General features: G+C 39.5%; 54 protein-coding genes (1 of these 54 only partly in view). 24 read left to right on the forward strand and 30 right to left on the reverse strand.

Going from position 1 to position 57,671, the window contains the following annotated elements; all coding sequences use genetic code 11:
- From M2419_RS01610 to dinB, 4 genes are all read right to left on the reverse strand, one after another.
- On the reverse strand, positions 1-307 hold the 5' end (the start) of the coding sequence (locus M2419_RS01610) for a 1-deoxy-D-xylulose-5-phosphate reductoisomerase (protein ID WP_153846360.1). 851 nt of this gene lie to the left of the window's left edge; the window shows 307 of its 1,158 coding nt (coding positions 1-307); its start codon is at positions 305-307; its stop codon lies off the left edge, out of view.
- Between the two features lie 15 nt (positions 308-322).
- Positions 323-1,129 carry a beta-carotene 15,15'-monooxygenase gene (locus tag M2419_RS01615; protein ID WP_153846361.1) on the reverse strand — a complete coding sequence of 269 codons (807 nt, stop codon included), beginning with the start codon at positions 1,127-1,129 and terminating at the stop codon, positions 323-325.
- Positions 1,130-1,282: 153 nt separating this feature from the next.
- Positions 1,283-3,409, reverse strand: a complete 2,127-nt coding sequence (locus M2419_RS01620) for a S9 family peptidase (protein ID WP_153846362.1) — start codon at positions 3,407-3,409, stop codon at positions 1,283-1,285.
- Positions 3,410-3,553: 144 nt separating this feature from the next.
- On the reverse strand, positions 3,554-4,651 hold the full coding sequence (dinB, locus tag M2419_RS01625; protein WP_153846363.1) for a DNA polymerase IV: 1,098 nt from the start codon (positions 4,649-4,651) through the stop codon (positions 3,554-3,556).
- A gap of 238 nt (positions 4,652-4,889) precedes the next feature.
- Between dinB and M2419_RS01630 the strand changes: the two genes are divergently transcribed.
- Complete coding sequence (locus M2419_RS01630) at positions 4,890-5,297, forward strand: hypothetical protein (RefSeq protein ID WP_075993279.1); 408 nt, start codon at positions 4,890-4,892, stop codon at positions 5,295-5,297.
- 152 nt (positions 5,298-5,449) lie between these two features.
- On the opposite strand, the gene M2419_RS01635 is transcribed toward M2419_RS01630, so the two are convergent.
- Genes M2419_RS01635 through M2419_RS01650 form a run of 4 tightly spaced genes read right to left on the reverse strand, consistent with a single transcriptional unit; the run spans position 5,450 to position 8,971 of the window.
- Positions 5,450-6,406, reverse strand: a complete 957-nt coding sequence (locus M2419_RS01635; RefSeq protein ID WP_310440834.1) for an exonuclease — start codon at positions 6,404-6,406, stop codon at positions 5,450-5,452.
- 1 nt (position 6,407) lies between these two features.
- Positions 6,408-6,983, reverse strand: a complete 576-nt coding sequence (coaE, locus tag M2419_RS01640; RefSeq protein WP_194932879.1) for a dephospho-CoA kinase — start codon at positions 6,981-6,983, stop codon at positions 6,408-6,410.
- Positions 6,984-6,993: 10 nt separating this feature from the next.
- Positions 6,994-7,944 carry a hypothetical protein gene (locus M2419_RS01645; protein ID WP_120332691.1) on the reverse strand — a complete coding sequence of 317 codons (951 nt, stop codon included), beginning with the start codon at positions 7,942-7,944 and terminating at the stop codon, positions 6,994-6,996.
- Between the two features lie 49 nt (positions 7,945-7,993).
- On the reverse strand, positions 7,994-8,971 hold the full coding sequence (locus M2419_RS01650) for a BtrH N-terminal domain-containing protein (RefSeq protein WP_153846364.1): 978 nt from the start codon (positions 8,969-8,971) through the stop codon (positions 7,994-7,996).
- A gap of 316 nt (positions 8,972-9,287) precedes the next feature.
- On the opposite strand from M2419_RS01650, the gene M2419_RS01655 reads away from it, so the two are divergent.
- Positions 9,288-9,923 (forward strand): hypothetical protein, encoded by a 636-nt coding sequence (locus M2419_RS01655; RefSeq protein ID WP_153846365.1) that lies wholly within the window; start codon positions 9,288-9,290, stop codon positions 9,921-9,923.
- 113 nt (positions 9,924-10,036) lie between these two features.
- Here M2419_RS01655 and yajC read toward each other — a convergent pair whose 3' ends face one another.
- The 4 genes from yajC to M2419_RS01675 are packed head-to-tail and all read right to left on the reverse strand — an operon-like array spanning position 10,037 to position 12,960.
- Positions 10,037-10,357, reverse strand: coding sequence for a preprotein translocase subunit YajC (yajC, locus tag M2419_RS01660; protein ID WP_145327041.1), 321 nt, complete (start codon positions 10,355-10,357; stop codon positions 10,037-10,039).
- A gap of 26 nt (positions 10,358-10,383) precedes the next feature.
- Positions 10,384-10,845 carry a DUF1573 domain-containing protein gene (locus M2419_RS01665; RefSeq protein ID WP_153846366.1) on the reverse strand — a complete coding sequence of 154 codons (462 nt, stop codon included), beginning with the start codon at positions 10,843-10,845 and terminating at the stop codon, positions 10,384-10,386.
- Positions 10,846-10,872: 27 nt separating this feature from the next.
- Positions 10,873-11,820 carry a transcription antitermination factor NusB gene (nusB, locus tag M2419_RS01670; RefSeq protein ID WP_153846367.1) on the reverse strand — a complete coding sequence of 316 codons (948 nt, stop codon included), beginning with the start codon at positions 11,818-11,820 and terminating at the stop codon, positions 10,873-10,875.
- Positions 11,821-11,880: 60 nt separating this feature from the next.
- Positions 11,881-12,960: a Glu/Leu/Phe/Val dehydrogenase gene (locus M2419_RS01675; protein WP_153846368.1), complete on the reverse strand. Its 1,080-nt coding sequence runs from the start codon at positions 12,958-12,960 to the stop codon at positions 11,881-11,883.
- 181 nt (positions 12,961-13,141) lie between these two features.
- On the opposite strand from M2419_RS01675, the gene M2419_RS01680 reads away from it, so the two are divergent.
- Together M2419_RS01680 and M2419_RS01685 are read left to right on the forward strand one after the other, a co-directional pair.
- Entirely contained in the window at positions 13,142-14,923 is a 1,782-nt protein-coding gene (locus tag M2419_RS01680) for an ABC transporter ATP-binding protein (protein ID WP_159730970.1), read from the forward strand.
- 94 nt (positions 14,924-15,017) lie between these two features.
- Positions 15,018-15,362, forward strand: coding sequence for a hypothetical protein (locus M2419_RS01685; protein ID WP_153846370.1), 345 nt, complete (start codon positions 15,018-15,020; stop codon positions 15,360-15,362).
- Between the two features lie 113 nt (positions 15,363-15,475).
- Here the strand turns inward: M2419_RS01685 and M2419_RS01690 are convergent, their stop codons facing one another.
- The 6 genes from M2419_RS01690 to M2419_RS01715 form a co-directional block, all read right to left on the reverse strand.
- Positions 15,476-16,717, reverse strand: a complete 1,242-nt coding sequence (locus M2419_RS01690) for an MFS transporter (protein ID WP_153846371.1) — start codon at positions 16,715-16,717, stop codon at positions 15,476-15,478.
- A 154-nt stretch (positions 16,718-16,871) separates the two neighbouring features.
- Positions 16,872-17,966 (reverse strand): dipeptidase, encoded by a 1,095-nt coding sequence (locus M2419_RS01695; RefSeq protein ID WP_227550203.1) that lies wholly within the window; start codon positions 17,964-17,966, stop codon positions 16,872-16,874.
- Position 17,967: 1 nt separating this feature from the next.
- Complete coding sequence (locus tag M2419_RS01700) at positions 17,968-19,074, reverse strand: D-TA family PLP-dependent enzyme (RefSeq protein WP_259254103.1); 1,107 nt, start codon at positions 19,072-19,074, stop codon at positions 17,968-17,970.
- Between the two features lie 10 nt (positions 19,075-19,084).
- Positions 19,085-19,549 carry a RidA family protein gene (locus tag M2419_RS01705; protein WP_075993294.1) on the reverse strand — a complete coding sequence of 155 codons (465 nt, stop codon included), beginning with the start codon at positions 19,547-19,549 and terminating at the stop codon, positions 19,085-19,087.
- Between the two features lie 30 nt (positions 19,550-19,579).
- Positions 19,580-20,908 (reverse strand): gluconate:H+ symporter, encoded by a 1,329-nt coding sequence (locus M2419_RS01710; RefSeq protein WP_182331270.1) that lies wholly within the window; start codon positions 20,906-20,908, stop codon positions 19,580-19,582.
- Between the two features lie 239 nt (positions 20,909-21,147).
- Positions 21,148-22,605, reverse strand: coding sequence for an aminoacyl-histidine dipeptidase (locus M2419_RS01715; RefSeq protein ID WP_182331268.1), 1,458 nt, complete (start codon positions 22,603-22,605; stop codon positions 21,148-21,150).
- 128 nt (positions 22,606-22,733) lie between these two features.
- Here M2419_RS01715 and M2419_RS01720 point away from each other — a divergent pair, with 128 nt between their 5' ends.
- The gene (locus M2419_RS01720) at positions 22,734-24,218 is read left to right on the forward strand and encodes a glycoside hydrolase family 130 protein (RefSeq protein WP_120332681.1); all 1,485 of its coding nucleotides are present in this window, start codon (positions 22,734-22,736) and stop codon (positions 24,216-24,218) included.
- On the opposite strand, the gene M2419_RS01725 is transcribed toward M2419_RS01720, so the two are convergent.
- A complete protein-coding gene (locus tag M2419_RS01725) occupies positions 24,190-26,403 on the reverse strand; it encodes a glycosyltransferase family 4 protein (protein WP_259254104.1) in 2,214 nt (737 codons plus the stop codon). The genes M2419_RS01720 and M2419_RS01725 overlap by 29 nt on opposite strands.
- A gap of 358 nt (positions 26,404-26,761) precedes the next feature.
- On the opposite strand from M2419_RS01725, the gene M2419_RS01730 reads away from it, so the two are divergent.
- Positions 26,762-27,352, forward strand: a complete 591-nt coding sequence (locus M2419_RS01730; RefSeq protein ID WP_259254107.1) for a sugar O-acetyltransferase — start codon at positions 26,762-26,764, stop codon at positions 27,350-27,352.
- 88 nt (positions 27,353-27,440) lie between these two features.
- On the opposite strand, the gene M2419_RS01735 is transcribed toward M2419_RS01730, so the two are convergent.
- The 3 genes from M2419_RS01735 to M2419_RS01745 all read right to left on the reverse strand — a co-directional run bounded on the left by M2419_RS01735 (position 27,441) and on the right by M2419_RS01745 (position 32,953).
- Entirely contained in the window at positions 27,441-27,857 is a 417-nt protein-coding gene (locus M2419_RS01735; protein ID WP_182331264.1) for a GNAT family N-acetyltransferase, read from the reverse strand.
- The gene (locus tag M2419_RS01740) at positions 27,854-29,362 is read right to left on the reverse strand and encodes an NAD(P)H-hydrate dehydratase (RefSeq protein ID WP_259254109.1); all 1,509 of its coding nucleotides are present in this window, start codon (positions 29,360-29,362) and stop codon (positions 27,854-27,856) included. The genes M2419_RS01735 and M2419_RS01740 overlap by 4 nt, the downstream gene beginning before the upstream one ends.
- Before the next feature lie 168 nt (positions 29,363-29,530).
- Positions 29,531-32,953, reverse strand: a complete 3,423-nt coding sequence (locus M2419_RS01745; RefSeq protein ID WP_259254110.1) for a glycosyltransferase — start codon at positions 32,951-32,953, stop codon at positions 29,531-29,533.
- A 165-nt stretch (positions 32,954-33,118) separates the two neighbouring features.
- Between M2419_RS01745 and M2419_RS01750 the strand changes: the two genes are divergently transcribed.
- From M2419_RS01750 to M2419_RS01760, 3 genes are all read left to right on the forward strand, one after another.
- Positions 33,119-33,958, forward strand: coding sequence for a DUF4846 domain-containing protein (locus M2419_RS01750; protein WP_259254111.1), 840 nt, complete (start codon positions 33,119-33,121; stop codon positions 33,956-33,958).
- A gap of 255 nt (positions 33,959-34,213) precedes the next feature.
- Complete coding sequence (gene hmpA / locus M2419_RS01755; protein ID WP_259254113.1) at positions 34,214-35,416, forward strand: NO-inducible flavohemoprotein; 1,203 nt, start codon at positions 34,214-34,216, stop codon at positions 35,414-35,416.
- A gap of 53 nt (positions 35,417-35,469) precedes the next feature.
- Complete coding sequence (locus tag M2419_RS01760) at positions 35,470-35,994, forward strand: Rrf2 family transcriptional regulator (protein ID WP_259254114.1); 525 nt, start codon at positions 35,470-35,472, stop codon at positions 35,992-35,994.
- Positions 35,995-36,573: 579 nt separating this feature from the next.
- Here M2419_RS01760 and M2419_RS01765 read toward each other — a convergent pair.
- The gene (locus M2419_RS01765) at positions 36,574-36,831 is read right to left on the reverse strand and encodes a hypothetical protein (protein WP_259254115.1); all 258 of its coding nucleotides are present in this window, start codon (positions 36,829-36,831) and stop codon (positions 36,574-36,576) included.
- A 631-nt stretch (positions 36,832-37,462) separates the two neighbouring features.
- On the opposite strand from M2419_RS01765, the gene M2419_RS01770 reads away from it, so the two are divergent.
- A complete protein-coding gene (locus M2419_RS01770; RefSeq protein ID WP_259254116.1) occupies positions 37,463-38,062 on the forward strand; it encodes a hypothetical protein in 600 nt (199 codons plus the stop codon).
- 161 nt (positions 38,063-38,223) lie between these two features.
- Here M2419_RS01770 and M2419_RS01775 read toward each other — a convergent pair whose 3' ends face one another.
- Positions 38,224-38,703 (reverse strand): SRPBCC family protein, encoded by a 480-nt coding sequence (locus tag M2419_RS01775; protein ID WP_153846382.1) that lies wholly within the window; start codon positions 38,701-38,703, stop codon positions 38,224-38,226.
- 115 nt (positions 38,704-38,818) lie between these two features.
- Here M2419_RS01775 and M2419_RS01780 point away from each other — a divergent pair, with 115 nt between their 5' ends.
- From M2419_RS01780 to M2419_RS01790, 3 genes are read left to right on the forward strand one after another with little or no spacing between them, the layout of a single operon-like run.
- Positions 38,819-39,319, forward strand: coding sequence for a GNAT family N-acetyltransferase (locus M2419_RS01780; RefSeq protein WP_153846383.1), 501 nt, complete (start codon positions 38,819-38,821; stop codon positions 39,317-39,319).
- A gap of 9 nt (positions 39,320-39,328) precedes the next feature.
- Complete coding sequence (locus tag M2419_RS01785; protein WP_259254117.1) at positions 39,329-39,796, forward strand: metallophosphoesterase; 468 nt, start codon at positions 39,329-39,331, stop codon at positions 39,794-39,796.
- Positions 39,786-40,175, forward strand: coding sequence for a metallophosphoesterase (locus tag M2419_RS01790; protein ID WP_259254118.1), 390 nt, complete (start codon positions 39,786-39,788; stop codon positions 40,173-40,175). The genes M2419_RS01785 and M2419_RS01790 overlap by 11 nt, the downstream gene beginning before the upstream one ends.
- A gap of 34 nt (positions 40,176-40,209) precedes the next feature.
- On the opposite strand, the gene M2419_RS01795 is transcribed toward M2419_RS01790, so the two are convergent.
- A complete protein-coding gene (locus M2419_RS01795) occupies positions 40,210-40,791 on the reverse strand; it encodes a TetR/AcrR family transcriptional regulator (RefSeq protein WP_153846385.1) in 582 nt (193 codons plus the stop codon).
- A gap of 61 nt (positions 40,792-40,852) precedes the next feature.
- On the opposite strand from M2419_RS01795, the gene M2419_RS01800 reads away from it, so the two are divergent.
- The gene (locus M2419_RS01800) at positions 40,853-41,038 is read left to right on the forward strand and encodes a hypothetical protein (protein ID WP_259254119.1); all 186 of its coding nucleotides are present in this window, start codon (positions 40,853-40,855) and stop codon (positions 41,036-41,038) included.
- 828 nt (positions 41,039-41,866) lie between these two features.
- Here M2419_RS01800 and M2419_RS01805 read toward each other — a convergent pair.
- A complete protein-coding gene (locus M2419_RS01805; RefSeq protein WP_075993311.1) occupies positions 41,867-42,292 on the reverse strand; it encodes a cold-shock protein in 426 nt (141 codons plus the stop codon).
- Between the two features lie 370 nt (positions 42,293-42,662).
- Here M2419_RS01805 and M2419_RS01810 point away from each other — a divergent pair, with 370 nt between their 5' ends.
- Positions 42,663-42,944, forward strand: a complete 282-nt coding sequence (locus tag M2419_RS01810; protein ID WP_153846387.1) for a GNAT family N-acetyltransferase — start codon at positions 42,663-42,665, stop codon at positions 42,942-42,944.
- 53 nt (positions 42,945-42,997) lie between these two features.
- Here the strand turns inward: M2419_RS01810 and leuS are convergent, their stop codons facing one another.
- A complete protein-coding gene (gene leuS, locus M2419_RS01815; RefSeq protein WP_182331257.1) occupies positions 42,998-45,781 on the reverse strand; it encodes a leucine--tRNA ligase in 2,784 nt (927 codons plus the stop codon).
- Positions 45,782-45,999: 218 nt separating this feature from the next.
- Here leuS and M2419_RS01820 point away from each other — a divergent pair, with 218 nt between their 5' ends.
- From M2419_RS01820 to M2419_RS01840, 5 genes are read left to right on the forward strand one after another with little or no spacing between them, the layout of a single operon-like run.
- Positions 46,000-46,878 carry an ABC transporter permease gene (locus M2419_RS01820; RefSeq protein ID WP_159731000.1) on the forward strand — a complete coding sequence of 293 codons (879 nt, stop codon included), beginning with the start codon at positions 46,000-46,002 and terminating at the stop codon, positions 46,876-46,878.
- A 4-nt stretch (positions 46,879-46,882) separates the two neighbouring features.
- On the forward strand, positions 46,883-47,122 hold the full coding sequence (locus M2419_RS01825) for a DUF3098 domain-containing protein (RefSeq protein ID WP_153846390.1): 240 nt from the start codon (positions 46,883-46,885) through the stop codon (positions 47,120-47,122).
- Between the two features lie 22 nt (positions 47,123-47,144).
- The gene (locus M2419_RS01830) at positions 47,145-47,939 is read left to right on the forward strand and encodes an undecaprenyl-diphosphate phosphatase (protein WP_153846391.1); all 795 of its coding nucleotides are present in this window, start codon (positions 47,145-47,147) and stop codon (positions 47,937-47,939) included.
- Between the two features lie 9 nt (positions 47,940-47,948).
- Positions 47,949-48,671, forward strand: a complete 723-nt coding sequence (truB, locus tag M2419_RS01835; protein ID WP_153846392.1) for a tRNA pseudouridine(55) synthase TruB — start codon at positions 47,949-47,951, stop codon at positions 48,669-48,671.
- Between the two features lie 55 nt (positions 48,672-48,726).
- Positions 48,727-49,701 (forward strand): bifunctional riboflavin kinase/FAD synthetase, encoded by a 975-nt coding sequence (locus tag M2419_RS01840; protein WP_075993316.1) that lies wholly within the window; start codon positions 48,727-48,729, stop codon positions 49,699-49,701.
- Positions 49,702-49,790: 89 nt separating this feature from the next.
- On the opposite strand, the gene aroQ is transcribed toward M2419_RS01840, so the two are convergent.
- Positions 49,791-50,210 (reverse strand): type II 3-dehydroquinate dehydratase, encoded by a 420-nt coding sequence (aroQ, locus tag M2419_RS01845; protein WP_153846393.1) that lies wholly within the window; start codon positions 50,208-50,210, stop codon positions 49,791-49,793.
- Positions 50,211-50,487: 277 nt separating this feature from the next.
- Complete coding sequence (locus tag M2419_RS01850; RefSeq protein WP_259254120.1) at positions 50,488-52,161, reverse strand: gliding motility protein RemB; 1,674 nt, start codon at positions 52,159-52,161, stop codon at positions 50,488-50,490.
- Positions 52,162-52,356: 195 nt separating this feature from the next.
- Here M2419_RS01850 and M2419_RS01855 point away from each other — a divergent pair, with 195 nt between their 5' ends.
- From M2419_RS01855 to M2419_RS01870, 4 genes are all read left to right on the forward strand, one after another.
- Positions 52,357-53,772 carry a glycoside hydrolase family 125 protein gene (locus M2419_RS01855; RefSeq protein ID WP_153846394.1) on the forward strand — a complete coding sequence of 472 codons (1,416 nt, stop codon included), beginning with the start codon at positions 52,357-52,359 and terminating at the stop codon, positions 53,770-53,772.
- Positions 53,773-53,825: 53 nt separating this feature from the next.
- Positions 53,826-54,650, forward strand: coding sequence for a glutamate racemase (gene murI, locus M2419_RS01860; RefSeq protein ID WP_153846395.1), 825 nt, complete (start codon positions 53,826-53,828; stop codon positions 54,648-54,650).
- Positions 54,651-54,720: 70 nt separating this feature from the next.
- On the forward strand, positions 54,721-54,966 hold the full coding sequence (locus M2419_RS01865; protein ID WP_075993320.1) for a hypothetical protein: 246 nt from the start codon (positions 54,721-54,723) through the stop codon (positions 54,964-54,966).
- Positions 54,967-55,120: 154 nt separating this feature from the next.
- Entirely contained in the window at positions 55,121-56,374 is a 1,254-nt protein-coding gene (locus M2419_RS01870; RefSeq protein ID WP_259254124.1) for a PQQ-dependent sugar dehydrogenase, read from the forward strand.
- 604 nt (positions 56,375-56,978) lie between these two features.
- Here the strand turns inward: M2419_RS01870 and rlmH are convergent.
- Entirely contained in the window at positions 56,979-57,452 is a 474-nt protein-coding gene (rlmH, locus tag M2419_RS01875; RefSeq protein ID WP_159731006.1) for a 23S rRNA (pseudouridine(1915)-N(3))-methyltransferase RlmH, read from the reverse strand.
- Positions 57,453-57,671 lie beyond the last annotated feature (219 nt).

Here is a 57,671-nt window from a genome sequence, read left to right on the forward strand (position 1 = left end):
CAACGATCGCATTCAAAACAACATCTACTTCTTCGTACTGCACCACTTCAACCAGTCCTGCTTCTCCCAAAAGAACAGCGATATCATGTCCTTTTAAAGCATCCTGCACATAACTGTACTGAAGGTAATCCGTTACAACAACCGCTTTGGGCTTAAACTCCAAGGCCTGTTTAACCAACAATGTGGCATTGCTACCACAGGTCAGAACGATTGCTTCAAATTTAGTAGGAAAGGCTCTAATCACATCCAAGGCTTGTGTACCTATACTTCCCGTTGCCCCTAAAATGGCAATTCCTTTTTTACTCAAAACCTTTGCTATTAATTAAAATATATTATTTAAAATCTTTGGATCCTCTCCCCCATGGTAATCCGCCATCATGGATCGGTAAGCGACCGAAACAACAATACTAGCCAAAGGTACCACCAAGAAAGAACTCACGAGGTTCAAAATAATAAAAATTATGTAATATTCTAAATAATTAAAATACATCTGCAATAACTGAAAAAAAGCAAATACAGCCAAAATCAATAATAGTTTGAATACATTGCCCTTTGTCAGCGCAAAACTGAAGCGTAATGACCTCAATGTCCCCGCGTGTTTATCAATAATGAAAAATGGATAAAATGCCACTCTAATAATCAAGATGAAAGTCAATATTGCAGCGACAAAAACAACAAACATCGTAAAGTTGCTCATCAACTCCATCCGATTGTCACCATTTTCAAATAGATAAAGGAATGGTAAAGAAACGGCACCTAAAATCATCAGGAGTGCTATGGAGAGCACCATTATACTTAACATTGCGCCAAAAAAATAGGCGAGCTCCTTAGAACTAGGGATGCATTGGATCAATTTCTTATCATGATTTCCATCAATCAGACTTAAGATATACTTAAATAAAGTCATATTCAATCCGAAATACATCACCATGAAAAAAAATGCCATAAAACCACTCAACACCACATTGAAATCACTGATGGTGGTCGCGAGATAATTAGAGAGTCCGGAGGTTACGAACAGTAAAAAACAAAGCCCTGCCACTGAAAAATAATGTCTTTTCAGCAACTCCCATGACTTATTAAAAACCTCATTAACAGCAAAAGTACTTTCCTTTAGGAATTGAATCATTTTTTCTTTGAATAAACTTCTACAAAGATGCCATATTTTTTAATTTTCAACAATTTACACTCCCATAAAATTCATTTTTTTTATAATATTTAACATAAAAAAAATCCCCTATCCGAATGGACAGGGGATTTTATAGGGTATATCGAACTATGCCTATTTAAATTCTTTGGGAAGCGGCTTCTCCAATAAGTATTGGTAGTAGAAACGCGCACGCTCATTAAAATCATATTTACTTTTCGAACGGTCAAATCCATGACGGCTTCCCGGATAGATCATCAACTCAAAAGGAACACTTCGATCTGTCAATTTATCAACAAGTTGGATTGTATTCTGTAAATGGACATTATCATCCATATCACCATGCATAATGCGCAAAACGCCTTTATAGTTATTTGCATAGGTCAACACGGAACCAGCTTTATAGCCTTCAGGATTGTCTTGAGGCGTATCCATCCATCTTTCAGTATAATGGCTATCGTACAGATCCCATGAGGTTACGGGTGCACCGGCAATACCAAAATCAAATACATCTGCGGCCTTCGTCATCGCCAAACAAGTCATATAACCTCCGTAGCTATGCCCTGTAATAAGCACTTTGTTTTTAGCTACCCAAGGTTGCGATTTTAACCATTTAACAATCGTTGAATAATCAATAATTTCCCAGTGGCCAAGATTGCGGTGCATATAAGCAACACCTTGTTTACCAAAATGACCAGACGCCCGGTGATCTGCAGAGACTTGAATAATTCCTTCATTAGCCCAATACTGATTATTCGTTCCTTTCCAGGTATCTTTTACCGTTCCAGCATCAGGACCTCCATAGATACTGAAAACAACAGGGTAAACTTTTGATTTATCGAAATTTGTCGGATAAGTAATTGTCAATGGAAGATCGAACAAACCATCATCTGATTTAAGATGTAAGTATTCGGTTTTACCATACGTATACGAAGCAAAATCAGCCGCTTTACTATCTGCTAACTGACGGACGACCTTGCCCTGATTATCCAACAAAGCAAACCGATCGGGTGTACTCACATTGGAGTATTTGGTAATAAAATACTTGCCATCAGGCGATACATTGACATCGTGTGAGTATTCTCCGAAAGTCAGACGTTTTAAGTTTTTACCCGAATAATCCACGCGGTACAAATCAAAACGTGCCGAATTTTCTTTACGTGCGGTAAAATAAATCACCTTATTTTTTTCATCAATCCGTTTTAATTCGGTTACCTGCCATTCGCCGGAAGTAATTGGATTGACCAATGTTCCATCCAATTTATAGAGGTAGTAATGCGCCCAACCCGTCTTATCCGATTTTAAGATATAATATTTGTTGTCCGCAAGATAGGTGATACGCTCATCGTGATCCAAATTGATCCATGAAGCCTGGCGCTCATCGTAGATTTCTTTTTTCGAGCCAGAATTCGGATCCACTTGATAAAACTTCAAATTGTTCTGATCCCTGTTCATCCACTGCACCATCACATTTTTGCTATCAAAGGCCCAATAAGGCTGCCCAAAATACTGATCATCTTTTTCGTTGAAATCAGCCCAGGTAACGTTCCCCCCATCGAGATGAACGATACCCACCTTCACTTCCGGATTTGGGTCTCCAGCTTTGGGGTATCTTGTCTCCTCCAGGTAACCATGCTGGCCTTTGGACGAATAAATCGGAAACATAGGAACCTTGGTATCATCGAAACGCATGAAGGCGATTTTACGGCTGTCCGGAGACCACCAAAAAGCTTTGTATTTTGTTGGACGCCCAAGAATTTCCTCGTAATATACCCAAGATGACCAACCATTGTAAATAACGTCGGTACCATCATTTGTATACTGCATTTCCTTTCCTGAAGTCACGTCCACGCTATACAAATTGCTTTTGCGGGTAAAGGCAACATATTTACCATCCGGCGATAAGGTCGGATTCTGTTCCGCAACATCAGGAGAGTTGGTCAGCTTCTTGGCTACACCATCTGTACTTTTCAGGAAGATATCATTGTTTTCGACATAGACAACCGTCCCTTCTTTAGGAGGAACTGTATAAATGCTTCTGTGACCTGATTTAATGTTAACCTGATATAAACGACCATCATTTACATCATTTTCCAGATAAGCTGTCCCGTCTGCCCATCCAGGATACTGATTCGTGCGAACTGTCAACGATGGCTTTTGCCCCCAGGACTGTGCAAAATCCAATTTCTTTTGTGCAAAACCAACCTCATGCACTAAAAAAACGATAGACGCACCTAAGAGTACTCTTGATACCGTATTCATTAATTTTTGGATATGTTTATTAATTATTTTGGCTAAGATAAAGAATTGTGACAAATAACGACGATTTTGCCTGTAACAAGCTTAATTCAGATTGCGCGGACCAAACGGCTTGCCAAAGACTTAATTAAACCGGATGATTCCTTGCTAAGGACGCTGCTCGAAAAGTGTTAGCTGTATACCTTCCTTTGGAAAATCAGCTTCTTCCACAAAATTTGATATCGAAACCCCCAGCAACCTCACTTTGTTCAGCAGCTCAACCTTACTCAACAAACTATGGGCAGTGGCGTAAATTTTGTCTTCCGAATCAAAACTATTTTCTAAGGTTATACTCCGTGTCAACTGAACGAAATCGGCATATTTAATTTTTATGGTTAAGGTTCTTCCTGAGATTTCCTTTTTCCCGATGCGTGTCCACAACTGTTTGCAGAGCCGTTGCAAAATGGTATTTAATTCTTCAAATGCTTCTACATCCTCGCCAAACGTATCCTCAATCCCGACCGATTTACTGCTGCGATTGGGGACAACAGGACGGTCGTCGATCCCGCGTACGATACGGTAAAAAAAGTGCCCAGTCTTTCCAAACCAACGCACGAGGTCCTCTTCACGCTGTTTTTTTAAATCGAGTCCGGTAAACAGCCCCAGTTCATGCATTTTTTTTGCGGTCACCTTACCTACGCCAAAAAACTTATCCACGGGCAATGACTCCATGAACTTGACAATTTTCGAAGGACCTATAAATGTTAAGCCGTTGGGCTTGTCCATATCCGAAGCAATCTTTGCAACAAATTTATTGACGGAAACACCAGCAGAGACGGTCAGATTCAACTCTTCTTGGATAGCCTCTTTAATGGCTTTGGCGATATCAATAGCCGAACCAATACCCTGTTTGTCTATGGTCACATCCAAAAAAGCTTCATCCAGGGAAAGCGGCTCGATTAAATCCGTATAACGGAGAAAAATCTCCCGAATTTGGTAGGAAACCTGACGATAAACATCAAAGCGAGGATAGGTAAAGATAATATGGGGGCACAACTGAAGAGCCTTTCGGGAGCTCATAGCAGATTTGACACCAAACTTTCGCGCTTCGTAACTGGCCGTTGCAACTACTCCCCTCCCATCCGGGGAACCACCTACTGCAATTGCTTTTCCCCGATATTCGGGAAAATCACGCTGATCTACAGAGGCATAAAATGCATCCATATCCAAATGAATAATCTTGCGATGTACCTGTTCGGGATCCATGATCCAAATTTACAAAAATTAGCATTATAGACTAAGAAAACCGAAAAATAACTAATAGAATTAGCAACGTAGCACAAAACGACAATCACTAGGCTAGTCAACCGTTAGTCTAGGTATAATCCATTCGTCATTATGCTGTTAATTATTTATCTTTAGGTGAACCTATCCGTTGGACAGAAAAATCATCGTTCCGGCGCATAGTCCTAGGCACTGCATTAAATGGTTTTAATTAGCACACATGATGGAAAATTTACCCGAACAAAAACCGAAAAAATCCGGATTTAAGAAGTTCTTACTCCTGCTGATCCTTTTCCTCCTTGTGGGGGCCGGTTCCTACGTTTACTGGAAGTATTACTATGTATTCGGTGAAGGTGTAAAATCTGGCTATCTTAATTATGCTGTAAAAAAGGGCAATATTTTCAAGACCTACGAAGGCAAGCTCATCCAGGAGGGATTTGGAAGTATCAAAACGGGTGGTATCGCCAGCAATCAATTTGAATTTTCTATTGAAGATGATTCTATATTCCGTCAATTGGAGCTCAATAGTGGAAAATACTTCGATCTGCGTTACAAAGAATATCATGGTGTGCTTCCCTGGCGTGGAAACACGGTTTATATCGTTGACAAAATTGTCAATATGAAATAGCGAACTCCGCTCTGTTTACCAGCGGAGTTATCGAAGTTCCGTTTAAATAAGTTAAACTACATCAGTACGCTATTGTAGGGGTGCCCTTCCATGAGCTGCTTATTGTCCGCCGCATTTGCGTTTCCGATAGAAGATTTTTCGAAAAGGCCTATTTATGCAGAAAGCACATCCCGGACGATCAATTTTTCGTTAAAATAACGTTTTAAAATGCTTCCGTCACCGTGTAGTGTCCAAACTTCTTTGGGATTTACCATTTTAATGTACTGAAGAATGTCATTCCAGTCCACATGATCAGAAATATACAGCTCGATATCATTCTGTGCCTGTAAACGTTTCCAGCCTGAGGCAAATGCGCGTAATACTTTGGTCGCCCTAAAATAACTATTGAAGGTCATCGGCGGTACCAAGTACACCTTATTCTGTTCGCCCTGTTTCATTTCTTTTCTGTTGTAGGGCTCGTAGTCTAATTTCTTTAGCCCGTGTTGATCATAAAGGCGATGGTAAGGCAATATTCCACTATGCACAAGCACTTTTCGATCTGGACAGTACCTGTTGATCAAATCAGTAATTCGCTGCGCCTTGCCCAACACATAAGTACCTAATAAGATATTACTGGCATGTCCATCAAGTTTTTTTATCTCCTCCGCCGGATCGGGATGGCTGATATCCGGATTTGCAAAGGTGCTTTCCGTAATGAGGACATCGGCCTGCTGCACTTCGATCGGTTCACAGGTATCATCAGTTTGTAATTTATAATCGCCGGTGTACAAGTAACGTACCCCCCGATATTCCATTAGAATCTGTGCTGAACCCAGTATATGACCTGCTGGTAAAAATGTGATTTCGACCGCACCTATTTTAAAGGGACTATTAAACAATTTGACCTGATAAGAATCTTTGCGATTTTGTTTATACCGATAAGTCATAAACAGTGAGGTCGCCTGTGTGGCATACACATAGTCGTGTCCTGAACTGGCATGATCGCCATGGGCATGAGATACGACATTGTGCATAACGGGATTGCTGGCATCAATAAAAAAATCACCATAACGGCAGTAATAGCCTTCTGGCTTTCTGACTAAGAAGTCAGCCAATAGTGTAGACATCATATTATTTTAGAAACTTTTGATGCAAAGTCCACACCTGCGGTAATAGCGGAGTGGTTCCATCATTAATGATGACGAAGTCTGCCAATTTTAATTTTTCTTCGTCAGATAGTTGCTTATTAATTCGCTCCATGACCTGTTCCTCAGTAACAGCATCACGTTCCATGACACGTTTAACGCGTATGGGTAAAGGCGCAGTAACCAGTATGGTATAATCAAGATCCTTGTAAGACCCACTTTCAAAAAGCAAAGCAGCCTCTTTGAGTGAATAACGGGACTTTTGCTGTTCAGCCCAGTCCTTTGCCGCCTGAATGACGACGGGGTGTACAATGCCGTTCACAAGTTCGAGCTTCGTCTTGTCGGAGAATATCTGTTCAGCCAAAAAAGCCCGATCCAGTTTCCCATCCTTATAGGTCTCTTCGCCGAACTCCGCAATCAAGCGTGCTTTGATTCGCAAATCGGTATTCATCAATTCCTTCGCCTCATCATCAGCATTATAAACAGGTACAGCCATGGCTTTAAAAAGCTGACAGATAAATGTTTTACCGGATCCAATTCCACCTGTTATTCCAATCTTCATGAAAATATTGTTATTTACGTACAAAAAAGTCCACGTTTTGAGGCACAACGCTAATTACCTTACAATAGTCCGGTACTTTGGTCAGCAAAATAGGCAGATATTGCACCTCGTTTTTCTCCCAATCGGACAAATCCACCACTGCTTCAAAATCTCGCGATGTATAGTTATTATAATCTTTGACAGACATCAACACCGTGACGACAACTTTGCTCGGACTAAGCCTGACCGAACTATAACGTTGGCCATTCTCCACTTTTACGGGCAACTCGATTATTTTCTCTGTCAATTCACCTACAGGCATGAGCACCTCGACCGAAGTCGGATAAACATTGATATTCGCTTTTTGGTTACGTGCCAGGTTGGCCACGGTCCGAACGTCGGTTTCGACTTCCTTTCCACGAACGGTATCCGTTTCCCAATACTCAATCGCCGAAACATCCTCGTAAGGTCCGGTTATTGTCACATAAGCTGGTGTAACTTTGGTATCAGCGATAAAACCGTAGCCACGTTTAAATCCGATATTTGCAAGGGGTTTTACAGGCACCTTACGCTGGGTCTGTTTGGAAAAATCAAAAAACAAGGTATCAGGACTAACTGACACCACACGTTGTTCATGTGGAAACTGTCGGTTGATAAAGCCCAATTGGTTGGAAAAAACAATCCAGTCTTTGGTTTTTAAAGAGCTTAGGTCCACCTGAACCTTTGGGGTTTCCAAAGCAGCTTTGGAAAACAGGAATTGCCATCCTGTCATCTCCAGTTTTACTTTTACCGTATCGGATTGCTGCGGATGAAATGCGCGTTTTTCAGGAAGATTGACATATTCAATCGCCGCCTTGACGGAAACAGTATACTGATTGGAGATCGAAAACAATAACCAAGCTAACAACGAAATTCCAACACAACGCACGAAGACATTAATCTTACGCCGTTGGGTCTTATTTATTCGAACTGCATTCGCCATGATACAAACTTAATCAATTTGCGTAAAAATCTGTGTTCTTATCTGCATTTCATCTTAAAGACAGCAATATTTCCATTGCATTTTTCTCTTTTGTGGCAAGAGTTCTGAAAATTTCTGATGCCTGCTGTACATCATCAAAACTGGCTGTCTCCGCAATTTGACTAAACAATTCCGACAAGGATGTCCACAATAATGCAATCTGCACAAACTCATGATGAACTGCAGCGATCTGCTCTATTCCGAGCAGATCATAACTTTCCTTAATAAAGTCACGATATAGATTTCGAAACATAGCGCCCCCAGTACCTGCCTTTTCCATCAAATTTGCAGCCATTTTAAACTCACTTTCAATCGCATGACTCGTCTTGTACCATTTGGTCAATTCCTCAGCAGTTTTCAAAATTCCTTTATATGAAATGTTGCTGATGGGCGGTGCTAGATATTCCTTTGCATTATTGACCATTGCAGCAATCAGCACTTCTTTCAAGTCCAAATGCCCGCCACTACCTGCTATCGTGTAATACAGATTTTTAGACGCCATAGGCCCCTTCTCTGCCCTGGCTAGCGCCAAACTCGCAAGGGATGTACGTACGCTTCCACCCTGCTGCCTCGTATCCACTAAATAGGCATTATCATGGTCATAACCATAAATAGCTACATAATGACCCGCGAAATGAAAGGATTTTGCAAAATACTCCAGGTGATAGGCATCGAGTTTTAAGCCTACCGGTTGCCCCCCATCCAAGAGCTGTCGTACAGCCTGCCAAGCTTTTACTTTTGAAGAAGTTTCATGAACGCTGAGGTTTAGACCGAGATTTTTGCAGATATGCTGCGTCAGTAGATCTGGTTTTATTCGTCCGCCCAAAAATGGAAAGTCCATGGTTTTCATTTTCCAATAGATAAAACTGAGCCCTTCTCCCAGTCCAAAAAGCATCGGCTCCGAAAGCTCAATGCCTATATGGGCAAGTAATGTACCTGTTGCCGTTGTTTCACAATGCTGCCCATCAAATGGTCTAAGATTTTTCATATCGTTTTTTTTCATAAAGTTAATCCCTCAATCGACAGCCCGATGTCAGCAGTGGATTAAATCCTAAAAACAAATAAAAAACCGTTGAGAATAACGTCGCAAAAACGATTGTATCTCGCAACTATTGTGTTTTATGTTAACTGGGGTTTTACAGGGGGATTACAGGGGGTTAGCAGGGGGTTAACAGGGGTCAATCCCCTGCTAACCCCTTGTTAATCCCCTGTAAAAATAGTGTTACTACTAAAGTAATTAAGAAAATAGTAGTAAATTGATAATAAGCTCAATACAAGAATTATAAACTAAAAGAGGAATAGCTATGGCAATTTTACAAAACGGTCCGAATGGACCTATTATTGGTAAATTTGGATCGGTGAGTGCCTACATGTTGAAGGATCAAAATGTAGTGCGCGGCCCAAAAAGAAAACGCAGCTCCCCACCAAGTGCGGCGGAGCTCTTAAACAGAAAAAAACAGCAAGTAGCCGGCAAGTTTGCCGGCCATAATAAGCGGCTTCTCGAATTTGGTTACCAGTTTTTAGCGGAAAAAGGAAGTCGCGTAGGTGCATTCCAATTGGCACAACGGCATATTTTTAAGGAGGCCATCGAAATAGACGCAAATAATAACCCTTTTGTTAATCCAGAACGACTGCTTCTATTTTCTGGTTCACTAACCCCATTATCCAAGTGCCAAGTCAGTATCAACAATGATGTAATCGACCTGAGCTGGGAAGCAGATGATCAATATAGTGATAGTGTATATAAAATCAACCTGGTATTATTGGACCCGTTTAATGAATCCCATTTAAGAACTTCTATCGCAAGCGTAAGTGAAGGTTCTTGTTCCGTCCAATTTGACTGGTTAAAGCGAAAAACCACTGATTTCCATGTTTATGTCGGAATATGGAATACCTTAGATGGCGGTTTTTCGAATTCCATTTATTGTGGAGTAATCTAATGCATTGTTATGCTAACAATTTATATGAACGCTCTTACCCGGGCTTTCTATTAACAGCATAAAAAAAGCCAGTTTTCGTAGAAAACTGGCTTTCATTTCTTTCAGGAAAGAGCTTAAGAAGCGCTCTTCTCCGTGTTGTTAGCAGCTTTTGAAGCATCTAAAGCAATTGCTGATTTATCAAAACGGATTTTTACACCCGAACCTACATCGACTAAGAAAGTAGTGTCTGATACTTCTACAATACGGCCGTGAATACCAGCTGTAGTTACCACCTTTGAATTTACACCTAATTGCTCAATATATTTCTTATGGTCTTTTTGTTTTTTCATCTGTGGTCTGATCATGAAGAAATAAAATACCACAACTAGACCAACCATCATTATCAGTTGACCATAACCGGCGCCACCTGCTGCTTGTAATAATACTGTATTCATTTGTTATTATATCGTTTAATAATGTGTTATTTTGCTAATACTTCGCCTTTCAGCTGCACCGTTGTTAAGCCATTGGAAGCATTCGATTGAATCGTAATGATCTTCTGCTGTTTACCAACCTGTCCTTCACTATTGAAAGTTACATGGATCTCAGATTTTCCGCCTGGCAAAATAGGGCTTTTCGAAAACTCAGGTTGTGTACAACCACATGAAGCAGTCACTTTCGAAATAATAACAGGTGCATCACCCGAATTTTTCAAGACAAAGGTATGTTTTACCTGTGCGCCTTCTTTTACCTGACCAAAATCATATGCAGACTCTTCAAATTCTACTTTTCCCAATTGTGCTGCTGCCTTAGAAAGGCTATCCGCAGCTGCTGTTTCAGTCGCTGTCTTGGTTCCCTCTTCTTTTCCTTTTTGTGCATTTCCACAAGAAAATAAAAGTACTGCCGACAAAGCTAAAACCGAATATTTGCCAAAGTTTTTCATTCGTATAAATTATTTATGCGTTTGGTTTTAATCTCTTAAACCACGACCTGCCTTCTGGATTCTTCCTTGTTGATTCAGATCGCTCAGTATTTTATCCAAGATACCATTGATAAATGTATTACTTTTCAATGTACTGAATACCTTAGAAATTTCAATATACTCATTTATTGTCACTTTCACTGGAATAGATGGAAAATTAACCAACTCACATATGGCCATACGCATCAATAATGTATCCATTAAGGCAATACGATCTGATTCCCAATTCTTCGTTTTCTCAGAGATAAGCTTTTGATATTCATTTGTATTGCGGATAGTTTTACCCAACAATGCAATGACATAGTCGCTATCATCATTCCAGTTTTGCGTAATCTCTGCAAGTTTATTTTTACGTGGATCTTCAGAACTAAAATTCTTAAAAGTCTTCGCAATCAAAGCCTGCAATACTTCTTTATCTACCGGCCAGTTGATGAATTTTTCTTCAAAAACCTGCTCTATAACCGGCGATTTCAAGATGATCTTTTTAAAGATATGCTTGATGATATCTTTTTCCGTACCGATCGAACGATCTTCTTGTTGCAAGTACTCCAAATAAGCTTCAGAATCCTTTAACTGCAAAAATACAGTACGTACGATCTCCGGGTCAAAGCTCCATGAAATCTTATACTTTTTGACACCCTCTCCATATTGTGGATTTTGTCTCAATGACTCAATAAAAGTGTTTGTACTTAACTTGGTTGTTAAAGACAAGTCTTTTTCAGTTGGTAAAAACTTATTGGCCCTACCCTCTGCATCTATTAAGACATAATCAGATACTTCATCTAAAAGATTCAGTGTCCACATATACATCTCATAAACTTCATCCACATTTTTTAATAGTGCTTTCTCAAATGTTTTGATGTCTTTATCTTCCGAAAGACTGTACGCATAAAGCGTTTGCACTACTTTTACCCTCAGGTGTCTCCTGTTTAACATAGTAATTTTAAAGAACGATTTTTTATAAAATAATAAATAAGAACGATTTTGGGATGAAGACTATCTCTTGATTTTTTTAATATCTTGGATACGCTTCTCCGCGATGCGATTGGCCGCTTCAAAAGTTGAGATATTCTCTTCTTTTGATTTTTTTAACACGTCTCTAGTCGCATTATAAATATTTTTGATCACAAATTCAGTGTGATCTACACCATAATTTTGAATTTCTGAATAACAGCCGATTAATGCACCAGCGTTGATCAAATAGTCAGGGGCGTATAATATACCTCTTTCATGAAGGATAGAACTTGTAACAAGTTCATCTTTCAATTGATTATTGGCAGAACCAGCAATAATTTTGCATTGCATTTTCTGTGCGGATTCTGGATTTACAGTACCGCCTAATGCACAGGGAGAATATACATCAAATTCGTGATCGAATACTTCACCGTAAGGGATTGGCTCTGCTTTGTATTTGGCCGCCACTTTCAGCATTTTTTCTTCCGTAATATCGCTGACATAAACACGTGCATTCTCTTCACGCAACATCGCAATTAAACGCTCACCAATACCACCTACTCCATGTACAATCACTTTTTTACCGGCAACACTTTCCGATCCATAAAGCTCTTTCAAACAAGCTTTTATACCAAAATAAACACCTTGAGCCGCAAAGATCGAAGGATCACCTACACCACTACCATGAATTGCTTTTGGTAAACCAGCAACATGGTCAGTTTCGGTATAAATATGTTCTAAATCGCGTTGTGTAGTACCTACATCCAAAGAAGCAATGAAATTACCATTCAATCCTTCAATAAACTGGCCCAAACGGCGCAATAAAACCTCAGATTTGTCCAAACGGCTATTCCCAATAATAACAGCACTTCCCCCGCCTAAATTCAATCCAGTGATGGCAGATTTATACGTAATGGCCTTGGATAAACGTAAAGCATCCTCAATAGCTTCTTCTGTACTTTCGTATGGTAACATACGAACCCCTCCTATCGCAGGCCCCAAGGTTGTATCATGGATCGCAACGATAGCTTTCAAGCCCACTAATTCATCATTACAGAAAAATAAGTTTTGATGGCCAGACTGGCTCATCAATTCAAAAATAGAATTTTGAGATGTTGACATAAAATGTACTACTCTAATTTGTTTTAATTTTTTAAGGTACTTGATGCAAAAGTAGGAAAATTATTCGTTGTGCATAACAACTTTTTTTATCCAAGACTTAACATTTGATTTCCGAATGACAGTAAATTCACTCAAATCGTAAAGCATTTTGATGAATTAGTCCTACTTTTGTATTCGTAATATGAAGGATCTCGCCTACTTAAATAAGTACTTTTATAAATACCGCTGGAAACTGATTCCAGGGGTTATTTTTGTTATCATCTCCAACTATTTCGGAGTATTGCCTGCAAAGGTGATTCGCGAAGCATTTGATTTGGTACAGGAAAACATCTATCTATACCGTCTATTTGATGGTTTCGACAGACAGGAACTCATCTACCAGGTATTTGGCACCAGCCTCCTGTTTTTTGGTTTTGTTGTCCTCCTACTTTCGCTGTTGCGGGGCATATTTTTATTCTTTATGCGTCAGACGATCATTTTAACGTCGCGTTATATTGAATACGACCTCAAAAATGAGATCTATAATCATTACCAAGATTTAAACTTCGGTTTCTTTCGGAAGAACAATACCGGAGATCTCATGAGCCGAGCCACCGAAGATGTCAATCAGGTACGTAACTACCTCGGACCTGCCATCATGTATGCGATCAATACCATAGTTTTATCGATCATGGTCATCTATGCGATGTATAGCGTCAATGGACGGTTGGCTACTTATGCATTGGCGCCAATACCGGTCCTATCGGTTATTATTTTATTTGTCAATAAGATTATTAACAAGCGTAGCTTAAAAATACAGAAACAACTGGCGAACCTTTCTTCTTTTGTGCAGGAAACTTTTGCAGGTATCCGCGTCATCAAGACCTATACCAGAGAACAAAACAAAATGCAGGAATTTGAGAAGGAAAGTACCATTTACCGTAATACGGCTCTTGATCTCGTCAAAGTACAGGCTGTTTTCTTTCCGCTTATTCTATTGCTGATTGGGCTCAGTACGGTAATCACCATTTATATTGGTGGAATTGAAGTTGCCAAAGGAACAGTCACTGCCGGAAATATTGCTGAGTTTATCATTTATGTCAACCAGTTGACTTTCCCTGCCATGTCTTTGGCTTGGGTTACATCATTGGTACAACGTGCTGCAGCCTCACAAAAACGCATCAACGAATTCCTCCATACTGAATCTCCAATTGTTAACGGAACAGCTACCAAAGAACTAGCCGGTGAAATCAGGGTTGATGGAATCTCCTTTACCTATCCGGAAACAGGTATTCAGGCGATTAAAAATATATCGTTCCAAATTCCGATCGGCAAAACACTTGCTATTATCGGAAAAACAGGATCCGGAAAATCTACGCTGGCCAACTTACTCCTTCGAATGTATGATACCGACAAAGGAAGTATTCATTATGATAGTCTTGAAATTAAAAACCTTGATTTCAAAAGCTTGCGCCAACAAGTTGGATTTGTCCCACAAGATGTTTTCCTATTTTCAGATACCATTGCCAATAATATAGGCTTTGGTTTAGACCACTTTACACAGGAACAAGTGGAACAGGCCGCCAAAGATGCCGCTGTATACGACAATATTATAGCTTTTGAAGATGGATTTGAAACCGCCGTTGGGGAACGTGGTATCACCCTCTCCGGGGGACAAAAACAACGGGTATCCATCGCACGCGCTTTAATTAAGGAACCTAAAGTATTGATTTTTGATGACTGTCTTTCAGCCGTAGATACAAAAACAGAAGAAACAATTCTCCGTTCGCTAAGCCGCATCATGAAAGGCAAGACCTGTATTTTTATTGCCCATCGCATCTCGACAATCAAGAATGCAGACCATATATTGGTGATGGATCAAGGAGAAATTGTAGAACAGGGTACACATGCTGAATTGATGGAGAAGAGAGGTGAATATTTTGAACTCCATGAAAAGCAATTACTGGAAAGTGTCGAAGGATAATTAAAATATCCCTGAATTCAGCTAAAGGATGAAAGGGATATCTCTCCTAAATTTGTCTTAAATATTTAAGTCAAACATTTTACATTAAAGGATCATGGAGAGACCCCCTATTCAGAAGGCTACGTCAAGTGACGGAAAAACAATTGCTATTATTTCTTACTTAACCATCATCGGCCTTGTTGCTGCCATCATTATGAACAACAAGGAAAAGACTGCTTTAGCGCAATTCCATATCCGACAAAGTATAGGAATTTCAGTGACAGGAATGGCTTTGGGACTGTTACGTTTTGTTCCAGGTATTGGCGGAATAGCCATTAGTATTGTTGGATTGCTCCTACTTATTGCTCTTATATTAGGATTAGTGTCCGCATTTTCCGGAGAGCGGAAACCACTCCCCTTCATCGGTGAAAAATACCAGGAATGGTTCAATATGATCTAATAGGCATTATGATCTAATAGGCATTTTCAAGACATGGAGCACCTTCCCATCAAAGCTGCTCCATGTTATCGTTTTTTATGAACGTTCTGCCTTTAATTGAACATAGCGCATCTTTAGCTAGCTTTCATATCCGGCACCGCTTTCTCTTCTTTAAAAAACAGGGCAAATAACACAAGACAAAAACCAGAAATACCTGCTGGAATAAACCAAAGATATTCCCAAAATTGAGCAGCATAAGCTGTTTTCAGATAATCTGAAACAGCACCGGCAACCCAAAATCCGATCAGCATCCCTACACCATACATCGCAATGGTAATAAGACCCTGTGCAGAAGCCTTGTATTTTTCACCAGCAATTCGATCGGTATAGATCTGCCCCACTACGAACATAAAATCATAGCAGATGCCATGCAATAAAATTCCGAATAGCAATAAGAATGACCGTTCCTGTCCGTCGCCGTAGGCAAAAAACAAATAACGGAGTGCCCAGGCCGCAATGCCCAGTAAAATCATTTTTTTATACCCCAAGCGTCTAAAGAAAAATGGAATCAACAACAGGCAGATGGCTTCGGAAAATTGCCCCAATGCCATTTTTGCTGTGGGATTGGATATTCCGGCGTTGACCAAAAATGGGTTCGCATTTTGATAATAGAACGAAATGGGAATACAGATTACAATTGCTGTTACAAAAAAAATCAGAAAACTCCGCTGTTTTAAAAGCTTCAATGCATCCAAACCGATTGCCTTTCCAAAATCAAATTTTTCATCCCTGAGTTTCACCTGAGGTGGAGTTTTTGGCAGGGCCAAACTAAAGAATGCCAGTAACAACGAACAAACCGCCCCCATAATAAAAGTGTTGTGCAGGGCACCTGCCTGTATCGATTCGGGAGCATCCCAACGGAACAAATAACTGATTACGAGTCCCGAACAGATCCAACCGATCGTTCCCCACACGCGTACCCCCGGAAAATACTTCTTCGCGTCTTCAATATGCCGGAATGCGATCCCATTGGATAAGGATAGCGAAGACATGTAAGCCATAAAATAGACAAATACATAGGGATAAAAATGTGTCGCATCGGGTGCCTGCGACATCCCGTAAAGTAGTGCAGCTCCAATGAGATGTAATGCTGAAAGTACCCGCTCGGCATTAAAATACCTGTCGGCGACAAAACCCACAAAAAAAGGAGCAAATACAGCACCAAGGGATTGTGTCGCAAAAATATTTGCGACCTCCATACCCGAGGCATTGAGCGATTTAATGAGGTATGTTCCCAAAGTTACAAACCAAGCCCCTTTGATAAAATATTCTAAAAACATCATCAGGGACAATTGCACGCGTAATACTGGTTTCATCTATTAATTAGTGTTGGAGGTGTTTGTTTTGATTCGTTTATTCGGCTTCGCTATTGTTAACTATTTGCTCTTCAAGACATGCTATCATCTGCGTAGGTTATTGACCTATTTGTGCTCAAGTATGTCTCCATTTCTTTTCTTAAGATTTCTTTTCTTAAGATTCGGGCAATGCATTTCGCATAAAATTAAGCCAGTTCTTGCTGGCAATCTTTTCAAGATCGGTGTTATCATACCCTCTTTTTGACAGGATACCAAATACTTTTTGGATATCGGCAATGGTTTCCAGATCATAAGGACACTGCTCACGGCCAAATGCTCCGTCTAAATCGCTCCCCACGCCAACATGATCGACATTTCCTGCCAATTGACAAATATGATCAATATTGTTGGCCATGATTTCCATGGAGCAATTGCTTGTTTTAGGGTCGGATACACCTCGTACCCAATTCGGTACCATCATCCAAGCATCGAGCGCTACACCGATCACCGCTTTTTTCTTCACAAGTGTCTTAATCATTTCATCACTGAACTGCCTATTATGGTCCACAAACTTGCGGCAATTATTATGACTGGCCCAAATCGCACCCTGATAACGTTGTACAGCATCCCAAAAAGCATCATCATTTAGGTGTGTCGCGTCCAATATCATCCCCAATCGCTCCATTTCCTGCAACAACCTTATTCCCTGCTCATTAAGCTTGCCAGACGAATCTGTTCCATTGGCATATCTACCTGGCCCGTAATGTGCTGGTCCAATCGCTCTTAAACCATAGTTATAGGCTGTTTCGAGATAGCTGATATCTACAATGGAATCGGCACCTTCCAGACTCAGCAGGTACCCGATTGGCTTATCGGCATGATCGCCGCCATCCGACCAAAGCGCCAAATGTTGGTCCAGATCAGTTTTTGTACAGATCATTTTCATTTGTCCATCGGCTTCCATTGCTTTATACCATGCAAGCTGTCCCTGTGTTTGCGCCCATGCCTGTTCCGGTGAGTACCAGCCTGGTAATGGGCTATCGGGTTTTACGAAACGGGCGATTTGAGTGGCAACAACCAAACCAATATGACCACGACGCAATTCGTCAAAAGTGACTGTTGCCTTAGCACGATCGGGTTTGTCATCCATCCCCTTTTCCCTACGGTTCAGTTCAGTAATCGGCAATCGAAGATCCCGATTCCATTCCATGGCATTCATACTCAAATCCAAATGTGCATCGACCAAAAATGGCATTTCAAATTCGTACATATCAATAATTTATTTTTTTATTTCGCGCATAAACAGTCCAAATTTGATCTGCCTGCCGTTCATTGACAACTTGAAGTTCGCCATAACAAGCTACTGTCGGGCAGATATGCCTTGGCACGGCATAAAGGGCATCGCCGATATTAAATTGTGCAGTATTGGAAACTTCAACCACCAAATGTTCTTCACTCTGCATTTTTATTTCGCCAATACGGGAATCGAAAAACTTGACGCGAGGCTGCGGCGATTCACATGCAACTGATTTATACCCCAGGTCCAAACAAAGGTGCTTGTGATCAACGATAGAAACGACACGCGTCAAAAGTACCGCCGCAAGTATAAAATCCTGTTCTGCGTAATTTTCGGCATAGCCAAAATCCCAAAACACAAACGTTCCGGGACTGCATTCTACATCGCTGCGTTCGGCATGAAAAGTGAAACTTGGCGAACCGCCAATAACTTTAGTCAAAGGTTTAGAAGTGGACACCTGCGCCATAAGGTAGGCCGTTTCGAGTATACCATATGAATGTTGGGATTGCTTTTCGCGAAGTTTATAATCCTTGTCATGAATATGACCGTCATAACCATGCACACCTACCAACTGAACACCTTCCAAAAGATGGATATCCATAACGAGACGCTCAATCCCTTCTAAAGGTACTCCTGTACGGCCCATGCCAATATTAACATCCAGATAAACAGCGCTGTGTAAGCCTTTCGACAAGCTTCGCTTTGAAATCTCCTGTGCTGCATCGACATGATCCACAAGACAGGCAAAATGTGTCTCGGGAAAGGCGGCTACAAGATTCAAAAAACGATCTATCTTTGGCCCTACGGGCTGGTATGCCAGCAAAACATCTTTTGCACCGATAATACCCAATAGTTCAGCTTCTGCAATGGTTGCACACTTAAACTTTGTAATCCCCCTATCCATCATCAGTTGGCATACTTCCCGACACTTGTTCGTTTTGATATGCGGCCGCAATCGATCAGCCCGCCCATGCACAATATGTAAAGCGCGGTCTATGTTCTTGACAATGCGATCAGGATAGACCAGCAAGGCTGGCGAATCGACCTGATCGACATCATGTATATGGCACCAAGTTTCCATACAATTCAGATTAGTATAACTCAAATAATGCTTCGATTTCTACGGGAATATTATCGGGCAAAGAACCAAATCCAACTGCACTACGTGTTCCAATACCATTCTCTTCTCCCCAAACCGCAGCGAATAGCTCACTACAGCCGTTAATTACGCCTGGATGATAAAGAAAATCCGAGGTACAGTTGACCATACCCAATACCTTGATCACACGCTTGATTTTGTTCAATGAGCCCAAGTTGGTTTTAATGGTCGACAACATGGTTAGGCCAACTTGTCTCGCTGCAAGTTTGCCTTCTTCAGGACTGATATCACTTCCAATGCGACCGATAATTAATGCAGCATCATCTTGTACTGGACCATGACCAGAAAGATACAGATACTTGCCGTCAATAACGTATGGTTTATAGACACCTTTAGGTGCCGGTGCCGGAGGTAATGTCAAACCTAATTTTTCGAATTGTTCGTCTGCGTTGTACATCTTTAACGATTTTAAAGTTTAAAATAATAGCTAATATAAAATTAATTGCAATAGTAAAACAGCAAGGAGCCCAACAATGGAAACAATCGCCTCCATGATCGACCATGAAAATAACGTATCCTTTACGCTTAGGCCAAAGTACTCTTTAAATAGCCAAAATCCGGCATCATTGACATGGGAAAACATCAGACTTCCGGCTCCTATCGCCAATACCATAAGGTTGGGATCCGCTTTTCCCCCTGTAACAATAGGTAGCAGAACACCAGCGGCTGTCAAGGCGGCTACTGTGGCCGAGCCGACACAACCTCTGATAACAGCTGTAATTAACCAAGCCAACAGTAAAGGTGAAATGGGGAGCTGTTGCAGGGTATTGGCCAATAACAGACTGACTCCACTGTCCTCCATCACTTGTTTAAAGATTCCCGAGCCAGCAATAATCAATAGAATCATGGCAATATCTTTCACCGCAGACTCATAGATTGTCATCACATTGGTCATCGATCGTCCCAATTTCAATCCTAATAAATAGGTTGCTACACCGACCGCAATAACCATAACAACGGTAGGGTTGCCGATAAACTTAACTCCCTCCTGCAGCGCTATATTGGTTGTATGATAGCAATAAGGAAGCAGTGTAAATAAAACAATGAGCAATACCGGCAGCAAAGCAACAGCCAAACTTACCCCCACTGTCGGGCGCGGATACTGCGCTGATTCTGAGCGATCTTTCTCTCGAAAAATTGATTCCTGACTTGCACGTATATTTTTGAGGCTTCTTCCAAAAATTGGCCCACCCAAAATAATAGCAGGTATGGCGATCAAAAGACCATATATAAGTGTCAGTCCCATATCAGCGTGAAACAGGGCAACTAATGCAACTGGGGAAGGATGCGGCGGAATAAAGCCATGTGTCACAGACAGGGCTGCCAGCATCGGTAATCCAATATATACTGTCGGCAACTTATAGCGGTAGGAAATCGAAAATATCAAGGGAACTAATAAGACAAATCCGATTCCATAAAATAGCGGTATTCCAACGATAAAACCCGTCAACATAAGCCCCCACTGAAGGTATTTCTCTCCCATCAGGCGGACCATTTGCTCAGCAATTATCTCGGCGGCCCCACTTTCAGCTACAATTTTCCCCAACATTGCGCCCAATACAATAATTAAAGTCAGGCTCCCCATAACTCCCGCAACGCCCTTTTCAACTGTCCCCACCAACTGTGCCGGTGGAATACCCAAACAAAGTCCACTGAGTAAGGAAACAACTAAAAAAGCGAGAAAGGCATTGATCTTAAAATAAGTTATGCAAAGGATAAGCAAACAAATGCTGATTACAATGAGGATTATGATCATTATATCACTATTAGGTTTTCCCTCAATTTGAGAGCTTGTATAAAATTTGGTCTATTAAATCATTTTTTCATCCTGAAAGTAAGGTTATTTTTCATTTTTTGCAAGGAAAATGAAAAATTAATGAAAATAAAAAAGGTATGGCTTACACCATACCTTTCTGTTTCCGTGACCTATCTCTTTTTGCTTTCATGACCTATCGTCAAAAAAAAAAAAACCAGCAATAGGCCCTTGTTGAAAATTTATTTTTTAGGGATCTCTTTGAGAATTTCGAGCACAAAACTCCAAAACTTCTGTACCGAAGAAATGGAGACACGCTCTGCAGGCGAATGTGCACCTAAGATTGTTGGTCCAAAAGAAATCATATCCATTTCGGGATAGTTTGTTCCCAAGATACCGCACTCAAGTCCGGCATGGCAAGCCACGACTTCTGGAGCTTCACCATGTTGTCTCGTATAAATTGATTTGAGCACTTCTAAAATCTCAGAATTCGGATTAGGTGCCCATCCTGGATAATTGCCCGAAAAACCGACGGTAAAACCACCCAGTTCAAATGCAGCTTTTAAAGATTGGGCTAAATCAAATTTAGACGTTTCAACAGAAGATCTGGTTAGACATTTGATGGAAACCTTTTCCCCGCCTACTTCTACTTTAGCAATATTATTGGAGGTTTCTACCAAGTCTTCGAAATCGGCACTCACACGATATACACCATTTAAAGCCGCATAAACGCTGTTGATCAGGTTTTCCTGCACGTTTACTGGAACTACTGTTGCATAAGCAGCATCAGTTTGCTTCACGACAATTTCCATAGCCGGTTCTGTCGTTGCAAATTCCAATTTAATATCCTGAGCCAACTGTGTCAAATTCTGAACAAAGTCAGTTGCTTTATCCTTAATGATTACCACCTTTGCAACACTTTCTCTCGGAATTGCATTGCGTAGACTTCCGCCCAATAAAGAAGCAATACGCAATCCATAATGTGCATTGGAGCCAAATAACAAACGGTTCATTACTTTATTGGCATTGGCAAAACCTTTATGAATGTCCATACCAGAATGCCCCCCATGTAGTCCTTTTACTGTAATTTCAAAAGATAACGTATCAAAAGGACAAGGCTCTGCAACGTAGGACTGCGTTGCCGTCACATCAATGCCCCCGGCACAGCCAATATCGATTTCAGTATCATTCTCTGTATCCAGATTGAGCAAGATTTCGCCCGAAAGCACACCGCCTTTTAAACCTAAAGCTCCCGTCATGCCTGTCTCTTCATCAATCGTAAACAAAGCTTCAATGGCAGGGTGTTCAATAATGGATGATTCCAAAATCGACATGATTGTCGCAACGCCAAGACCATTATCTGCACCCAAAGTGGTACCTTCTGCTTTTATCCAATCACCATCAACGTACATCTTAATACCTTCATTATCGAAGTCAAAAACAGTATCGTTATTTTTCTGGTGAACCATATCCAAATGCGACTGCAATACAATCGTTTTACGGTCCTCCATTCCCGGAGTAGCGGATTTTTTGATGAGCACATTACCAATCTCATCAACGCTTGTTTCTAAACCCAAGGATTTACCAAAGTCTACCATAAAGGCAATCACGCGCTCTTCTTTTTTAGAAGCTCTCGGGACCGCATTCAATGCAGAGAAATTTTTCCAAATTGCTTTTGGTTCTAAACTATTTTCAATCATATCTAAAATTTTTCCTTGGTCAAAGTTACTCCATTTTTATTAGATATCCGGTGATTATTGGCTTAGAATAAAAACAAAAGCCAATCACTGTTCGTTCTAATACAGGGTATAAACATCAACATATCATTATGCATAGACCAGTACAAGTTGAACGGAAGGATATCTACTTTAAACCTGATAAAAAGAGAGTTTTAGCACGTTTTTTTTCGTTGGGAGATGACCGCACGATAAAAGTTATCAAACGCCTTCTATCGCTTAACGAATTGGAACGGAAAGAGGTATTTGGACAGGTCCTGCGAAGCTATACAAAAAGACATCGTAGCATTGTCCATATATTTGAACGTAATTTTGACCGAATAAGCCACTTATTGGAGAAGATTCCATTTCCAAAGGAAAAGCTAAGTCAAATTGACAAGCTACTGATCGGATCCTACTTCACCATGGAATATTCGATTGAGTCAGCGGCATTATTTAATCCCTCCATTATCGAACATCCGGACCAGACAGAGTTATTCAAAGGTGAAAAACGGGTTATTTTGAGTTTCAGGGCTACAGGAGAAGGCCATGTCTCTTCAATCGTTTTTCGATCAGGCACACTTGATGTCGACAATAATATACATATCGATTATGTTGGCAGTTTATTGGATAAGCCCATACAAGTCAAAAATCACCGTTATCACAAGGAATCGTTCTTAAAGAAAATGAATGAGCTACATGCCGAACCAACGGAAGTCAAGTCAAAACTAGAGGAAAAGCTAACAGAAACATTTACCTACGAAGAACTCAAACGGTACATCGATGAAGTGCGACGCGATAGTGACGATAATCTGGAAAATATTACATTTCTGCAACAGGCCCTCTGGCTTGCATCTTCACATTATGAAATGACTTTCTCCCTGGATACTTCCATTTCGGAACGTGTCATATTTCCTATCGCCGACACAGAAAAAAGAGGAATTGAAGACGCTCGCTTCGTCCAGTTCCGAACCGAAAAAGGTGAGAGCACGTACTATGCAACATACACCGCTTACGACGGATTCAGCATCCTCCCGAAATTACTCACCACAAAAGATTTTTACCATTTTAAAGTGAAACCTATTTATGGTGAAATTGCCAATAAGGGGGCGGCACTATTTCCACGTAAAATAAATGGACGTTATGCCATGCTCTGCCGGATTGATGGTGAGAACAACTACATCGCCTACTCTAATAATATCAATATATGGCAGGAAACCGCAATCCGGATTCAGCAGCCAGAATATCCGTATGAATTTGTTCAGATTGGCAATTGCGGTTCGCCGATAGAAACACAATACGGCTGGCTGATTTTAACCCATGCCGTTGGACCAATGCGTGAATATGTCCTAGGCGCGGCTCTTTTGGACTTGGACAACCCGCATGTCGAAATTGGACGTCTACACAGCCCACTGATGACACCCAATGACGAAGAGCGAGAAGGCTATGTACCAAATGTCATTTATTCCTGCGGAGCCATTGTACACAACGAACACCTGATTTTACCTTATGCGATGTCCGATTATGCATCAACTTATGCAACCATCAAGCTCGAAGATTTGTTGCTCGCTATCTTGAATCCTGATCGTTATCAATAAAAGCACGATAAACTACGATATAAGCCAAATAGAAACAAAGGGTGCTCTCCGCCCCTTGGTTTCTATTGATGCCATAGGACTCGAGCCCATCACAGCAACCTTTGGTTTCCTCGTCATACAAAGCGAGCCGAAGGTCATTCTCGCCCAAAAACCAGCGAAAGGAAGCAATCATACGGGTAAAATAGACCTTTTTATTCGTCAGTCGAAAAGCTTCACGATACATAAATACCATTGCCGTGACATCAAGTGGCTGCTGACCAAACTTGCTGATATGCTTTCCTTGCTTGGCCCATTCTTGGTTTCCGACCAATGAGAGCGCACCGTTTTGGACAGTGATACTTTCGAGAAACTTTAAAGTCGATAGTCCCAACTGTTTTATTGTTTCATCGTTCAAAAAAGGATAAGCCATCAATAAGGCATAAGGTAAAATTGCGTTATCATAACTCAGTACCCCTTCAAACCATTGCCAATGTTCATCTGAACTTGCCTCGTATTCCTTTACCAGTTTGCTGATAAGTGTCCGCATCAACTCTATCATCAGCTCGTCATTGGATTGATGATGCAAATATTCCGCAATTCCCAATACAGTGTATGCAACCGCCCGGTTGGAACGCAACTTGCCAAAATTTGGAACAGCCCGAAAGAAAAGCTCATGTCCCAATTGATAATAACTTGTTAGTTTTGTCTCCCGAAGAAGCAGCCCCAATGCCCATATCGTCCGTCCAAAGGAATCTTCCGAACCGACTTCATCGAGGAAACTATGTTGGAAATTCATAAAATTGTGAAAAAGGCCGTCTTCGCGCTGATGATAATAGATATAGCTCAGGTAGGTCGAAATACGACGGTCGAGCCTTTTGTCAGCAAAATCTTGCTGCGCCAATAAAGTAACTAAAAGCGCTCTTGCATTATCGTCAAGACAATAGCCCTCTTTGTAGTTCGGGAGAGAATAGGTTGCATGCTGTAAGATACCGACCTGATTGGTCAGTCTGTCGATATGCTTCCAGCTGAATTTAGGCATTTCCTCTTTGCTAAATCCGACATTTTCTTTGAGGCTATCGTAGGTAGGAATAATTTTATCTAAAATTCGTGTGTACCGGAGGCCTATATTTTTCCAGGTCATCTCTTTCCCAAATGCGCTGGCATTGTCCCGCAATGTTGTTCGATAGTCCAAATTTGAAAACAAATTTTTGAGCACCTCGGCCATCTTGCTGGAATTTTTAAATTCTACGAGTACACCCCTTCCATCAGCTAGCAATTCCTTGGCATGCCAATAAGGAGTGGAAACCACCGCAGCTCCGGCACCGATGGCGTAAGATAATGTTCCACTTGTGATCTGTGCCTCATTAACATAAGGTGTAACATAAACGTCGCAGGCGCTTAGATAATCCACAAGATCGGCCTGGCTCACAAAGGAATTAACAAATTGTACGTGTTCCTGCAACTGATAAGCTTCGACTAGACTGCCCAGGTATTCCCGGTACTCCTCCCCGGAATGCGCCAATACATTGGGATGCGTTTTACCAACAACGAGGTACAACAGGTCCGGTTCATCCTTGACGACCTCGGGGAGAGCTTCGATCACCATTTCAATTCCCTTGTTTCGCCCCAAAAAACCGAAAGTCAATAAAACTTTCTTTCCAGAAAGACCCTTCTTTAGTTTTGCAAGCTCATGATCCAAAGTAAACTCTGGAACCCCGTGCTGAATCAATCTCACTTTAGAGGTATTTACCCGATAAATCGATTTGAGTAAAGTGATTGCATAATTGCTCATAACGATCACAATGGATGCTCGCTTAACAATTTCAATAAGAATGGCCTTTTCATCAACATTGGGCTTCTCAAGAATGGTGTGAAAATTTACCAGCAAGGGAATATGTAACGCGTTAATCAAGGACAATATATATGTTCCACTGTTTCCGCCAAATATGCCATATTCGTGTTCGAGTATGACACAGTCGTACCCGTTTTCATTAATATAATTTGCGGCTTCAATATAGGACAATTGATGATGTTGGTCTATTTTAAACACGACCTCACTGGGATAAACATAGTCCCGATCCGCGACCGCAAACACATGTTGTGTCAGCTCCTGATTATGCAGTGCTACAGCATGCAACAAATCTGATGTAAAAGTGGCAATTCCACATTCTTTGGGCAAGTAGGTACTTATATAAGCGATCTTCATTGGAATAATATTTTGAATATAGCCCGGACAAAGGCAATAGCATCGTGTGCTCCACTATCTAAATGCGTTTCGAACGAAAATTGTTTGTCACAACTGTATGAATTAAATCGGAGATAGGTTTAACGACACCTTGTGGGAATCAGTAGGTACTATAAAACCCGGCGCTGGAAAGCTATCCATTTGTTGAAAACAGGACAATTTGATGGAAAACAGGGTATCCATTGGTTATGCTTAGTAGAAAACAGGGGCTTGACTATGCGAAATAAGAGCGCTCAATATCCTAGATTCACAACACGTAGATTGCTATTGCTTTTAAAAATCAATTTATCTAAGTTTGTTACAGAAAAACGGGCATTGAATGAAATCAGCAAAGGAAAAAATGATTGCCGGACTTCCCTATATCGATTCGGAGGGGCAATTATTTAAGGAAAGACAACACGCAAAAGAAGAACTGAAGCGATTTAACGATTCGGAGCCTAAACAACTGAAATTCAGAAAACAGATCATTCAAAAACTGTTTAAAGCGACCGGAACTCGATTCTTTCTTGAACCTCCTTTTCGTTGCGATTATGGTTATAATATTGCTATTGGTGAGAACTTTTACAGCAACTATAATTGTACGATTTTAGACGGCGCGCCGGTTACCATAGGTGACAATGTATTATTTGGGCCCAATGTAAGCCTCTTTACAGCTGGTCATCCACTCCATTTTGAAGCAAGAAATCAAGGTTGGGAATTTGCTTTGCCTATCATTATCGAAGATAATGTTTGGATCGGTGGACATGTTGTCGTCAACCCTGGCGTGCGAATCGGAAAAAATTCGGTCATTGGTTCTGGATCGGTCGTCACAAAAGATATACCAGCGGATGTCGTAGCTGCAGGCAATCCTTGCCGGGTGATACGTAACATTACCGAAGCGGATCGGATCACCTACGCTGAAAATCTGTAGGGATAACACAGGTCACAAGGGATAACATAGGTCACATTTATGGGGAAAAGGATCTATCTTCCCGCTTACACTATCTTCCCACTTACAGTTAATGTATAGGATCATCTGTTATAGATAATGAATAGGTTACGGTGTCTTCATGCTGTTTTAGAAGAACAAATCCATTACTTGTCCAAAAATGTTGCTGGTCGCCGGTCACATTTGCAAGAAGATATTTACCAGCAAATGTATGGACAAAAAGCCGTGCATAACGCAATAATGCGGTCCCTATTCCTTTCATTCTTAGATCTGGGGCAACGGCAAGGAAATGGATTATATAAGCATCAACTGAACTAATCAGGCTCAGCACGCCTACCACTTCGTTTCCATCGTAGGCCGCAAAATGTGTAGCTTCAAAATCGCCATCCAACATCACTTCAGCCAGCTTACCTTCGGGAGAGAAAACCTCTTTTCGAAGCTTCCACGTCCGAGCAGCAAAGACTTGTTCAATGTACCAATCTATCATAATCCTTTTTCTAAAGAGATAAATGCGTCGGAAAGATGATTAATGGTATCCGAAGGTAACAATGAATAGGTGCCGATCGTCTTAACTGCAATATCTGCCGCGCGCCCATGGATATATACCCCCATAATTAAAGCCTCTTTGGAAGAATAGCCCTGTCCAAGCAAGGAGGTGATTATCCCCGTCAGGATATCGCCACTGCCCCCCGTCGCCATTCCCACATTGCCTGTACTATTGAAATACACCTGCCCATCAGGCATAACCATCGCACTATTGGCCCCTTTTATTAACACGTAAAACTGATGTTTACGCGCAAAGACTTTCACTTTCTCAATCTTTTCAAAATCATCTTGCCAAGCACCCAATATCCGGCTAAGTTCTTTGGGATGTGGAGTCAATATACTCTGCGCTGGAACAAAAGCCCAGAGATCCGGTTCGCGGGCAAGAATATTCAAAGCATCAGCATCTAATACCAAAGAGGTATCATTAATACTTGAAATAAATACCTTTAATGCATCAATTGTATATTGCTCCGTTCCCATACCGATTCCGATACCTACAGACTGGTAGCCATCGATGGCCGGGAATTGGCTAATAAAATCTTGTTCAGGATCAGTCAACACCATCGCTTCTGGCACGGCGGTCTGTAAGATGGTATTACCACCGTCAGGCACATAAGCGGAAGCTAAACCGCAGCCTGCTCGAAGAGCCGCTTTTAGCGCAAGCTGAACAGCCCCCATTTTACCTTTACTTCCGCCAATAATCAGGGTATGACCAAATGTTCCCTTATGATCAAATTTCCTTCGTTGTCGATAAAAGGACCTGACAAGCGGCTCGTCGACATAAAAAAGATTGGTTTCTGCCGCTTCAATTGCTCGTTGGCTAAGATCGATATCCAATACCTTGAAGTCTTTTACATACCATTGGTTTTCGGGTAGCAGCAAGGCCATCTTGGGGAACTGAAAGGTATAAACCAAATCTGCCTTTACAATTGGAACATCTGCAGCAGTCTTTTTATCTGCCAGTAGTCCAGAAGGCATATCGACGGAATAGATCCTTGCACCACATCCATTTATACTAGAAATTATACCGTTCCAATCAGCTGTTAATACACGCTTTAATCCATAACCAAACAAGCAATCCAGTACGATTGCATCGGAAGGGATATCAATCTGGTCTTCCGCTGCAATTTTTTGAATCATATGATTGGGTAAACGCTTTTGATTGGCAAGATTATCAGCGGAGTAATCTTCCACATCCATTAAATAAACCTTGACTTGGGCCTGTTGTTGATCCAACAGACGAGCCAGCACCAAGCCATCGCCACCATTGTTTCCTTTGCCACAAAAAACGTAAAAGGTACTGTGTTCCAATCGGGGATGAAGCCTTTTAATTTCCTCAAAAACAACTGTTGCAGCTCGTTCCATCAGGTCTAGACTACTGATTTTTTGATCCTTTAGGGTTTCACTATCAATCCTGTTTATCTGCTGAGCGGAAAGTATCTTCATTATTGTTGCTTTTTTTGTTGAAAGTACTTATTCTCAAGGTCAATTAAAAATCTCGGTATACTTTTTGGCGGGCTGGCGATAGTGATCCCCGCGGAAGAACCACAGCGGATCGCTATCGTTTAGCTCATGCACGTGCCTGCTTTTTATTCACTTGTTGTTATCGGCTTCTTATTCACTTGTTGTTACCTGCTTTACTCCCCCTGTCCGTTTCAAGGTACCCCAGGTATTCAATTCACCTTTAATGGCTTTTCTGACAGACTTGAATAAAACGAAGTACATCAGTTGACGCCAGAAAAAACGTTGCGGAAACAAATAAATTAAATTGCTAAGCTTCTCGCCTTCCATTTTAAAGGCAATACCTGCAAAGAACATATCTACGAATACAAAAAGGAAGTAATAAAACATCACTTGGCCAAAACCGTTATGCAATGAAAATAATCCCGCAATTCCCGTCCAGCTGATACCATTTACCTCGCTTAAGGAGAAAAGACCACTCACTAAGGAGAATAACATAAAGATATCGGCCAGGGGAGCAAATAAAGGGAGAACGATCTGAAAGATCAGAATATTAGGCATTCCGACCATGCCAAAATAGCCATATTTGGGATTCAACAGGGTCTGTTTATTCTTCCAGAAACTTTGCAATACACCAAAACTCCAACGGAAACGTTGCTTGAAGAGCATCCCGACCGTATCGGGCGCTTCCGTATAAGCGATTGCTTCAGATGAATTTCGCACGGTATAACCCGCTCTTAATATACGCATGGTTAAATCACAATCTTCCGCTAATGTATCTGTTGTAAATCCGCCCACCTCCAAAATAACAGATCTACGAAAGGCGCCAATTGCCCCTGGTACGACCGATATCATATTGAGCAAATCGAACGCTCTCCGATCCATATTCTGTGAGGTGATATATTCGATCGATTGCCAATGTGTCAATATATTATGTACATTTCCCACTTTAACACTACCCGCAACAGCGGCGACCTGAGGTTTATTGAAATATTTCATCAACTGTTTTAACGCATCTGTTTTCAGTTGTGTATCGGCATCGATACAAAGCACAAACTGTGCTTCGGATTGTTGGATACCATAGTTAAGCGCAGACGCTTTCCCTCCATTTGGTTTTGTAAATAACCTTACTTTAGGATGATCGCCATACACCTTACTGACAATCTCAAAAGTTTTATCCTTCGACCCATCATCAACAAAAATCAATTCATAATTCGGATAATCCAAATTCAACAGGCTTTTTATCGTCGCCAACACTGTTATTTCCTCATTATAGGCAGGAATGATCACACTTACCTTTTCCAGAGGTTCCACAACTAATTGAGATCGCTCTTTTTTACTTTTTTGTTTTTGTCGGATTGCCAGATAAGCAATCATTGCTGTTCTAAAAATTGCCAATACAATTGCAATGGAAAAAACCAAGTTAAGGAAGATGTTACCGTAAAACAATGTTCCTAAGAACAAGCGGTTGGAAGATCCACTAAATCCCGAATCGGAAGCATTTTCTACAGGGGGCATCAATTCATCACGTTTTTTTCCCATTAAATCTCCAATCTTCGCAAATTTATAACCGTGAGATTTAAAATAATGAATAATACGCGGCAAGGCGGCTATAGTCGCTTCTCGATTGCCTCCGGCATCATGTAATAGAATAATGTTCCCATTATCGCGTTGTTTGATGACTTCATTATAGATTTCATCTGCCGTACGGCCGGGTAACCAGTCGTTGGGATCAATGTACTCTCCAATATTGATGTAGTTCTCTTTCCGGCTCTGAGCAACAGGCAGAATTTCGGCAACAGTCTGTGGTTCGGCATCAGCATTAAAAGGAGCCCGGAAAAGAATTGTACTATGACCGGTTATACATTCGATGATCTTTCGGGTGGCATTCAGTTCAAACTTAACGCGATTTGGGCCTATTGTAGACATATCAGGATGAAAAAAGGTATGGTTACCGAGTTCATGCCCCTCTTGATATTCTCTCCGAACCAGATCCATATTTTTCTCAGCCATAACACCAACAAGAAAGAAAGCTCCGGGAACATGTTCCTTTTTTAAGATATCCAATACTTTTGGTGTATACGTAGGATCGGGACCGTCATCAAAGGTCAGGACTACAGTATTATCTCTTTCTCCAAAGCGTTTGATTACATAATTACTTGGCGTCTTTACATACTCCTGATTCTGAACCATAAGCGTTGATGGGTCGTAAGTGAATTTCACTTCCCCCGGAGCGGGACTATTGACCAAGTCCAAAATTTCCCCATCGCCAATATATTGAATACCCCCGACATTGATCTGGCTTATCTTTCCAAAGTCAAAAGGTTCTTTTTTCAAGTTTTCTTGACCCAATGATCGTGAAATAAATGACCATAAACGGGCATCTTCACTTCCTAAACGCCACAGTGCAATACCGGCCAGCCCCCAGTCATCTGCTTTACGGATAAGATTAAAATAGGTTGCAGCATCAGTAAAATAAACGTCATGATGCATCCCCGCCCCATCTTTGTAGCTAAAGTTGAGATTTGCGGATTCGGGATCAAAAGTAATCTTAGCATTGTAATTATGCGCCAAAATAACAGCGTTATCATAAGTCAATGTCTTACCAACACTGCCTTTTGGCCAATCATATCCATAACAGGCCAAAGCCAGAATCACCTTGTCTGCATCGATCTTATTGCAAAGTTCATCGAGATTTTTTTCAACCCATGCCTGATGTGAAATGGCGCCGGCATTACTTTCAATGGAATGCTGATCATAAGCCATCAAAATAATATAGTCGTTGTATTTTTGTAACGCAATGGGATCGTAATCATCATTTTCAGGTGAGATATCCTGAGTGACAAGCAGGCCCTCCGTATGAAATACGGTATAGATATGGGCCATAAAATCGTTTAATGGCTTGTGATCATCCAACTGTAAATTCTCAAAGTCAATATTTATACCAGCAAAGCCATTGCGCTTTACTTTGAGAAGAATGTCGTCTATAAAACGTTGTTGTTTATCCGGATTAAGTAAAATGGCCTTTACAGTCTGCCCGTCAAAATCATTACCACTGAAATTGGAAATCTGTGCGATAGCTTTGCGCTTATATTGATGAATGACCTTAAGTGCAGCAGTATCTGCTTTATCCACTACTGTATCTTGATTAGACACAGTAAAAAAGGATTCCATAGCAACCATATCCAAATGACCAATATTGCGGCGTAGATCCGATAGAGACTGCTCACGGACTTCATTAGACCAAGAACTGACATAAAACCCCATATTGATTCTATCTTTGGTACCAATATGTTTCAAATGCTTCAGCTCCCGGTCACGTTTAATCTTCTCTAATTCGGATTTTACAATGGTAAACTCCTTAAATTGTTTGGATTTTTTTAATCTGGCGGTGGACTTTTCAGTCAACGCTGTGTTGGTATTAATTGTTGGAAAAGGAGGAATCTGAATCTTTCCCAATGTATAAACCACACATATAACACCAATGATCAAACCAATCACCAATGCTCTGCTCATCCATGAAAAAGCGTACCAGCGCTTTTTGCTTGACGTCTGAAAAATCTGTTTTCCTGACATAATCGTATTCTTATTAACTTCGGCTAAGCTACATCAGAAAATGATCCAAAAAGTTGATGAATAGCTTAAAAATTTCTTAATTTTTTCAAATGATTCACACTTCGAATTATATCTAAATTTAAGTATATTCGATGAAACGCAATACACTAGCTCAGAAACTTTTATATGAGATCAATATATGTACTCATTCCACTCCTCTCGTGTCAGGTTTTCAGTGGATGTGGGCAGCCAAATGTTGCTGCACCTAATAACAAAACTTTGAATCCGGCAACTACTGAGTCAATAGCACCTGACGGGAATCAGTTTATCAAACCCGATGGGATGACGATCAAATCGCGCATTTTGTTACCAGAAGGCTTTAAAAGGCCTACCTACCGGGTCGAAGAATTTGGACATTTTCTCGAAAATCTTCCATTATATCCCATCGACCAGGAGGTACATTATTATAACGGAAAAATTAAACCTAGAAATAACATCTACAATAGTGTTGTGAAACTAGACATAGGAAAGCGCGATTTACATCAATGCGCCGATGCTGTAATGCGGCTCAGGGCAGATTACTTATACCAACAAAAGCGGTATAAGGATATCAAATTCAACTTCCTTTCCGATAGCAAACCCCGCGCGTATACAAGCTACGCAAAAGGAGACTACTCCTACCCAACCTATTGGAAATACCTGGAATATGTGTTTGCCTATGCCAATACAGCTTCGTTACATGATGAGCTCCCCAGCGTAAAAACGACTCAGGAAGTTAAGATTGGAGATACTTTTATCCAGAAGGGATCACCCATTGGCCATGCAATCATTGTAATTGATCTAGCTAAGGACAGTACTGGAAAAACAATCGTGCTGCTCGCGCAAAGTTACATGCCAGCCCAAGAAATACAAATTTTAAACAATTGGGACAACAGCACGCTTAGTCCTTGGTACGATATAGACCAGGATATTATAAAAACCCCTGAATGGACATTTTATCCTAAAAACCTCAAAACCTGGGAATAGCCAGCGCTATAAACTTGAGAATAGCCAGAGCTGATAATAACATTACCTTTTCAATCGATCAGGTAATGACCAAACAACAGATAAAAAATAATAAAAGATATTTTTGTCTTTTATTATAAATTTCTATTTTTGTACCCGATAGTCACTTGCAAATGAACCCTATCAAGGTTTACAAAATTCCTCGTAGCCGAGGTGGATTTTTTTGTTTTTTATTCCGATCAAATAAAAGATAAAAAGGTATTTAAATATTTTATTATGATTACTGAAGCACAAAAAGAGTTAATCAAAGGCACTGTACCGGTTTTAAAAGAACATGGTGTGGCGCTGACCAGTTATTTTTATAAACGTATGTTTGCCCACAATCCTGAGCTTAAACATATCTTCAATATGGGAAACCAACAAAATGCGCGACAACAAACAGCGTTGGCCACGGCAGTGTTGGCCTATGCCGAGCATATCGAGAATCCCGCAGTCCTTCTTTCTGCAGTGAAACATATTGGACAAAAACACAGTAGCCTCAATATTCGTCCGGAGCATTATCAGATCGTTGGCAAGCATCTATTGGCCTCCATTCAAGAAGTATTGGGGGACGCTGCAACAGAAGAACTGATTGAAGCCTGGAAAGTTGCCTATTTTCAATTAGCAGACCTGATGATCGGAATCGAAAAGGATATGTATGATCAAATGATCCAGAACGACGGTGGATGGACGGGCTGGAAGCCATTCACCATTGTAAAAGTGGTATCTGAGACTGCCGAGATTCAGTCTATTTATCTCAAGCCAACAGATCAAGGAAAACTTCCAAAACATGAGGCAGGCCAGTATGTAAGTGTACGTGTATTTCTTCCCGAATTACACCTGTACCAACCAAGACAATATAGTCTTTCCGATGCGAGCAATGGAGAGTACTTTCGGATTTCGGTAAAAAGAGAAGCTACGGAAGGAAAACCTGAGGGTATGGTGAGTAATTATATACATCAATACTTTGAAGTTGGAAAACAACTGGAACTCACAGCACCTACAGGCTCCTTTCAACTTATCGAAAGTGAAAAACCAGATGTATTTATTAGTGGCGGAGTTGGTCAGACCCCATTGATTGCCATGTTAGAGCATTTAGCTGACAAGAAAGAAGACAAACCAATCACTTGGATCCATGGTTGCCGTAACCCTGATTTACATGCGTTTAAAGAAAGAGTAAAAACATTGCAAAATCAACATCAAAACATAACTAGTTTTTCTTTCTATGACGAAGCTCAGGATGCGGATGCCGACGTACTTGTGGGTTGGGTGGATCTCGCTAAAATAGATGCTTCGCATCTTCCACAGGAGGCAAACTATTACCTCTGTGGCCCATCAGGATTTATCAAAAAGCACTTCCAATATTTAACCAATCAGGGTATCAACGCTGAGAACATTCATTTCGAAGAATTTGGTCCAGCATCATTGCAACTAAATTAAGTGCACTGCCTCACTTCATCAAATAGTCATCCCTAATTTTTAATCATTGGTGGATGGCTATTTTTGATTTTGTACATTTGCAAAAAGCAAAAAAGATTATGGGTATTTTTTCTAAAACATGTGAATATGGACTACGGGCAGTTTTTTTTATCGCGCAAAGCTCCCAAGAAAATAAACGCGTGGGCATAAAAGAAATAGCTGAAAGTATTCATTCTCCGGAAGCTTTTCTAGGCAAGATATTGCAGAATCTAAGCCGGGCAGGTATCATTCGATCCATGAAGGGACCTGGTGGTGGATTTTACCTCGACCGGGAAGATATGTCCACTCCACTATCCGAAGTCGTCAAAGCGATCGACGGTGAAAGTCTATTTGTCGGCTGCGGCATGGGGCTTGAATTCTGCTCCGAACAATATCCCTGCCCCTTGCATCACGAGTTCAAAAGCATACGCAATAACCTCTCGGAAATGCTTCAAAAAACAACGGTCGGCCAATTCAATGATGACCTGATTAAAGGGAAAATCCTGTTAACGAAAAGCCATATCGACCCGAATAAAACCACGGGTAATTCCTTGGATTAACAGGCTAAATCTTCAGCTTTTTCCTTCATTTTTTCTATTGAGCATCGTTTTGAAAATAATCCAGAAGACGCAAAATCAACTTTTTCAAAACATAAACTACACATCGACATAATCTACATAAACCAACTGATTAAAAGCAATATAAAAATTACAAAACATTAAAATATATCGCATTTAAGCGTCCCGCTATTCAATTATTCAAATCATTGAAATCCCTTCAAATTACGCGAAATAGGACGACCCAAGACCATTTCTAAACCTGTTATAAGGTCGCTACCAAACTCGATATAACTCCCTGAAAGTAACCCTCACTTTTTATTTAATCCACTCCATTGAACAAGGAAATAGGCTTTTTGTAAGCCTATACCAAGGCACCAATGCTCCTTTTTTGACGCCTTTCCTTTGGGTTAAATCAAAAAAATATGGATCATTTCCTGACTATAACACTATTTTTATACAATTTTACATCTTTTAACATAAAATCAAAAAAAAACACAAATTAACATCTATACAGCAACACATTACATCGATTATATAAATAAAAAAAACACATGTAAAACGGTTTTAAAAGCCTGGTTTTTATAGCAGAAAGGGTGTGGATAAAATTTTATCCACACCCTTTCCACTATTCATGGATAGCGCCAAAGCGGGCATTCCCTCCAGTGCCGGATACAAAAAAATACAGGAGACCACAATCTTTAAATTCTTCATGTGTATGGTACAGCTCCCGGTCACAGTTCCCGCCATTAACGATGGCCACCTACCAAAAGAACATCCATGCAGCAGAGCGCGCACATGTACTTTGCTATATTTCTCTAGCGCTTCTACCAACATCATGCGAAACGTTTAGACACCCCCAAGCAAGTCCATTTGCAAAGACCACTTCATTAAGAGTAAGCAAACACCGGATTTAACACCATTTTAATTCGATCTAAGACAATATCTCTACACAATCACACTGTTACTCATAATTTACATAAAATTGCTTAAAACGAGTAATAATAACCTTTTCGCAAAACTATAGGATGATATAAAAAACTTGTCCGCTACATAGACACGCAACTCCCACCTAAATGGATCTGCGACAACCAAGATCAAACATCTAAATCACCCGACTTAATTCTAGCCCTCTTTTAATCAATTTAAGACGTCATCTCCGAGTAAAGCACCGTACGGTCGTTTAAGAAAAAGAGAAGCAAAAACAAGCTTAAAACAACCTTCACAACATCGCACCAGCACGGGAATTTTATGAGTCAAGATAATCCTTTCGATATATCCAACAGCGTTAAAAACAACAAAACAAATTAATAATAAGATTTAATACAGTTAAATAAGCAGAACAACCTTAAGTAAAACATTACAAACAAAACTTCCCAAAGCCATTAAAGTCCAATTCGCACAGAACAAAACAAACGCTTTTATTATATTTAGGCTTTTCCAACAAACCATGAGTAACACCCCCACAGTAATGAGATCGTTCTTAAAAGCAGAACTTATAAAAATCAGGAAAACCCGCAATGTGATAATTGGAGTCTTCCTTGTGTTGTTCGTTTTTTGTTACGGATTTTTTCTGGCAGCTTTTTTCAAGAAATGGACGGACAGTGAAGACAGGCTGTCGTTTTTTTACAAATCGCTCCCTACCCTATCCTTTCTTTTCGCTTACCTAGGCTTTGCGTTCGGCCTGTTGAGTTGGATAACTTACATTAAAAACCAAAAATTCATCCATGCACTGCAGCAACTAGACGACGATGATCTTTACATCTACCAACAATATAGCAGACGGCTAGTCCGCATCTTTTCAGCTATTGCCCCTTATCTTTTTTGTGAAAATGAAATTTTATTTTTCCCATTTATCGGAAACAAACAGATCCCAATTAGTCAAATCCATCGCATTGAAACAAAAATCATAAGAAACTACCGGGGACCCAACAGCTATCGCGTCTATTTCTATAATGAATTCAACAAAATCTATCAGGTCACCATGAATCAGAAAGGAGCTTTTGATTTCTTGCAGGAGCAACTTCGGAAGGAAAATCCAACGATAGTTGTTGTTGCTAGAAACCATTAAATACATACGAATTTTCAGATAATTCAGCGAAAAAGCGGAGCATCCCCATATCATCGTTCATTGAACTGCTAAATGTGATCCAGTTGAAAAATTCGCCCCTATGCTTCTCGCTAAAACCAACAGTCGACACCTAGCAACCTATCGTTTACCCCCAAATGAAACTAGACTGGAAGATAGACCTGGAATTCACCCGACTCAGCAACTTCTTTGATCACCTGATTTCTTTCTTCAAGAAAGCGCAGCATGTATCGGGTTAAAAATAGCCATTCTGCAAGCCTTCCCAGAACCCCGAGAGGAGCTTTAAAATTGAACACATCGCGCATTAATACTTTGCCATGTTCCAGTTCCTTGAAAATATGCTGGTGATCCATCGAATGAAACACTCCCTGAGTCATTCGATCTTCGAAAAAATGAGGTTTTTCCATCGCTGTTATCTGCACAGTTAATGTTTGCTTTACTCCAAGATGCCTTGCACGCCAGCGCACCTGCTGACCTGCCTCGATTAATCCTGTCGTCACCCCATCAATTGCCTTCTCCCCAGTTTTCTTTGTCGAATACATATGCAGATCAATACTACGTGCCAAGTCAAAAACAACCGATAAAGGAGCTTCTATAATTGTATCTAAAATAAGCTGCGGCATAATACTCTTTTAATATATTTCGCACGAATTTCGTAAAATTCAGTAATTTCTTTAGGATCGGGCACGAGAATTTTCTAAATTGATTTGCCTTCAGAGTGGCAACTAGACAATAATCATGATAACACTACTTCAATTCGAAAAATCAGATTTCCCGCTTTTTAAGTCATGGATTCAATCAGCAGAGGAACTATTACAGTTTGCAGGACCGTATTTTTCGTTTCCGATTACCGATTTCCAACTTGAAAAATACATTCAAGACCCAAAGCGAAACGCCTTTAAAATCATCGATACAGCAACCGAAGAAATTATCGGCCACTGCGAATTAAGCTTCGAACGGGACATTCCAAGGCTTTGCCGCATCCTAATTGCAAAAAGTTCCGAACGAAATAAAGGTTACGGCAGAAGCACGGTAAATGAACTACTCAAGCTGCTTTTTACTGAAGGCAATTATGAAATAGCCGATTTAAACGTTTATGACTGGAATCACAATGCAATCCGATGTTATGAAGCCGTAGGTTTTCGAATTAACGAAAATATTATTTCGGAAGTAACAATTGGCAACGAAACCTGGAAAAGCCTCAATATGAAGATTAGCAAATCTGACTGGAAAAGTTAATTTAGCGCTATGAAAAATAAGCGAAAATTAAAGCATATAGCAATTTATTTATTCGTAATGGGTGCATTGCTCGGTTTTTACAGCTGGAAAATCGAGCCACATTGGGTAAAATACGAGCAGATCAATCTAACTGTAAAACATTTACCAGAAGCATTGGAAGGAAAGTCGTTGATCCAAATCTCGGACATACATATCGGTAACTATGTGAATAAAGATTTTATAAAAAGAACCTTTCGGGAAATCCGAGCATTAAAGCCCGATATCATGGTATACACCGGTGACTTTGTACGTCTTGTCCAGAATAAAATCCCTTTAGAACAACTCGATGAAGTCATGCAAGATGTCCCAAAAGGCAAACTTCAAACATTGGCAATTCTAGGTAATCATGACTATGGAAAGAATTTTCAGGACAGTGCGGCGGCAGATTCAATCGTTAGCCTACTCCAATGGATATTCGATAAAAGTATTGAGAAATGAAAGCGTAATAACCCAAGGATTAAGAATATTCGGTATAGATGACTTTTGGGGAACGAACTTTGACCTTGTAAAGACCATGAAAGACTATGATCAATCTCAAGCCAGTTTAGTTTTATGTCACAATCCGGATGCCGCAGACCTCGACGGCTGGAATGGATACAATGGCTGGATACTGGCAGGACACACGCATGCTGGCCAAGTAAGAATTCCTTTCTGGGGCTCCCCGATTATTCCCGTAAAGAATAAAAACTACGATAAAGGAATCAAGAAAATAAGCGGAGACAGAACATTATATATCAACCGCGGACTGGGACACAGCATTCCCATCAGATTCAACGCCCGACCCGAGGTTACCATTTTCACATTAAGGAAAGAATAACAATCCAAGGATCGATCCAATTTGACCCGTTCCTTTAAACAAGATATGGATAAAAGGCCGTGTGAATCGTCTGTCTATAATCTTCCAGTGGATTTCCATTTTGGTGTGCACCCAAAACAGCATAGCTTGAGCTCCAAAAATCTGAAATGATAAAAAGTTGGCGCACGAACCCCTGTAAATTTACCAAGGGTATATCAGAACGAAACATACCTAACTCAGCGTAATACAAAAATAGAGAGACAAGTTGCTCTTCACGCTGTGCCACCAAACTTCTGTAAGCTTCTGCAATACTGGGGATCCAGTTGCAAATTTCAACAAAATTCTCAAAAATAAACCTGTATTTCGATATCAGCGCATAAGAGCCATCAATAAAACTATCCAGCACCTGGCGAAATGTGCTTGCTTCATCTTCAGGCTTCAAAATCATCTTTTCATACTCGTTTTGCAATAATTGGAAAAGTTGAAAAATAATATCCTCGGTATGTTTAAAATGATAATGAAGATTACCGGCACTTATATTCAGTTCCTGAGCAATTTGACGCGTTGTTACCGTACGTATACCATCACGATTGTAAAGCTTCAGCGCACCCACAATAATTTTTTCTTTCGTATTCATGGTGTAAAATTAGAACAATTGTTCTAATTTTACACCATGAACTAGAAATAAGACCATATACATGGAAAAATCAACGGGAAATTGGCTAAAAAGGCAATACATCGAATTAAAACAAACTTTAATCCCAGCTCATCCAAACGACAGTTCTTGGAAGAAATTCGGTAAACAGACTGCTTTCTTTATGTTTTTAACTTTAATGGCATGTGGTGCTATAGCAATGTTAATCGCCGTCTCCTTCACTCATTAAGTAGGGAGCTGTTTGACGGCTTATTTATCTTCTACTGGTTTTGTTGGTTCTTTATTCGATTTACTCGGACTAATCATTCCCCTATCCCCTTTCTGAACGGATGGCTGACTGATTTCGTTTTTGTACCGATCATTATCCATTTTTCATCTATCGTGGGTAGTTATGTATTCAATAATGGCAGAGCCCATGGTTATCCGCTTTACCAAATCTGGATAATTTCATTCTTTACCTCCTTACTTTTTGAATGGATTATGCCTCAATATACCACTTATAATACCGGAGATATTGCTGACGTCGCAGCTTACTTTGCTGGAGGGTTATTTTATTTCTGTTTCCATCAATCCTTCTATATCAAAAAAAATCATCAACTTATACAGGACAGGAACAATAACCAGAAATTTACCCTATAAATTCTTAGAAGACAACTTAGAATCAACAGTATTTAAGGCAAAATATCACAGGACTACAAAGGTACCCCCAGTAGGACCATATAAAAAGTATACAAATCACGTAAAAAGCATACAGATCACATCAAAATTAGATCAGCGACATATTCAAAACAAAGGGGAATTCTAAAAATCGAACTTTTTCTGTAAAGGTAATCGTGAAATTATGCCGGTAGGGAAAAACTCTTTTCGCTATCAAGAGAGCGATTAATGAAAGCGATTTAAAAGCTAAAACTGCAGGAAGCCTCTCTTTTAAAGAATGCCATTAGCGGGAAAGCAGGCATTCAGATAAATGTAAAAAACCTTTGTTTGACTCCAAATACCCTGACATCAAACAAAAGGCCTTATAATCATCAATACTCGATTAAGAGTACTTTTTTAGCTAATACTCGATCAAGACTTCAGTGACTTGAGCACCTTGTTTAGCACTTTTAAATTTAAACTTCACTTTCTGATTCAGGTTCAATTTCTGTCCAGCAAGACGGTCATTGAAATAAATAGATTGCTGAGTTTCGTTGTCTCTAATAAACCCATAGTTGGAGTCGTTATTGTAATGGACAACTTTTCCGAAGGAATACTCGTCATGATGATTTGAGGCCATGCTTGGACTCTCCCCTTCTTTCAATTTTATCGCAGGTCTGTCTGAAATATTCCCATGTTCATCAACATAAGCAAACAGTTCTTCCAAAGATTTCCCCTTGTCGTTGTTTGTTTTGTTGAATTCTTTTTTCTCAATTTTTTGTTGTTTTTTGAGTAGTTTCTTTTTTTCTCGTTCTTTTTTGTTAAATGTAATTTGGCTTTTGCTCATTCAATATGGATTAAAATAAATGTTCCCGAGGAGGTTACGGACCTTTAGAGCTTCGTTGAAAAGATAAAAATGCGATGTGTTCTAAGGAGATAATTGCAAAGGTACAAAAAATTCTTTAAAAAAAGGGATGTTGAACGATCCTGCACCAAGTGATTTTAACCTGGAACCGATTCGTTTCTTTGATTTTAAACACCCATGTCCAGTTCATAAGTTATTGTCTAAACCTAGTCGCGTGCAATGGGGCTGATAACAGTCAGTCACCTGAAGCTTACCGATCTTTCAACCTTTTAAACAAGATGTATTCCGATCACAAAATTGAAAAATTCCATAAAACAAAAAGATCATTTGGACGTTATTTTTATAAAAAACTATGGAAATAAGAAACATCGAAAGGGACGAAAGAGGCAATTTTATTGCAGAAGTTGAAAATAATGAAGCCGGAATTTTAGAGTATACCTGGCAAAGCGATCATGAGTTTTCCATTGATCATACAGAAGTCTACGACGAGTATCAGGGAATGAGTGTGGGAAAAAAATTGGTACTGGAGGCTGTTGACTATGCCCGAAAAAATGACGCCAAAATTATCCCAAACTGTCCCTATGCGAAAGCTATCTTCGATAAAACAATAGCTTTTCAAGATGTATTGGCATAAAAAAGCCGTTTTATCCTGTCGATAAAACGGCTTTTTATACTGTATGGAGTGGGTTAAATCACAATATTGATTATTTTTCCTTTGACAAAAATAATCTTTTTGATCGCCTTCCCATCTAAATGCCGTTGTACATCAGCATGTGCTCTAATCGTATCTTCTACAGCTTTTTGATCTAAATCAAGCGCTAATGATAGATTGAATTTCATCTTACCATTGAAAGATACCGGATAAGCAAATTCAGATTCAACTAAATATTCTGGTTTAAACACAGGATATGAAGCGTAAGAAAGTGTACCAGCTTCTTTACCCAATAGCGCCCACAACTCTTCCGTAATATGTGGCGCATACGGTTGAAGAGTGACAACTAATTGCTCCAATATTTGTCGTTTATTGCATTTCAAGTCCGTCAACTCATTGACGCAGATCATGAAGGCTGAAACTGAAGTATTGAATGAAAAACGCTCAATATCATCTTCTACCTTTTTGATAATTTTATGTAAGGCTTTAAACTCTGCTTTGGATGGATCTTCATCGGAAACACTGAAATTACCCTCAGCATCGTGGAACAGTCGCCATAATTTACGTAAGAACTTATAAACCCCTTCAATACCATTTGTATTCCAAGGCTTAGCCTGCTCCAAAGGTCCCAAAAACATTTCGTATAGACGCAATGTATCTGCTCCATAAGATTCGATAATATCGTCAGGATTGACCACATTGAATTTGGATTTAGACATTTTCTCCACCTCACTACCGCAGATATACTTACCATTTTCCAATACAAATTCAGCATTTGCAAAATCCGGTCTGAAGTTTTTGAATTTTTCCAAATCCAATAGATCATTATGAACAATATTCACGTCTACATGTAAAGGAATAGTTTTGTATTCATTTTTTAATCCATAAGACACAAATTGATTTGTACCTCTCCCTTCGTCATCAAGTACACGATACACAAAATTAGAGCGCCCTTGAATCATGCCTTGATTAATCAATTTGCGGAATGGTTCTTCTTCATTTTGGTAACCCAAATCTTTTAAGAATTTGTTCCAAAAACGCGAATATAATAAGTGCCCTGTAGCATGCTCAGAACCACCGATATATAAATCTACTGCTTTCCAATAATCTACAGCCTCTTTAGATGCAAAATTGCCTTCATTTTTTGGATCCATATATCTAAACCAATACCATGAAGAGCCTGCCCATCCCGGCATCGTGCTCAGTTCATACTCATATTGATCTTCATATTTCCAATCTTTGGCCCTTCCTAAAGGAGGTTCACCTGATTCCGTTGGTAAATATTTATCAACTTCGGGCAATAAGAGAGGTAATTCTTCTTCTTTAATTAAATAAGGTAACCCATTTTTAAAGTAGACAGGAACTGGCTCACCCCAATAACGCTGACGCCCAAAAATAGCATCACGCATACGGAAGTTTATTTTCGCTTTACCTAATTTCAATTCTTCCAATTTAGTAATCAAAGCAGGAACCGCTTCTTGGTAAGTCATACCGTTGATAAAATCGGAATTGATGTATTTTCCTTCTTTATTTGGATCAGCTTCTTCTTCAATATTTTGGGTATCCGAAATAGGAATAATAGGAAGAGTGAAATGTTTAGCGAATAAATAGTCACGTTGATCGCCACTAGGAACCGCCATAACAGCCCCTGTTCCATAACCAGCAAGTACATAATCTGCGATCCAAATCTGTACATCTTGTCCAGAAATTGGATGTTTAGCGTAAGAACCTGTAAAAGCACCTGAGACTGTTTTTGTATCGGCCATACGATCTAACTCAGACTTTTTCGAAGTTTTCTCGATATAGGCATCTACTTCAGCTTGCTGCTCAGGGGTGGTCAATGCTATAACCAATTCATGTTCTGGCGCCAAAACGACAAATGAAACACCATATATAGTATCTACACGTGTCGTAAACACTTCAATTGCTGTATCGAATTGTGGTACTGGAAATTTCACGGAAGCACCCACCGATTTTCCGATCCAGTTACGCTGCATTTCAACCAAAGGTTCTGGCCAATCAATTGTATCCAAACCTTTCAATAAACGATCCGCATAAGCAGTAATACGCATAGACCACTGCATCATCTTCTTTTGCTCTACAGGATAACCACCGCGTTCAGAGACACCGTTGATTACCTCGTCATTAGCTAATACTGTACCTAAAGCAGCACACCAGTTTACTGTACTTTCACGCAAATAAGCAATCCGATATTTCAACAATTCCCGTTGTTGTTTTTCTTCATCAAAAGATTTCCACTCGTCAGCGCTGAATTCCATGACATCTTCATCTGAAACTGCTGAAATGCCAGTTGAACCGCTTGCAACAAACATCGCGATTAATGTTTCGATCGGTTCAGCTTTATCTGATTCCTTATTATACCAAGAATCAAACAATCTCATAAAAATCCACTGTGTCCATTTGTAATACGACGGATCAGAAGTACGTACTTCTCTACTCCAATCATAAGAGAACCCAATGTTATCCATTTGCTCACGATACCGATTGATATTTACCTCAGTCGTCACTGCAGGATGCTGACCAGTTTGAATGGCATATTGCTCTGCAGGAAGTCCAAAAGAATCATATCCCATCGGATGCAATACATTGAAACCTTTCAAACGTTTATATCTTGAAAAGATGTCCGAAGCAATATATCCCAGCGGGTGACCAACGTGCAGACCCGCTCCGGAAGGATAAGGAAACATATCCAATACATAGTATTTTGGCTTTTGATGCGTATCGGACGTTTTATACGTTTGATGATCCGCCCAAAACTTCTGCCACTTTTTCTCTAATGATTTGTGATTATACTCCATTTTTATTCGTAAGGAATTTTTATGACTTGCGAAATTACGATTTTAATACTGAAATGTGATAAAAGTTTTGTAGTTTGAACAATAAATTATAGTATTGAAAAGTTAATTAAACATAGGAAGAAAACAGCGTTCGAATTGATTTTTATCAAAGTAATTATAAGATTAATTCGAAATCTTCCACTCAAATAGTTACTTTCGCAAATAAATTTTTGCTTATTATGTCAGAATACGAATTAAGCACACAAAAAAGAAAAACAAAATCTGTATACGTATCTACGGTTATCAGTATCGCTCTCGTGTTGCTGGTAACAGGTATGTTGGGATTACTCTTGGTGCACGCTAAAAATCTTTCGAAATACGTTAAGGAAAATATCGTCTTAAATGTCATCGTAAATGATGGTACAAGCGAAGGTGATGTCCTTTCTCTACAAAAAGACCTTGAAAAAGATCCCTACGTGCTTCGCACCGAATATATTAGTAAGGAATTGGCTGCAAAAAACTTGAAAGAAGATCTTGGTGAAGATTTCGTACAATATCTGGGGCATAACCCACTATTGCCTTCTTTGGATGTTTACATGAAAGAGAATTATGCCAATACAGATAGCATTAAAACTTTTATTGAAAAGATCTCCAAAAACAATAAAATTAAAGAAGTTGTATACCAAGAATCATTAATTGACATGATCAACAAAAACGTACGCATCATTGGAATGATTGTTCTGGCTTTTGCGGTTATCCTATTGATTATCGCCGTAGCTTTAATCAACAATACGATACGTCTTGCGATCTATTCACAACGTTTCTTAATCAAAAGTATGCAATTGATTGGGGCTACTAAAAACTTTATTCGTAAACCATTTATAACGTATGGTATCATTCATGGTTTACTGGGATCTTTGATCGCGATTTTACTCCTCATTTTAACGCTAAAATTTGCACAGCAGCAAATACCAGAGCTGGTCTTTTTACGCAACTGGTTCGAATTTGCGGTGATCTTTTTAGGCGTAATCTTGATTGGAATTCTCATTTCGGGACTTAGCACCTATTTCGCGGTAACAAAATATTTAAAGGCACAATCTAACGATTTATATAGATAAAAAAATGGCTCAAATAAAGAAATCTACTGAATCAGTCAACAAAGGTTCATTTGTATTCTCCAAAGTAAACTACCAACTGTTTATAGCTAGCTTAATTGTTGTAATCATTGGCTTTACATTGATGTCTGGTGAAACTGATATCTATAGTTTTACCAAGATTACGTTGGCCCCTATTGTTGTTGTTCTCGGGTTTGCGCTAGGGTTCGCTGCAATTCTATACCGCCCCAAAAACAAATCCAACTAAAGTATAATCTTATTTCAAACAGATGTCTATTATTGAAGCTATCATCCTTGCTATCATCGAAGGATTAACGGAGTTTTTGCCTGTGTCTTCGACAGGCCATATGATTATTGCTACTGCCTTAATGGGTATTCAACCATCGGCATTTGTTAAATTATTTACGATTGTCATCCAGTTAGGAACGATATTATCCGTTCTGGTACTATACTACAAACGTTTTTTCAAAACGCTATCATTTTACTACAAATTGGTCATTGCAGCTATTCCAGCCTCTATATTGGGCTTGCTATTCAACGATTATATTGATGCATTATTAGAGAGTCCCTTAATGGTCGCAGTTATGTTGGTGGTCGGTGGCGTAGTTTTACTTTTCGTCGACAAATGGTTTAACAAACCAACAGTAGAAGATTCGGACAATGTTTCTTACAAACAAGCTTTTATGATCGGTGTATATCAATGTCTTGCATTGATCCCGGGTACATCAAGATCCGCAAGTACGATCATTGGAGGTATGGCCGAAAAGCTAACACGTAAAGCAGCAGCCGAATTTTCCTTTTTCCTTGCGTTACCAATGATGTTTGGCGCTTCTGCGGTAAAACTTTTGAAATTTTTTAAAGAGGGAAACACCTTCACGGGAGAAGAACTCAATTTACTTATTATAGGAAATCTAATTGGTTTCGTTGTTGCGATCGTTGCTATTAAGTCTTTTATTGGCTTTTTAACCAAATATGGTTTTAAAGCTTTTGGTTGGTACCGAATCATCGTGGGTGTTATCATTCTTACCCTCCTACTTTCGGGTCATAGTTTACAAATTATCTAAAATCTTTGGATGGAAAATATAGAGGTTAGTGAAAACTCAGCAAAGTTCAATTTTGCTGAAGGAGAAATGTTGTTGATCGATAAACCTTTAACATGGACAAGTTTTGACGTTGTTGGCAAAGTTAGAAACTCAATCAAACCGTTAAAATTAAAAGTCGGTCATGCAGGAACTTTAGATCCACTTGCGACCGGTCTACTCATTGTGTGCACCGGCAAACTCACAAAGAAAATAGACAGCTACCAAGCCGAAGACAAAGAATATACAGGTTCGATCACCTTAGGAGCGACAACGCCATCTTATGATCTGGAAACAGAAATTGACCAAACCTTTTCAATCGATCATATCACAGAGGAAATGATCTTCGAAGCAGCAAAATCCTTTGAGGGTGAAATTCAGCAATTTCCTCCAGCCCATTCAGCCATAAAAATTAATGGTGAACGCGTCTATGAAAAGGCCCGTCGTGGCGAAGAGGTGGAAATAAAATCCCGCCAGGTGCGCATCAATAGCTTTCTTATTGAAAAGATCGAGCTCCCCAACGTGTATTTCCGTATATCCTGTTCAAAAGGAACCTACATCAGATCATTGGCCTACGATTTTGGAAAATTCTTACAGAGTGGATCACATCTGAGTTCTTTGAGACGCACCAAAAGTGGCGATTATAGGGTAGAAAATGCTTGGAATCTTGAACAACTTATCGCTGAAATAAAACGTCATAAAGAAATCATTAAATAACTTTACCATCCCATTTTATTGATTCTTTATCTTATTTTTGCAAAAACTCCTATAAATGAAAATCTACAGAAGTTTAGATGATTTCTCACCAGTTGAAAATGCAGTTGTAACCATCGGTACTTTCGATGGTGTTCATATTGGCCATCAAAAAATATTGGCTCACTTAAAGGAAGCAGCTCATAAAATTAATGGTGAGACAATTTTGCTTACTTTTTTTCCACATCCACGATTGATTATCAATCCAGATGATGATAGTTTACGCCTAATCAACGATATCGAAGAAAAGGTCAGTCAATTAAGCAAAGTGGGAATTGACCACTTAATTATCATTCCTTTTTCCCGTGATTTTTCAAATCAGACTCCGGAAGAATATATTAGTAATGTTCTTGTAGGCAAATTGGGTACAAAAAAGATTGTGATAGGCTATGATCACCATTTTGGAAAAGATCGAAAGGGTACTATGGGCGATTTAGAGCAGTTTGCATCTATATTTGACTACAGTGTTGACGAAATTCCAGAGCAGGATATCAATGATATTGCAGTATCCTCCACACGAGTACGTGAAGCGCTTATAAAGGGCGATATAAGAACGGCTAATCTCTATTTAGGTTATCCTTTCGAATTAACGGGAACTGTTATTAGAGGCGACCAAATTGGGCGTACAATCGGATTTCCGACAGCAAACCTGCAGGTTCACGAACCCCATAAACTAATACCAGCCTATGGTATTTATGCTGTTGAGGTATACATCTATAATCATATCCAAAACATCACTACGGGCGAGTATAAAGAGGAAAATCCGGTTTCAATTGCGAAAGGTATGGGCTATATAGGGACCAGACCCACTGTTGATGGAATGAATCGTGCGATTGAAATCAGCCTATTCGATTTCGATCAGGATATTTATGGCAAGACACTACGTGTCAAGTTCCTTCATTTTATCCGACATGATGAACGGTTTGACTCGCTTGAAGAAATGAAAGCTCAGATCAAAGCAGACGAAGTCGAAATCAGAAGTCTTATTGGTTAGAACAAGTCTGTTAGCTATAAAATAAAAAAGCGGGAATTCCCGCTTTTTTATTTTATAGCTATTTTTTCTCTTCCTTGCAAAAGAAGATATTATTTAATAAACGCCTGGATACCCAATCTGTAGCTATCCAGTCCAAAACCACAGATCACCCCTTTACAATTCTTTGCCAGGAACGAATGATGGCGAAATTCCTCTCTTTGATGGACATTGCTTATGTGAACTTCAATAACGGGTGTTGTAACTGCCGCAATTGCATCTCCAATAGCAACAGATGTATGCGTATACGCTCCAGCATTCAACACAATTCCATCAAATTCAAAACCAACTTCGTGAATCTTATCGATTAACCCTCCTTCTGAATTGCTTTGAAAATAGTGTAATTGCACCGTTTCAAACTGTTGTTTAAGCTCTTCAAAATAGCTAAGGAAATCCTGGCTACCATAAATTGATTTCTCTCTTACACCCAACAAATTCAAATTTGGGCCATTCAGTATGAGGATTTTTTTCATCGGAATATAATTATTTTTGTGCATGCCCATTGGATAAATGACCTAACTCATGCAATTATTCAGTTTAAATCGACCTTTTTAAAGTCATGACAAATCATAAGTAGGGATCGCCAACCATCGGATATTTTATTCTGGCTGTATCAAAGTTGTCTTCCCTATCTTGTCAATTTGTCGTGAGACCTCGTTTTAAAAACAAACTATATTGGTTTTTACAGCGTTTATGGCCAAATCAATATAGTTTGTCTTATTTCTAGTATAGATCAGTTTATAAAAATTTCTATAAATCGTTATAAATTGCTCGGAAACTTGAGCGAAGTCCAAATGACACAACACCAGACTTATTGACGACAGGTGTTTCGTATTGTGCTTTTGCGTAACGTTGGGTATAACCGAGTTCTAAGCGAAGGTTATACTTCGGGTTGAGCACATAAGCTGCCTTCGCATCCGCATAATAGATATTGTTCTTTATTCCTTGCGCTATATGATTTCCGTACATATTCGGTATTGTATTGTAGGACTGAAAGATGTCCCCCCCCATATTACTACCATCAGGGAGATCCAGCCCATTTTGGGTGAACATACCCTGTAACGAAAAGTCCCATCTATCCCAAGCATAGTTCACAATCCCAACGAGCTCTCTAAAGTTTGCCCCTTTCGGATGAGCCAATGGTTCGGCATTGTTGCTATAGTTTGAATACGATTTAAAGTGTGCGTAAGTATATGGTCTTGCCGTATTATACTCGGCAAGAAAGTTCAAGTTCTTAACACCAAATACATCATATCCCCTTACACCAAGTTGTGCGCCCCATTTGTTATGCGCATAGCCGTTACCTGCGAAGAATTCTTTTGCTGTAAATTCACCCAACAAAAACTGTCCATACGCAGTAAATCTATAAGGTAATTTATATTTGGAGGTCAATCCTAAAAACATTTTATCGGGTGAAGTACGATTATTACTTTCAACAGGCCGGATAAAGATAATTGGACTAATATAACTAAAATCAAAACCTCTTTTACCAGCTTCATCTTGAGCAGCCCAAACGACAGATTGAAAAAAGCCTATCGATAATTTATTGGTCACATTCCAATCCAAATATTGGAATGCCCCCCATTTTTTTCCGTCTCCTAAACGTGTATTATTCTGCCCTTCCATCGGAGTTGTACCCGTCAAATCCTGTCTAGGATGCGTCGGATCATTCATATAGGCCCAGATCGAAGTATATTGAACATTCCCTATGGTCCCGGTCAATTTCAGATGCGCATAATTTGAGGAAAAGTCCGATAAAAGCATCGATCGATAGCCATCCCCGATAAAGTTTTTGTCGTAAGCCAAAGTTGCCTGGATATACTTATGGGCATCATAAGTCATACTAGCTGTCGCATACATCCAGTCCATTTTATTCTTGGACTGAAATTTGGTGTTTCCTTGACCCGGAATAACTTTATGCGCAACAATATAATCATCTAAATATTTAGGAAAGACAGCTTGACTTTCAAATGCGGAAGTATTAAATGTAAATTTGTTTCCTACATTCAATCCCACCTGAAATCCTCTACCGTTCATCCATGTACGGCGCTTGTCGCCCTGCATGTCCTTTCCAATATAAAGATCCGGTAGAAAATCAGCATAAAATGTGTAATCGTCTTTCTCAACCTGCACAAGATGTTCATTAAAAATTTTGCGCATAAACCAATTGGACGAGGAAACGGGTTTATTGGATTGTATTGAATCAAACTTGGCTAACAATAAAGAGTCTTTAATGACGAATGGTTTAGCAGAAGTATGCATCCTCGTTTCAGTAGAATAAACCGCATCGTTCATTTTTTGATAAAAATGATACGAATAAGGCTGACTCTTAATCTGGGCAAAACCTCCGAAGGAAATACCTACTCCCATGCCTGCCAGCACAATTCGGAGTAAATTATTATTTTTTGTTATATTAAGCCTCATAAAATTATTTCAAAGATTATTTTTTCTAGCAAAATGCATTCCTAAACGCAAATTAACCGAATAAAATTGACTTTATTCATATGTTCAGTCAATTTTATCATGCTAAATCGTATTTGCTGTTCCTTTTATTCAAAAATATTTATATCTTGCATTTCAGTAAATAACCTTAAATCATAAAAAATAGCCCTAATAAGCATGAAACGCAGAACATTTATCCAAAACGCAACCCTGTTAACCGCAGGTGCACTTACAAGCAAATTTTCATTCGCTCAAGAACATTCTTTTCCCACTGTTCGGACATCTAAAGAGAAAAGACTTTTCTCGAGCAAGGTAATCGAAGATGCAATTGTAGAATTTCAGAAAAATGTTAAAAATAAGGAACTGGCTTGGTTATTTAACAACTGCTTTCCTAATACCTTAGATACTACCGTATTTCCCTATGTCCAAAACGGAAGGAATTACACGTATGTGATTACAGGAGATATCGATGCGATGTGGTTACGCGACAGTAGTGCGCAGGTATGGCCGTACCTCCCTTTTATGAAAAAGGACAAAAAACTACAAGATCTTATTGTTGGCTTAATTCAAAAACAGAGCAAATGCATCAATATTGATCCCTATGCCAATGCATTTTATAACGATCCAACAAAGAAAGGCGAATGGTTCAGTGACCACACAAACATGAAACCTGGAATTCATGAACGAAAATGGGAAATCGATTCATTGTGTTATCCAATTCGATTAGCTTATCATTATTGGAAGGAAACGAGTGACAGTAGCCCATTTAATGATGAATGGTTGGAAGCTCAACATAAAATATATCAGACTTTCGTTGAGCAACAACGTAAAGATAGCCTAGGCCCATATAAATTTGAACGAACAACCTCCAGGGGCTCCGATACATTACAGGTAGATGGCTATGGATATCCTGTAAATCCAGTTGGTTTGATCTGCTCTAGTTTTCGACCTTCGGACGATTCTACAATTTTCTCATTTCTTATTCCATCCAATTTATTTGCGATTGTTAGTCTGAGGCAGTCTGCCGAAATTTTGAAAAAGGTTAAAAATGAACATGAACTCGCTGCAAAAATGGAAGCGCTTGCCAATGAGGTCGAAGCAGCAGTCAATAAATATGGTATCATCGACCACCCGACATTGGGCCGGATATATGCTTTTGAGGTAGACGGTTTTTCGAGCCATCTTATGATGGATGACGCGAATATTCCTAGTTTGTTGGCTCTACCTTATTTAGGAGCTGTAGATCTAAATAACGAAGTTTATCAACGTACGCGTAACTTTGTTTTGTCTGATAAAAATCCATTCTTTTTTAAGGGAACAGCAGCAGAAGGCATTGGTGGACCTCACATAGGAAGAGATATGATCTGGCCGATGTCCATTATTATGCGGGCGCAGACCTCAACAAATGATGATGAGATTCGTAATTGTATTAAAACCCTGGTCAATACACATGGTGGAACCGGATTTATGCATGAGTCTTTTCATAAAAACGATCCTAAAAAATTCACAAGACATTGGTTTGCTTGGACAAATACATTATTTGGCGAATTAATTTGGAAAATATACAAAGAGAAACCATCTTTGCTTCAATAAATCTGAAACTTGTAACACAATGTTATAAGTGAAGGTGCTTATAACATTGTGTTATGGATAATTTAACAACACCCGGTCCTATTGGTATTTTTGATTCTGGTTATGGAGGACTCTCCGTATTTAAAGAAATTCAACAACTTTTACCTCAATACGATTATATCTATTTAGGCGATAACGCCCGTGTTCCATACGGTACAAGATCCTTTGAGACCGTTTATAATTACACCAAACAATGTGTTTTTAAATTATTTGACCTGGGCTGTAATCTCGTTATTCTGGCATGTAATACGGCTTCTGCAAAAGCATTAAGGACTATTCAACAACATGATCTTCCCCCTGGAAAGAAAGTCCTTGGCGTCATCAGACCCACGACCGAAATCGTACACAATTTTACGAAAACTAACAAGATCGGTATTTTAGCCACTACAGGAACGGTAAAATCTGAATCCTATAAAATAGAAATACACAAATTCAATCCAGAAATTGAGGTTTTTCAGCACGACTGCCCTTTTTGGGTCCCTTTGGTAGAAAACAACGAAATCAATACCGAGGGCGCTCATTACTTTGTAGAAAAAGATTTACGGGAACTTTTACAGCAATCCGATCAGATCGACACCATCGTGCTTGCCTGTACCCACTATCCGCTATTGCTGCCCGTAATCAAAAAATATACACCAAGTAATATAAAGATCATCTCCCAGGGACCTATTGTTGCCAATAGCTTAAAAGAATATCTAGGTAGACACCAGGAAATTGAAACACTTTGTTCTCAAAATGGCCAACTGGCCTTTTATACAACAGATGATCCGAGAGACTTTGAAAGTAAAGCAAAAATATTTTTTGGACAGCCGATAGCCGCAAGCCATATCAGTGTTTAAGAAATAAAAGGCAATAATTTTTAAAACTTTTACTTCCCAATTTTCGTTATTCTGATAAAAGGCGAGTAAAATGAAAAAGAACTTTATAACCATTGCTTATAATCAGGATACACAGCATTGCGAATCCAAAGAGTTTTCAAACATACAGGAAAGTGCAGATTATTTTAAGACTTTCGAGACCTCTGCACAACCCAACTACGTTCCCGTATGTATTTACAATTTAAATACAAACACAATTCTAGATATAAGTGATTATTATATAAACAATGATATTGAGCTCCATCGAATCGTAAGAAACTGCCTGGCGGGAAAATAACTCCTATAATACTTAAAAACAAATTAGCTGGCTAGCATTCCCCTTTCTTATTAGTATGAGTTATATATTTATATTATTACATTCTGAAAAATAATATTTCATTAATTTTTAATATCTTCAAGCAGATAATCAGACCAAAAACAAGTCACAGATAATGAAAACCAAACTGACAATAAGCCTCTTAACAGTATCTTTAGGATTAACTGCATGTAATTCCAACCATGCGAATTCAAATTCAAGTTCGGATAGCAGTGCAAATTCTGCAACTGACACAACAAGTTATCCTCCGGTAGAAACACAAAAGGCAAACACAAGTTATAAACCAGCATTTGCTGGACAAACCAGAATTAAAGGTGCAAAGACGAGCACGCCGTTCGAAGGTAAAGTAATTGCCGAGGGATTAAAATCTCCTTGGGGTATAACTGCTTTACCCGATGGCCGATTATTAATCTCAGAAAAAGAAGGTGATTTTCGTATTGCAACGGCAGACGGCAAATTAAGTGAACCAATTAAAGGTTTACCTCAAGTCAATAGCAGTGGACAAGGCGGGCTTTTGGGACTACGTCTTGATCCAAAATTCGAGTCAAACCGTATGATATATTGGGTTTTCTCTGATAATACCGCTGCTGGAACTTTGACGGCTGTTGCGAAAGGAAAACTGTCAGCCGATGAGAAATCGATAGAAGGTGCTAAAGTTATCTATCAGGCTACTCCTGCTCATAAAGGGAACTTGCATTATGGTGGACGAATTATCTTTGATAAAGAAGGTAACATTATTTTGAGTACAGGTGAAAGATCTGATTTGGTCACAAGACCATTGGCACAAGATCTGAATGCAGCATTGGGCAAGATCCTACGTATTACCACTGATGGACAGCCTGCCCCTGGGAATCCATTTATAGCCAAGGCAAATGCACGTCCGGAAATTTACAGTTATGGACATCGTAATCCACAGGGACTTGCCTTACATCCTGAAACTGGCGATCTTTGGGAAACCGAATTTGGTCCACGGGGCGGCGACGAGTTGAACAGAATTGAAGCAGGCAAGAATTATGGATGGCCAACGATTACGTATGGTATAGAATATAAAGGAGATAAGGTTGGTGCGGGCATCCAACAAAAAGACGGTCTGGAACAACCCGTCTATTATTGGGATCCTGTTCTCTCGCCTAGTGGAATTACATTCTATACCGGACAGAATATTCCAGAATGGAAGAATAATCTTTTTATTTGCGGTCTAAGCAGTATGCACATTGCCAGAATTATACTGAAGGACAACAAAGTGGTTGGAGAAGAACGTCTACTAGGTAGTGAAGGGCAACGATTTAGAGATATCACGCAAGGAAAAGATGGTGCGCTTTACGCAATCACAGATATCGGTAAATTATATAAAATTGATAAAAAATAAATACTTCGATTCGACGCAGCCCCTCTCATGGGCTGCGTTTTATGTTGACCTAGTCCTAAAAAACACACTTTCAACTATTTTTTATTGACCTTATTTGCTATATTTCTTTTCGAACATGACAAGCACTATAGTTTGGCTCGATTATTGATAAATTATTAGCGAATCAATAAATTATTATATGGTAAAAAAAGAAAAAATGAAAAAACTATTAGAAATTAATCCCTTGTCATTCTACATGACCAACTGGGGATTCGTAAACAACACCGCCCCAAAAAGAACGCGCAAAACCTGCCAACCTTCTCCCAAAAATTAAGCGTTCTTGCTTAAACAATTCAATTAAAATTTATTAAAATCATCTGCTGATATCCTCCATACGGATATTAAGTAAGAGATTTATTTCTTTTACTAGATCCGTATGGAAGGGCATTAAGCTATGCGAAAAAAAATGCCAATGCGATTACGATTATAATACAAGCAATCATAATGTATTTATTCAATTGGCTATTTTTCTCTCCTTCGTCACTTTTATAGTGATAATCTCGTTTGTTGGGCAAATTCATAAGCTTGTTTTTATTCATGATGAAGTTACGGACTTTTTTCCATATTATTCGTGATGATAAGGCTCCCCTTTCATGATAGAAAAAGCACGATAGAGCTGCTCTGTAAAAAACAAACGAATCATTTGATGCGAAAATGTCATCTTGGACAACGAAATTTTTGACTTCGCCCGATCATAAATTTTTTGGTCAAACCCATAGGGACCACCAATAATAAAGACCATATGCTGAACACTTTGTACCATCATTTTTTCCAGATAAGCAGAAAACTCCAAGGAACGAAACTCTTTTCCATGTTCATCCAGCAAAACGACTAAATCTTGAGGCTGTAATTGTTTCAAAATCAGCAGAGCCTCCTTATCTTTCTGCTGCTCAGCAGAAAGATTCTTCACATTTTTGATGTCTGGAATGACCACAATACTGAAATTTACATAAAACTTTAACCGTTTAATATACTTGTCAATACCCTCAATCAGGTACTTGTCATCTGTTTTACCTATACAAAGTAGCGTTATTTTCATCGAAACATTTTGTTAGTTTTGCTATGAATAGCTCAATAGAAGCCGCCTTTCACGATCCAAAACAATAAATATCCGCTAGCTTCCAGTTGGTGTGAAAAGCTTTCCACGAACTTTTACCAAAAGCTGATACGCTAATAAATCGGGAATGCTTCCAAAGTGAACAAAGTTCTGATTTTATTTAAAATAAACACAATCAAAAAGACAAAAAAACATTAATCC

Source organism: Sphingobacterium sp. BIGb0116 (assembly GCF_024808035.1).
GTDB lineage: Bacteria > Bacteroidota > Bacteroidia > Sphingobacteriales > Sphingobacteriaceae > Sphingobacterium > Sphingobacterium paramultivorum.

Bases quoted from the DNA above. Each gene is read 5' to 3' on its own strand.
- M2419_RS01615 (WP_153846361.1), bottom strand. From the start codon at position 1,129: ATGATTCAATTCCTAAAGGAAAGTACTTTTGCTGTTAATGAGGTTTTT.
- M2419_RS01620 (WP_153846362.1), bottom strand. From the start codon at position 3,409: ATGAATACGGTATCAAGAGTACTCTTAGGTGCGTCTATCGTTTTTTTA.
- dinB (WP_153846363.1), bottom strand. From the start codon at position 4,651: ATGGATCCCGAACAGGTACATCGCAAGATTATTCATTTGGATATGGAT.
- M2419_RS01630 (WP_075993279.1), top strand. From the start codon at position 4,890: ATGATGGAAAATTTACCCGAACAAAAACCGAAAAAATCCGGATTTAAG.
- M2419_RS01635 (WP_310440834.1), bottom strand. From the start codon at position 6,406: ATGATGTCTACACTATTGGCTGACTTCTTAGTCAGAAAGCCAGAAGGC.
- coaE (WP_194932879.1), bottom strand. From the start codon at position 6,983: ATGAAGATTGGAATAACAGGTGGAATTGGATCCGGTAAAACATTTATC.
- M2419_RS01645 (WP_120332691.1), bottom strand. From the start codon at position 7,944: ATGGCGAATGCAGTTCGAATAAATAAGACCCAACGGCGTAAGATTAAT.
- M2419_RS01650 (WP_153846364.1), bottom strand. From the start codon at position 8,971: ATGAAAAATCTTAGACCATTTGATGGGCAGCATTGTGAAACAACGGCA.
- M2419_RS01655 (WP_153846365.1), top strand. From the start codon at position 9,288: ATGGCAATTTTACAAAACGGTCCGAATGGACCTATTATTGGTAAATTT.
- yajC (WP_145327041.1), bottom strand. From the start codon at position 10,357: ATGAATACAGTATTATTACAAGCAGCAGGTGGCGCCGGTTATGGTCAA.
- M2419_RS01665 (WP_153846366.1), bottom strand. From the start codon at position 10,845: ATGAAAAACTTTGGCAAATATTCGGTTTTAGCTTTGTCGGCAGTACTT.
- nusB (WP_153846367.1), bottom strand. From the start codon at position 11,820: ATGTTAAACAGGAGACACCTGAGGGTAAAAGTAGTGCAAACGCTTTAT.
- M2419_RS01675 (WP_153846368.1), bottom strand. From the start codon at position 12,960: ATGTCAACATCTCAAAATTCTATTTTTGAATTGATGAGCCAGTCTGGC.
- M2419_RS01680 (WP_159730970.1), top strand. From the start codon at position 13,142: ATGAAGGATCTCGCCTACTTAAATAAGTACTTTTATAAATACCGCTGG.
- M2419_RS01685 (WP_153846370.1), top strand. From the start codon at position 15,018: ATGGAGAGACCCCCTATTCAGAAGGCTACGTCAAGTGACGGAAAAACA.
- M2419_RS01690 (WP_153846371.1), bottom strand. From the start codon at position 16,717: ATGAAACCAGTATTACGCGTGCAATTGTCCCTGATGATGTTTTTAGAA.
- M2419_RS01695 (WP_227550203.1), bottom strand. From the start codon at position 17,966: ATGTACGAATTTGAAATGCCATTTTTGGTCGATGCACATTTGGATTTG.
- M2419_RS01700 (WP_259254103.1), bottom strand. From the start codon at position 19,074: ATGGAAACTTGGTGCCATATACATGATGTCGATCAGGTCGATTCGCCA.
- M2419_RS01705 (WP_075993294.1), bottom strand. From the start codon at position 19,549: ATGTACAACGCAGACGAACAATTCGAAAAATTAGGTTTGACATTACCT.
- M2419_RS01710 (WP_182331270.1), bottom strand. From the start codon at position 20,908: ATGATCATAATCCTCATTGTAATCAGCATTTGTTTGCTTATCCTTTGC.
- M2419_RS01715 (WP_182331268.1), bottom strand. From the start codon at position 22,605: ATGATTGAAAATAGTTTAGAACCAAAAGCAATTTGGAAAAATTTCTCT.
- M2419_RS01720 (WP_120332681.1), top strand. From the start codon at position 22,734: ATGCATAGACCAGTACAAGTTGAACGGAAGGATATCTACTTTAAACCT.
- M2419_RS01725 (WP_259254104.1), bottom strand. From the start codon at position 26,403: ATGAAGATCGCTTATATAAGTACCTACTTGCCCAAAGAATGTGGAATT.
- M2419_RS01730 (WP_259254107.1), top strand. From the start codon at position 26,762: ATGAAATCAGCAAAGGAAAAAATGATTGCCGGACTTCCCTATATCGAT.
- M2419_RS01735 (WP_182331264.1), bottom strand. From the start codon at position 27,857: ATGATAGATTGGTACATTGAACAAGTCTTTGCTGCTCGGACGTGGAAG.
- M2419_RS01740 (WP_259254109.1), bottom strand. From the start codon at position 29,362: ATGAAGATACTTTCCGCTCAGCAGATAAACAGGATTGATAGTGAAACC.
- M2419_RS01745 (WP_259254110.1), bottom strand. From the start codon at position 32,953: ATGTCAGGAAAACAGATTTTTCAGACGTCAAGCAAAAAGCGCTGGTAC.
- M2419_RS01750 (WP_259254111.1), top strand. From the start codon at position 33,119: ATGAGATCAATATATGTACTCATTCCACTCCTCTCGTGTCAGGTTTTC.
- hmpA (WP_259254113.1), top strand. From the start codon at position 34,214: ATGATTACTGAAGCACAAAAAGAGTTAATCAAAGGCACTGTACCGGTT.
- M2419_RS01760 (WP_259254114.1), top strand. From the start codon at position 35,470: ATGGCTATTTTTGATTTTGTACATTTGCAAAAAGCAAAAAAGATTATG.
- M2419_RS01765 (WP_259254115.1), bottom strand. From the start codon at position 36,831: ATGATGTTGGTAGAAGCGCTAGAGAAATATAGCAAAGTACATGTGCGC.
- M2419_RS01770 (WP_259254116.1), top strand. From the start codon at position 37,463: ATGAGATCGTTCTTAAAAGCAGAACTTATAAAAATCAGGAAAACCCGC.
- M2419_RS01775 (WP_153846382.1), bottom strand. From the start codon at position 38,703: ATGCCGCAGCTTATTTTAGATACAATTATAGAAGCTCCTTTATCGGTT.
- M2419_RS01780 (WP_153846383.1), top strand. From the start codon at position 38,819: ATGATAACACTACTTCAATTCGAAAAATCAGATTTCCCGCTTTTTAAG.
- M2419_RS01785 (WP_259254117.1), top strand. From the start codon at position 39,329: ATGAAAAATAAGCGAAAATTAAAGCATATAGCAATTTATTTATTCGTA.
- M2419_RS01795 (WP_153846385.1), bottom strand. From the start codon at position 40,791: ATGAATACGAAAGAAAAAATTATTGTGGGTGCGCTGAAGCTTTACAAT.
- M2419_RS01800 (WP_259254119.1), top strand. From the start codon at position 40,853: ATGGAAAAATCAACGGGAAATTGGCTAAAAAGGCAATACATCGAATTA.
- M2419_RS01805 (WP_075993311.1), bottom strand. From the start codon at position 42,292: ATGAGCAAAAGCCAAATTACATTTAACAAAAAAGAACGAGAAAAAAAG.
- M2419_RS01810 (WP_153846387.1), top strand. From the start codon at position 42,663: ATGGAAATAAGAAACATCGAAAGGGACGAAAGAGGCAATTTTATTGCA.
- leuS (WP_182331257.1), bottom strand. From the start codon at position 45,781: ATGGAGTATAATCACAAATCATTAGAGAAAAAGTGGCAGAAGTTTTGG.
- M2419_RS01820 (WP_159731000.1), top strand. From the start codon at position 46,000: ATGTCAGAATACGAATTAAGCACACAAAAAAGAAAAACAAAATCTGTA.
- M2419_RS01825 (WP_153846390.1), top strand. From the start codon at position 46,883: ATGGCTCAAATAAAGAAATCTACTGAATCAGTCAACAAAGGTTCATTT.
- M2419_RS01830 (WP_153846391.1), top strand. From the start codon at position 47,145: ATGTCTATTATTGAAGCTATCATCCTTGCTATCATCGAAGGATTAACG.
- truB (WP_153846392.1), top strand. From the start codon at position 47,949: ATGGAAAATATAGAGGTTAGTGAAAACTCAGCAAAGTTCAATTTTGCT.
- M2419_RS01840 (WP_075993316.1), top strand. From the start codon at position 48,727: ATGAAAATCTACAGAAGTTTAGATGATTTCTCACCAGTTGAAAATGCA.
- aroQ (WP_153846393.1), bottom strand. From the start codon at position 50,210: ATGAAAAAAATCCTCATACTGAATGGCCCAAATTTGAATTTGTTGGGT.
- M2419_RS01850 (WP_259254120.1), bottom strand. From the start codon at position 52,161: ATGAGGCTTAATATAACAAAAAATAATAATTTACTCCGAATTGTGCTG.
- M2419_RS01855 (WP_153846394.1), top strand. From the start codon at position 52,357: ATGAAACGCAGAACATTTATCCAAAACGCAACCCTGTTAACCGCAGGT.
- murI (WP_153846395.1), top strand. From the start codon at position 53,826: ATGGATAATTTAACAACACCCGGTCCTATTGGTATTTTTGATTCTGGT.
- M2419_RS01865 (WP_075993320.1), top strand. From the start codon at position 54,721: ATGAAAAAGAACTTTATAACCATTGCTTATAATCAGGATACACAGCAT.
- M2419_RS01870 (WP_259254124.1), top strand. From the start codon at position 55,121: ATGAAAACCAAACTGACAATAAGCCTCTTAACAGTATCTTTAGGATTA.
- rlmH (WP_159731006.1), bottom strand. From the start codon at position 57,452: ATGAAAATAACGCTACTTTGTATAGGTAAAACAGATGACAAGTACCTG.